Annotated in this window: 54 protein-coding genes, 1 tRNA gene and 1 pseudogene (1 of these 56 only partly in view); 30 read left to right on the top strand and 26 right to left on the bottom strand. The window is 65.8% G+C overall.

The features are described 5' to 3' along the window. Both hslO and AC1DN0_RS26455 read right to left on the bottom strand, forming a co-directional pair. Positions 1-106: the start of an Hsp33 family molecular chaperone HslO gene (gene hslO / locus AC1DN0_RS26460; protein ID WP_441630045.1), read on the bottom strand. Its footprint begins 923 nt before the window's first position; 106 of the gene's 1029 nt are visible here — the first part of the coding sequence; the start codon lies at positions 104-106; its stop codon lies off the left edge, out of view. 39 nt (positions 107-145) lie between these two features. Beyond that, positions 146-670 carry a gamma carbonic anhydrase family protein gene (locus AC1DN0_RS26455; protein WP_006160208.1) on the bottom strand — a complete coding sequence of 175 codons (525 nt, stop codon included), beginning with the start codon at positions 668-670 and terminating at the stop codon, positions 146-148. A 127-nt stretch (positions 671-797) separates the two neighbouring features. On the opposite strand from AC1DN0_RS26455, the gene AC1DN0_RS26450 reads away from it, so the two are divergent. Further along, on the top strand, positions 798-1730 hold the full coding sequence (locus AC1DN0_RS26450) for a ferritin-like domain-containing protein (RefSeq protein WP_477146128.1): 933 nt from the start codon (positions 798-800) through the stop codon (positions 1728-1730). Here AC1DN0_RS26450 and AC1DN0_RS26445 read toward each other — a convergent pair. Then, on the bottom strand, positions 1703-2059 hold the full coding sequence (locus tag AC1DN0_RS26445) for a hypothetical protein (protein ID WP_477111065.1): 357 nt from the start codon (positions 2057-2059) through the stop codon (positions 1703-1705). The two genes, AC1DN0_RS26450 and AC1DN0_RS26445, sit on opposite strands and share 28 nt — an antisense overlap. Before the next feature lie 551 nt (positions 2060-2610). Then, positions 2611-4344: an acetate--CoA ligase gene (locus AC1DN0_RS26440; protein WP_477146127.1), complete on the bottom strand. Its 1734-nt coding sequence runs from the start codon at positions 4342-4344 to the stop codon at positions 2611-2613. 154 nt (positions 4345-4498) lie between these two features. Between AC1DN0_RS26440 and AC1DN0_RS26435 the strand changes: the two genes are divergently transcribed. Next, on the top strand, positions 4499-5401 hold the full coding sequence (locus AC1DN0_RS26435) for an alpha/beta fold hydrolase (RefSeq protein ID WP_477111063.1): 903 nt from the start codon (positions 4499-4501) through the stop codon (positions 5399-5401). A 26-nt stretch (positions 5402-5427) separates the two neighbouring features. On the opposite strand, the gene AC1DN0_RS26430 is transcribed toward AC1DN0_RS26435, so the two are convergent. Beyond that, on the bottom strand, positions 5428-6564 hold the full coding sequence (locus AC1DN0_RS26430) for an NAD(P)/FAD-dependent oxidoreductase (RefSeq protein ID WP_441630056.1): 1137 nt from the start codon (positions 6562-6564) through the stop codon (positions 5428-5430). Between the two features lie 213 nt (positions 6565-6777). On the opposite strand from AC1DN0_RS26430, the gene AC1DN0_RS26425 reads away from it, so the two are divergent. The 9 genes from AC1DN0_RS26425 (at position 6778) to AC1DN0_RS26385 (ending at position 14560) form a co-directional block, all read left to right on the top strand. After that, the gene (locus tag AC1DN0_RS26425) at positions 6778-7623 is read left to right on the top strand and encodes a 3',5'-nucleoside bisphosphate phosphatase (RefSeq protein WP_441630058.1); all 846 of its coding nucleotides are present in this window, start codon (positions 6778-6780) and stop codon (positions 7621-7623) included. Between the two features lie 111 nt (positions 7624-7734). Then, positions 7735-8358: an L-threonylcarbamoyladenylate synthase gene (locus AC1DN0_RS26420; RefSeq protein ID WP_276289521.1), complete on the top strand. Its 624-nt coding sequence runs from the start codon at positions 7735-7737 to the stop codon at positions 8356-8358. Between the two features lie 77 nt (positions 8359-8435). After that, on the top strand, positions 8436-9101 hold the full coding sequence (locus AC1DN0_RS26415; protein ID WP_441630060.1) for a site-2 protease family protein: 666 nt from the start codon (positions 8436-8438) through the stop codon (positions 9099-9101). Between the two features lie 75 nt (positions 9102-9176). Next, complete coding sequence (locus AC1DN0_RS26410; protein ID WP_441630062.1) at positions 9177-10379, top strand: tryptophan--tRNA ligase; 1203 nt, start codon at positions 9177-9179, stop codon at positions 10377-10379. Between the two features lie 14 nt (positions 10380-10393). After that, positions 10394-10975, top strand: coding sequence for a class I SAM-dependent methyltransferase (locus tag AC1DN0_RS26405; protein WP_441630063.1), 582 nt, complete (start codon positions 10394-10396; stop codon positions 10973-10975). Positions 10976-11125: 150 nt separating this feature from the next. Next, on the top strand, positions 11126-12010 hold the full coding sequence (gene dapA / locus AC1DN0_RS26400; protein WP_045238036.1) for a 4-hydroxy-tetrahydrodipicolinate synthase: 885 nt from the start codon (positions 11126-11128) through the stop codon (positions 12008-12010). Between the two features lie 46 nt (positions 12011-12056). Then, positions 12057-13274 (top strand): outer membrane protein assembly factor BamC, encoded by a 1218-nt coding sequence (gene bamC / locus AC1DN0_RS26395; protein WP_441630065.1) that lies wholly within the window; start codon positions 12057-12059, stop codon positions 13272-13274. 79 nt (positions 13275-13353) lie between these two features. Beyond that, entirely contained in the window at positions 13354-14142 is a 789-nt protein-coding gene (locus AC1DN0_RS26390; RefSeq protein WP_477111062.1) for an MBL fold metallo-hydrolase, read from the top strand. A 58-nt stretch (positions 14143-14200) separates the two neighbouring features. After that, on the top strand, positions 14201-14560 hold the full coding sequence (locus AC1DN0_RS26385; protein ID WP_441630068.1) for a hypothetical protein: 360 nt from the start codon (positions 14201-14203) through the stop codon (positions 14558-14560). 144 nt (positions 14561-14704) lie between these two features. On the opposite strand, the gene AC1DN0_RS26380 is transcribed toward AC1DN0_RS26385, so the two are convergent. Then, positions 14705-15913, bottom strand: a complete 1209-nt coding sequence (locus tag AC1DN0_RS26380; RefSeq protein WP_441630069.1) for a ribosomal protein uL16 3-hydroxylase — start codon at positions 15911-15913, stop codon at positions 14705-14707. An 11-nt stretch (positions 15914-15924) separates the two neighbouring features. On the opposite strand from AC1DN0_RS26380, the gene AC1DN0_RS26375 reads away from it, so the two are divergent. Beyond that, complete coding sequence (locus AC1DN0_RS26375) at positions 15925-16458, top strand: FKBP-type peptidyl-prolyl cis-trans isomerase (protein WP_276289530.1); 534 nt, start codon at positions 15925-15927, stop codon at positions 16456-16458. 109 nt (positions 16459-16567) lie between these two features. Here AC1DN0_RS26375 and AC1DN0_RS26370 read toward each other — a convergent pair whose 3' ends face one another. After that, positions 16568-17545, bottom strand: coding sequence for a hypothetical protein (locus AC1DN0_RS26370; RefSeq protein ID WP_477146133.1), 978 nt, complete (start codon positions 17543-17545; stop codon positions 16568-16570). Between the two features lie 113 nt (positions 17546-17658). Further along, positions 17659-20194: pseudogene (mutS, locus tag AC1DN0_RS26365) on the bottom strand (DNA mismatch repair protein MutS). 347 nt (positions 20195-20541) lie between these two features. Here mutS and AC1DN0_RS26360 point away from each other — a divergent pair. Further along, complete coding sequence (locus AC1DN0_RS26360; RefSeq protein ID WP_477111061.1) at positions 20542-20967, top strand: universal stress protein; 426 nt, start codon at positions 20542-20544, stop codon at positions 20965-20967. Positions 20968-20976: 9 nt separating this feature from the next. Here the strand turns inward: AC1DN0_RS26360 and AC1DN0_RS26355 are convergent, their stop codons facing one another. Together AC1DN0_RS26355 and pdxR are read right to left on the bottom strand one after the other, a co-directional pair. Next, complete coding sequence (locus tag AC1DN0_RS26355) at positions 20977-21141, bottom strand: hypothetical protein (protein WP_441630089.1); 165 nt, start codon at positions 21139-21141, stop codon at positions 20977-20979. 324 nt (positions 21142-21465) lie between these two features. Further along, positions 21466-22941 (bottom strand): MocR-like pyridoxine biosynthesis transcription factor PdxR, encoded by a 1476-nt coding sequence (gene pdxR, locus AC1DN0_RS26350; RefSeq protein WP_477143164.1) that lies wholly within the window; start codon positions 22939-22941, stop codon positions 21466-21468. A 143-nt stretch (positions 22942-23084) separates the two neighbouring features. Between pdxR and AC1DN0_RS26345 the strand changes: the two genes are divergently transcribed. Next, positions 23085-23744 carry a pyridoxamine 5'-phosphate oxidase family protein gene (locus tag AC1DN0_RS26345; protein WP_441630075.1) on the top strand — a complete coding sequence of 220 codons (660 nt, stop codon included), beginning with the start codon at positions 23085-23087 and terminating at the stop codon, positions 23742-23744. A gap of 186 nt (positions 23745-23930) precedes the next feature. On the opposite strand, the gene AC1DN0_RS26340 is transcribed toward AC1DN0_RS26345, so the two are convergent. Beyond that, complete coding sequence (locus tag AC1DN0_RS26340) at positions 23931-24749, bottom strand: inositol monophosphatase family protein (RefSeq protein ID WP_045238028.1); 819 nt, start codon at positions 24747-24749, stop codon at positions 23931-23933. 137 nt (positions 24750-24886) lie between these two features. On the opposite strand from AC1DN0_RS26340, the gene AC1DN0_RS26335 reads away from it, so the two are divergent. The 3 genes from AC1DN0_RS26335 to cysE all read left to right on the top strand — a co-directional run bounded on the left by AC1DN0_RS26335 (position 24887) and on the right by cysE (position 27946). Then, complete coding sequence (locus tag AC1DN0_RS26335) at positions 24887-25858, top strand: RNA methyltransferase (protein ID WP_441630078.1); 972 nt, start codon at positions 24887-24889, stop codon at positions 25856-25858. Between the two features lie 4 nt (positions 25859-25862). Further along, entirely contained in the window at positions 25863-26984 is a 1122-nt protein-coding gene (locus AC1DN0_RS26330; protein WP_477111060.1) for a PrpF domain-containing protein, read from the top strand. Positions 26985-27202: 218 nt separating this feature from the next. Further along, complete coding sequence (cysE, locus tag AC1DN0_RS26325; protein WP_045238026.1) at positions 27203-27946, top strand: serine O-acetyltransferase; 744 nt, start codon at positions 27203-27205, stop codon at positions 27944-27946. A 37-nt stretch (positions 27947-27983) separates the two neighbouring features. On the opposite strand, the gene AC1DN0_RS26320 is transcribed toward cysE, so the two are convergent. The 4 genes from AC1DN0_RS26320 to AC1DN0_RS26305 all read right to left on the bottom strand — a co-directional run bounded on the left by AC1DN0_RS26320 (position 27984) and on the right by AC1DN0_RS26305 (position 30747). Next, a complete protein-coding gene (locus AC1DN0_RS26320; RefSeq protein WP_477111059.1) occupies positions 27984-28775 on the bottom strand; it encodes a UDP-2,3-diacylglucosamine diphosphatase in 792 nt (263 codons plus the stop codon). A gap of 89 nt (positions 28776-28864) precedes the next feature. Then, positions 28865-29365 (bottom strand): peptidylprolyl isomerase, encoded by a 501-nt coding sequence (locus AC1DN0_RS26315; protein WP_428177898.1) that lies wholly within the window; start codon positions 29363-29365, stop codon positions 28865-28867. A gap of 28 nt (positions 29366-29393) precedes the next feature. Next, positions 29394-29978 (bottom strand): peptidylprolyl isomerase, encoded by a 585-nt coding sequence (locus AC1DN0_RS26310; protein WP_045238023.1) that lies wholly within the window; start codon positions 29976-29978, stop codon positions 29394-29396. Positions 29979-30048: 70 nt separating this feature from the next. Next, the gene (locus AC1DN0_RS26305; RefSeq protein WP_441636820.1) at positions 30049-30747 is read right to left on the bottom strand and encodes a tetratricopeptide repeat protein; all 699 of its coding nucleotides are present in this window, start codon (positions 30745-30747) and stop codon (positions 30049-30051) included. 460 nt (positions 30748-31207) lie between these two features. Here AC1DN0_RS26305 and cysS point away from each other — a divergent pair, with 460 nt between their 5' ends. The 6 genes from cysS (at position 31208) to AC1DN0_RS26275 (ending at position 37701) form a co-directional block, all read left to right on the top strand. After that, the gene (gene cysS / locus AC1DN0_RS26300; RefSeq protein ID WP_477102780.1) at positions 31208-32596 is read left to right on the top strand and encodes a cysteine--tRNA ligase; all 1389 of its coding nucleotides are present in this window, start codon (positions 31208-31210) and stop codon (positions 32594-32596) included. Further along, the gene (locus tag AC1DN0_RS26295; protein WP_441636824.1) at positions 32593-33519 is read left to right on the top strand and encodes a DNA-3-methyladenine glycosylase family protein; all 927 of its coding nucleotides are present in this window, start codon (positions 32593-32595) and stop codon (positions 33517-33519) included. Before cysS ends, AC1DN0_RS26295 begins: the two co-directional genes overlap by 4 nt. A 125-nt stretch (positions 33520-33644) precedes the next feature. Next, positions 33645-34616, top strand: coding sequence for an acetyl-CoA carboxylase carboxyltransferase subunit alpha (locus tag AC1DN0_RS26290; protein ID WP_183030977.1), 972 nt, complete (start codon positions 33645-33647; stop codon positions 34614-34616). Next, positions 34582-36015: a tRNA lysidine(34) synthetase TilS gene (tilS, locus tag AC1DN0_RS26285; protein WP_477111058.1), complete on the top strand. Its 1434-nt coding sequence runs from the start codon at positions 34582-34584 to the stop codon at positions 36013-36015. The genes AC1DN0_RS26290 and tilS overlap by 35 nt, the downstream gene beginning before the upstream one ends. 180 nt (positions 36016-36195) lie before the next feature. After that, complete coding sequence (locus tag AC1DN0_RS26280) at positions 36196-37446, top strand: aspartate kinase (RefSeq protein WP_477146126.1); 1251 nt, start codon at positions 36196-36198, stop codon at positions 37444-37446. Between the two features lie 161 nt (positions 37447-37607). Continuing rightward, positions 37608-37701, top strand: a tRNA-Ser gene (locus AC1DN0_RS26275). Positions 37702-38154: 453 nt separating this feature from the next. Here AC1DN0_RS26275 and AC1DN0_RS26270 read toward each other — a convergent pair. After that, entirely contained in the window at positions 38155-38988 is an 834-nt protein-coding gene (locus AC1DN0_RS26270; RefSeq protein ID WP_477111057.1) for a thioesterase family protein, read from the bottom strand. Between the two features lie 182 nt (positions 38989-39170). Next, a complete protein-coding gene (locus tag AC1DN0_RS26265; RefSeq protein ID WP_441636834.1) occupies positions 39171-39647 on the bottom strand; it encodes a PaaI family thioesterase in 477 nt (158 codons plus the stop codon). Positions 39648-39709: 62 nt separating this feature from the next. On the opposite strand from AC1DN0_RS26265, the gene AC1DN0_RS26260 reads away from it, so the two are divergent. Continuing rightward, entirely contained in the window at positions 39710-40168 is a 459-nt protein-coding gene (locus AC1DN0_RS26260; RefSeq protein ID WP_477111056.1) for a MarR family winged helix-turn-helix transcriptional regulator, read from the top strand. Between the two features lie 95 nt (positions 40169-40263). Here AC1DN0_RS26260 and AC1DN0_RS26255 read toward each other — a convergent pair whose 3' ends face one another. The 8 genes from AC1DN0_RS26255 to AC1DN0_RS26220 all read right to left on the bottom strand — a co-directional run bounded on the left by AC1DN0_RS26255 (position 40264) and on the right by AC1DN0_RS26220 (position 49461). Further along, the gene (locus AC1DN0_RS26255; RefSeq protein WP_477111055.1) at positions 40264-40518 is read right to left on the bottom strand and encodes an RNA-binding protein; all 255 of its coding nucleotides are present in this window, start codon (positions 40516-40518) and stop codon (positions 40264-40266) included. 36 nt (positions 40519-40554) lie between these two features. Then, positions 40555-42261, bottom strand: coding sequence for a SulP family inorganic anion transporter (locus AC1DN0_RS26250; protein ID WP_477146125.1), 1707 nt, complete (start codon positions 42259-42261; stop codon positions 40555-40557). Positions 42262-42299: 38 nt separating this feature from the next. Then, positions 42300-43130, bottom strand: coding sequence for a polyphosphate kinase 2 (gene ppk2 / locus AC1DN0_RS26245; protein ID WP_441627405.1), 831 nt, complete (start codon positions 43128-43130; stop codon positions 42300-42302). A 261-nt stretch (positions 43131-43391) separates the two neighbouring features. Continuing rightward, positions 43392-44231 carry a class II glutamine amidotransferase gene (locus AC1DN0_RS26240; protein ID WP_441627403.1) on the bottom strand — a complete coding sequence of 280 codons (840 nt, stop codon included), beginning with the start codon at positions 44229-44231 and terminating at the stop codon, positions 43392-43394. Positions 44232-44536: 305 nt separating this feature from the next. Then, positions 44537-46030 (bottom strand): MdtP family multidrug efflux transporter outer membrane subunit, encoded by a 1494-nt coding sequence (locus tag AC1DN0_RS26235; protein WP_477111054.1) that lies wholly within the window; start codon positions 46028-46030, stop codon positions 44537-44539. Further along, on the bottom strand, positions 46017-48125 hold the full coding sequence (locus AC1DN0_RS26230; RefSeq protein WP_477146124.1) for an FUSC family protein: 2109 nt from the start codon (positions 48123-48125) through the stop codon (positions 46017-46019). The genes AC1DN0_RS26235 and AC1DN0_RS26230 overlap by 14 nt, the downstream gene beginning before the upstream one ends. A gap of 9 nt (positions 48126-48134) precedes the next feature. Then, the gene (gene mdtN / locus AC1DN0_RS26225) at positions 48135-49184 is read right to left on the bottom strand and encodes a multidrug transporter subunit MdtN (protein ID WP_441627397.1); all 1050 of its coding nucleotides are present in this window, start codon (positions 49182-49184) and stop codon (positions 48135-48137) included. Positions 49185-49203: 19 nt separating this feature from the next. Then, positions 49204-49461 (bottom strand): YtcA family lipoprotein, encoded by a 258-nt coding sequence (locus AC1DN0_RS26220; protein WP_045239049.1) that lies wholly within the window; start codon positions 49459-49461, stop codon positions 49204-49206. Between the two features lie 410 nt (positions 49462-49871). Between AC1DN0_RS26220 and AC1DN0_RS26215 the strand changes: the two genes are divergently transcribed. From AC1DN0_RS26215 to AC1DN0_RS26190, 6 genes are all read left to right on the top strand, one after another. Then, positions 49872-51524, top strand: coding sequence for a cbb3-type cytochrome c oxidase subunit I (locus tag AC1DN0_RS26215; RefSeq protein WP_477111052.1), 1653 nt, complete (start codon positions 49872-49874; stop codon positions 51522-51524). Next, positions 51521-52129 carry a cbb3-type cytochrome c oxidase subunit II gene (locus AC1DN0_RS26210; protein WP_477111051.1) on the top strand — a complete coding sequence of 203 codons (609 nt, stop codon included), beginning with the start codon at positions 51521-51523 and terminating at the stop codon, positions 52127-52129. The genes AC1DN0_RS26215 and AC1DN0_RS26210 overlap by 4 nt, the downstream gene beginning before the upstream one ends. A gap of 34 nt (positions 52130-52163) precedes the next feature. Further along, complete coding sequence (locus AC1DN0_RS26205) at positions 52164-52769, top strand: c-type cytochrome (protein ID WP_441627391.1); 606 nt, start codon at positions 52164-52166, stop codon at positions 52767-52769. A gap of 26 nt (positions 52770-52795) precedes the next feature. Beyond that, positions 52796-53452: an SCO family protein gene (locus AC1DN0_RS26200; RefSeq protein ID WP_441627389.1), complete on the top strand. Its 657-nt coding sequence runs from the start codon at positions 52796-52798 to the stop codon at positions 53450-53452. Next, positions 53449-54096 (top strand): hypothetical protein, encoded by a 648-nt coding sequence (locus AC1DN0_RS26195; protein ID WP_477146123.1) that lies wholly within the window; start codon positions 53449-53451, stop codon positions 54094-54096. Before AC1DN0_RS26200 ends, AC1DN0_RS26195 begins: the two co-directional genes overlap by 4 nt. Before the next feature lie 231 nt (positions 54097-54327). After that, positions 54328-54897, top strand: coding sequence for a BPSL1445 family SYLF domain-containing lipoprotein (locus tag AC1DN0_RS26190; RefSeq protein WP_441627385.1), 570 nt, complete (start codon positions 54328-54330; stop codon positions 54895-54897). Between the two features lie 88 nt (positions 54898-54985). Here the strand turns inward: AC1DN0_RS26190 and AC1DN0_RS26185 are convergent. Next, the coding region (locus AC1DN0_RS26185) for a BamA/TamA family outer membrane protein (RefSeq protein WP_477146122.1) at positions 54986-56010 on the bottom strand (1025 nt) is incomplete at its 5' end.

Genomic DNA, 56010 nt, shown 5'->3' with positions numbered 1-56010 from the left:
GCAGTACTTCCTGCCAGGTGGTCTGCATGCGCACCAGTTCGCCGCGAACGGGGGCCGCGTCGAACAGGAATTTCTGCAGGGTGTCGGGGGTGGTGGTGTCAGTCACGATGATCCGTCGGTAAATCGGTGCGGGCGTCGCGGCGCCTTAGTCGATGCGTTTGAGTTGCGTCTTGTACATGGCCTGGCGCGTGGCGTAGGTCTCGGCATTGCGGTACAGGTTGGCCACATCCTGCTCGGTGAGTTCGCGCACCACCTTGGCCGGCGCGCCCAGGATCAGCGAACGATCCGGGAATACCTTGCCTTCGGTGACCACGGCCCCGGCGCCGACCAGGCACTCCTTGCCGATCACTGCACGGTTCAGGATCACCGCCTGGATGCCGATCAGCGAGCCTTCGCCCACCGTGCAGCCATGCAGCATGGCCTGGTGGCCGATCGATACCTTGTCGCCGATGGTCAGCGGGCAGCCGGGGTCGGTGTGGAGCACGGTGCCTTCCTGCACATTGCTGGACTCGCCCACCACGATCGGTTCGTTGTCGCCCCGGATCACCACGCCTGGCCAGACGCTGGCGCGCGCCTTGAGCGTCACGTTGCCGATGATGGTGGCCTCCGGCGCCACATAGGCATCCGGATCGATGGTGGGGGCAACGTCGCCGAGCTGGTAAAGCGCCATGAGGTCTCCTGCACAAGTTCGTATGGGTATATGGGGTTTGCCGCCAGGCTTTAAAGGGTCGCGGGCGGCCTGGCATGGAGCGCCACCCGCCGGGCCCTACAATGGCGGCAAACCGGATTTTACGCTTATGCCAGCAAACCTTCCCGATGCCGCCTCTCCTGGCGCCCCTGACCCCGATCGCGGCGGCATGCCGCTTGCCGCACCTGGCTCTTTGTCCGGCGTGGCGGTGCCGTCCTTGCGCCGCCAGGCGCTTGCCATCCTCTGTTTGAGCGATGCGCACGAGAAGGCCGCGGCCACACGCCGGATGCGGCTTGCGGGCGAAGCCATGGCGCCGGAGGCCCTGGGCATCGGCGAGGCGATCTCGGCCGAACTGCCGCTGCCCGGCCGGCCGCCGCTGCCCGAACTGGTGGCGCCGCAGCGGGTCGAGCGGCGGCGGTCCATCCATACGCCCGCCGGGCGCGCGGCGCTGATCCACGCGCTTGCACATATCGAGTTCAACGCCATCAACCTGGCGCTGGATGCCATCTGGCGATTCGATCTGATGCCGGTAGCCTTTTACCTGGACTGGCTACGAGTGGCCGACGAAGAGGCGCTGCATTTCAGCCTGCTGGCGCAGCACCTGGCCACGCTGGGTGCGCATTACGGCGATTTTCCGGCGCACAACAGTCTTTGGGAGATGGCGGACAAGACCGCCGGCGATGTGCTGGCGCGCATGGCGCTGGTGCCGCGCACGCTGGAGGCGCGCGGCCTGGATGCCTCGCCGCCGGTGCGGRCCAAGCTCGCAGCCGCGGGCGATCACGAGGCCGCCGCAATCATCGACATCATCCTGCGCGACGAGGTGGGCCACGTAGCCATCGGCAACCGCTGGTACCGATGGCTATGTGCCTCCCGTGGCATGGACCCCGTCACCACCTACGCCGAACTGGCCGCACGGTACCAGGCACCGCGCCTGCGGCCGCCCTTCAACCTGGCAGCGCGCCGCGCGGCGGGTTTCGACGAAGATGAGCTGGCGTGGCTGGAAGGACAGGCCAGTCAGTTGTATTCCGTCACCACGACATAGCCCTGCTTGATGCCGCTATCGGGGCCTGTCGTGAATTGCACGGGCACGGTAAAGGCGCGCGCGGTCGTCAGCTGGACTACCCGGCCAGGCAGCAGCGGCAGGGAGGCAGACTCCGCGGAATGGGCGCCGTTTGCCGGGCAATTTACCGATGCGGTCCCGCTCGTGCCGAGTTGCGTATTGCAGGGGGGCGCAACGATGGCCCCCCGGAAGTGGATCACACCATCCGCGCCCCACGCGGATGCCGAAAGCAAAGCACTCGCCAGGGCCAACGGCAGCCGATGCGCGAAGCGGTGGGAGGCGGCGCGGCCGGTGCTTGCAAGCGTGCTCATTGTGATCTCCAGTTCGTCATTAAGTTGAAGCACATTGGGAAATTTCTGTGTGCTCATTGGGAACTTTATTTCCCGGGATTGGGAAAAACAATCAAGATAATCCGAATTTTCCTAATTCCTTTTTTGCATTACTCTGTTAGGTCAGGTTGCAAAATGGGCTGCTATCCGCCATGTAGTTGCCCCCGGGATATAGGAACAACCCTAATTAAAGGGACGAAAAGAAATGGGTCCGATGGGCTTTTATAGGAGTGATCCTATAAATTTCTCGGAAAAAATAAGCTGTCATGGATGACCCCTCCTGCGACTGGAACGTGTGGCCCGATCTGCCGATCGGGATGCGCCATTGCAATGCGCTCCGCATGTCCTTGCTAACGTCAGATTCGGCAAAAACTTGACTGYCGGGAGGGCGGCGAAAAGCATGCCGGCGATCGGTGGTCCGCGGCGCCGCAGGTTAAGCAGGCCGGGCGCTGAGGGGCAGGGCCTGGGGGGGGGATTTGACGGGTAGGGACGGGGACGGGTGCGAGCCTTGCGGCGGCACCCGCCTGCCAGTGCTACGGGCGCGTTGGCGCGCCGCGCCGGGCTTCGATCTCGCGCAGTACGCGCCGCTGGATCTTGCCGGTGGTGGTCATCGGCAACTGGTCGAGGAACTCGATCGCCTTGGGATATTCATACGGCGCAAGCTGGCCGCGCACATGCTGCTGCAATTCGGCGACCAGTTCAGCGTCGGCCTGCGCTGAGCGGGCGACTGACGGCACCAGTACGATGAACGCCTTGACCACCGCGCCGCGCTCCGGGTCGGGGGAAGGCACCACGGCGCAATTCGACACGGCGGGGTGCTTGAGCAGGCAGTTTTCGATCTCGCTCGGCCCGATGCGATAGCCGGAGGACTTGAAGACATCGTCGGCGCGGCCCTGGTACCAGAAGTAGCCGTCCTCGTCGACGCGCGCAAGGTCGCCTGTGCGGCACCAGCGCAAGCCGTCTCGCTCCAGGTACTTGTCCGCGGTGGCCTCCGCGTTGCGCCAGTAGCCGAGGAAGAACACGGGGTCGGGATGGCCGTGGCGGTCGGTGCTGCACACGGCAATCTCGCCGTCTTCGCCCGGCGGACAAGGCTTGCCCTCGTCGTCGACCACGGCGAGGCGGTGGCCGGGGTAGGGCCGCCCCATCGAGCCCGGGCGCGCGGGCCAGCCGGGCTGGCCGTCGTCGTTCTGGGCGGTGCAGTTGCCCACGATGTAGTTGATCTCGGTCTGGCCGAACATTTCATTGACGACCACACCGAGCGCGTCGCGGCACCAGGCGAACACGGTTTCCCCTACGGCTTCGCCTGCGCTCATCAGCGCGCGCAGGTGCAACTGGTAACGCTCGCGCGGCGCGGGGCAGGTTTTCATCATCTGCTTGAGCGCGGTGGGAAAGAGGAAGGTATTGGTGACCCGATAGCGCTCCATCAGTGCGAAGGCAACCTGCGCCGAGAACCGCCCCTGATAGCCGACGATGGGCTTGCCGAAATACAGCGCGGGCATCAGTRCATCCCACAGGCCGCCGGTCCAGGCCCAGTCGGCCGGGCTCCAGAATACGTCGTCCGCCTGCGGGAACCAGTTTTGCGAACAGACGAAGCCAGTGAGATTGCCGATCAGTGCGCGGTGCGGGATCAGCGCGCCTTTCGGCGGCCCGGTGGTTCCGCTGGTGTAGATCAGCACGGCGGCCTCGTCGGCCTTGGTCTGAACGGCGGTAAATTCCGGTAGCTCGGCGGCCAGCAGCGCGTCCCAGTCATGCTCCGCGCGGCCCACCGCGCCGCCAACACCGATCACCGAGGCCAGCGCCGGGCACTCCGCGCGCGCCGCCAGCACATTGTCGATCGCTGTTTCATCGGCAATGGCCACGCAGGCATCGCTGTGCCGGAGCCGGTAGGCCAGCGCTTCCGGTCCGAACAGCATCGACAAGGGCGTGGCGATGGCGCCGAGCTGATAGATTGCCATCTGTGCAACCACCGTCTCGATGCGCTGGGGCATCACGATGCCGACGCGGTCTCCCCGCGCCACGCCCAGCGTGCGCAGCGCCCGCGAGAGGCGGTCCGCCTCGGCCTGGATGTAGGCGTAGCTGTAGCTGGCGCGGCGCCCGTCCTCGTGTTCGGTGTGGACCGCCACCCGGTCCGCGGTGGCGGGAGCGCGCGCCCAGCGGCTACAGCACACGTCGGCGAGGTTGAAGTGCTCGGGCACCTGCCAACGGAATTCATCGTAGAGCGCGCGATAGTCGTCGCGGCGGCTGGCGGGCAGGGCGGGTGCGGCCATGCTGGGTCTCCTGGTTTGCGCTCGATATTGCGCGGATGCGTGCCGGGCCGGCTTGCCGCTATAATCCACACAAACGAACGATCGTTCTATTTTTTGGCTTCCCCGTTGTCGCGGGTGAAAGCGTCCGCCACGAAAAGGCACCCGGGGAGACACCATGACAATAAGAGAAACCTCGCGCTCGGAATTTATCACGTTGCGCGGCCTCAACATGCACGTACGGCACTGGGGCCAGCCCGGTGCGCCCACCTTGTTCCTGCTGCATGGCTGGATGGATGTGGCCGCCTCGTTCCAGTTCATGGTGGATGCGCTGGAGCGCGACTGGCGTGTCATTGCGCCCGACTGGCGCGGCTTCGGCCAGACCGATTGGCCCACACGCTATCCCGGCACCGAGTCCTACTGGTTTCCCGACTACATTGCCGATCTCGAGGCCGTGCTCGATCATTACCAGCCGGACCAGCCGGACCAGCCGGTGAACCTGGTGGGGCATAGCATGGGTGCCAACGTCGCCTGCTTCTATGCCGGCATCCGTCCCGAGCGGGTGCGCCGCGTGGTCGACCTGGAGGGGTTTGGCATGACGGGCACCCGCGCCGAGCAGGCGCCCGGTCGCTATGCGCGCTGGCTGGACGAACTGCGGCAGCGCCAGCCGCTGAAGACCTATGACAGCGTGGAGGCAGTGGCGGCGCGGTTGCAGAAGACGAATCCGCGCCTGCCGGACGATCGCGCGGCGTTCCTGGCCAAGCACTGGTCGGCCAGGAACGCCGAAGGCCGCTGGGAAATCCTTGGCGACGCCGCCCACAAGATGGTCAATCCCGTGCTGTACCGGCTGGACGAAGTGATGGCGATCTGGGCAAAGGCCACCGCGCCGGTACTGCATGTGGAAGCGCGCGACTCCCAAACGCTCAGCCATATTGCAAAGGGGCAGCCGCTGGAGGAGTTCAAGCTGCGCTTCAAGGCGTTCCGGGATTTCCGCGAGGCCATTGTCGATGACGCCGGCCATATGCTGCATCACGACCAGCCGCGGGTGGTCGCCGGGCTGGTCGAATCGTTCTGCGCGTAATGTCCGCTGGCGCCATGCCGCTACGCTCAGGCGTGCGTCAGCTTTTCCTTGAGCGTGGCGTTGTTGCTGGTGTGCACGTGCACCAGCGCCTTTTCGGGGAAGGCATAGTGATAGGCGCGGCGCAAGGCCAGCGCGGCCTCGTGGAAGCCCGACAGGATGAGTTTCTGCTTGTTGGGATAAAACGCGATATCGCCGGCGGCGAAGATGCCGCGCCGGGAAGTCTCGTAGGTGGTGGTATCCACCACGATACGGCCGGCGCGCATGTCGAGGTCCCATTGGGCGATCGGGCCGGGTTCGGAGACCAGGCCATAGAGCGCCACCAGTTCGTCGGCCGGCAGGCTGACGGTGTCGTCGCGGGCGCGGATATCGACGCCGGCCAGGGTGTCGCCCTCGGTTTTGAGCGCGCCCAGCATGCCTACCACGAAGTCCATTTCGCCAGCGGCCACCGCGGCCCGCATTTCGGCCACCGTGCCGTCGGCCGCGCGAAAGCCCTCCCGGCGGTGCACCAGCGTGACGCGCGCTGCGATCTTGCGCAGCGCCAGCGCCCAGTCCAGCGCGGAATCGCCGCCGCCGGCCACCACGACGCGCTTGCCGGCAAAGCGCGCGGTATCGCGCACGGCGTAGTGCAGGTAGCGGTCCTCCAGCGCGGCGGCTTCGGGCAGCGCCACGCGCTGCGGGGCAAAGGCGCCAGCGCCGGCGCAGATCAGCACGGCCGCCACGTCGAAGCGCTTGCCGTTGTCGGTGGTGACCAGCAGGCGGTGCGGGTGTTCGTGGCCGGGCGGGCGAGCGGTGGCCGTGGCGTGCGGTGCGGGCGGAATTTCGGCAAGGCCGTTGGCGCGTTCGTTGAAATGCATGGGAAACGCGAACGGCGCGCATTGTTCGAGCAGGCGATCGACCAGGTCTTGTGCCAGGCAGCCGGGCACGGCAGGGATGTCGTAGATCGGCTTTTCCGGATACAGCTCGGTGCACTGGCCGCCGGCGCGGTCCAGCACGTCGATGAGCTCGCACTTCAATCCCAGCACGCCCGCCTGGAACGCGGCGAACAGGCCGACCGGGCCCGCGCCGACAATCAGGACGTCGGTACGGATCACTTCGGATGGGGCGGCGCCATCGGCAGCATTGCGGGTTTCGGGCGTGGCGGAGTCAGTGGCGTGGATCGGCATGGCTTGGCAGGCAGCGCGCGCGGCGCCGCCAGGGGGGAGGATCGTCAGGCCACAACTATACCGCGCGGGGCGGCGCTCCATGCCTACGCCAGTGTTGGCGGCAGGGCTATCGGCCTGCCCGCGGGCGTGGGTTGTGTGGGCTAGCCCACGTGGCCGCTGGCGCGGGAGTAACACACGATTAACGCGGAATATGCGCGGGAGTAGAATAGACACATGCAAAATCCACACGCAATCAACGCAGACCTGCATTGCCATTCCACCGTATCCGACGGCATGTTGTCGCCCAGGGACGTGGCCGCGCGCGCGCGCGCCGGCGGCGTGGCGTTCTGGGCGCTGACGGACCATGACGAGGTCGGCGGACAGGCCGAGGCGCGCGCCGCTGCCGAGGCGCTTGGCATGCATTATGTGCCGGGGGTGGAGATTTCCGTGACATGGGCCGGCCAGACCGTCCATATCGTCGGCTTGCAGATCGATCCGGCTTGTCCGGCGCTGGTTGAAGGCCTGGCGGCGACGCGCTCCGGTCGCGCGGCGCGGGCGCAGGATATCGGCGAGGCGCTGGCCGCGATCGGCATCGAGGGCGCCTACGCGGGCGCGCTGCAGCATGTCGGCAATCCCGACCTGATCTCCCGCACGCATTTTGCGCGCTGGCTGGTGGAGCAGGGGCGGTGCAAGACCATCGGCGACGTGTTCAGCGATTACCTCGGCGAAGGCTGTCCGGGTTTTGTGGGGCACCGCTGGGCCAGGCTGGCCGATGCCGTGGGATGGATCCAGGCGGCAGGCGGCATTCCGGTGATGGCCCACCCGGGGCGCTACAACTACACGCAACTGCAGCATGATGCGCTGTTCGACGAGTTCAAGCAGCTCGGCGGGGCCGCGGTCGAGGTGGTCACTGGCAGCCATACGCCGGACCAGTACCGCCGCTACGTCGATGTCGCGCATCACTACGGCCTGCTGGCTTCCCGCGGCTCGGATTTCCATGGGCCGGGCGAAGGCCGGATCGAGCTGGGCTCGCTGCCGCCGCTGCCGTCCTCGGTCACGCCGGTCTGGCATGACTGGTAAGCCGCGCCGGCCCGTACCATGCGCCCCATTCGCTTCTCCCCATCGCAGAGCTGGCCCGGAGTGCGCGCGGTATTCGCCCCAGGCCCGCGACCGTTTTCCCCTGGCCCGCCTATGTCCCAATATTTTGAAATCCATCCGCTCAACCCGCAAGCCCGCCTGATCAAGCAGGCCGCGCAGATCATCGGGCAGGGCGGGCTGATTGCCTTGCCAACCGACTCCAGCTACGCGCTGGCCTGCCGGCTGGACGACAAGGCTGCGGTGGAGCGGCTGCGCCGCCTGCGCGGGATCGACGACAAACACCACCTGACGCTGATGTGCAGCGACTTGTCCGAACTGGGCAACTTCGCGCGCGTGGACAACCGGCAGTACCGCTGGCTCAAGGGCGCCACGCCCGGCCCCTATGTGTTTATCCTGGAAGCCACCAAGGAAGTGCCGCGCCGGCTCTCGCATCCCGCCCGCAAGACCATCGGCGTGCGCGTGCCCGAGCATGCCATCCCGCTGGCGCTGCTGGCCGAAGTGGGCGAACCACTGATCTCGGCCACCCTGCAACTGCCAGGCGACGAGGCCCCGCTCAATGAGCCGGAGGTGATTCGTGCCCGGCTGGAAAAGCTCCTGGAGCTGGTGATCTGCGGCGGCGCCGCACCGGCGCAGCCGACCACCGTGATCGACCTTACGGGCGGGGAGCCTGAACTGGTACGGCAGGGACGAGGCGACATCGAGCGTTTCGGCCTTTGATCCCGACTTGCCCTCGCCGCGCGGCGCCGCTTTGGCGGCGGGCGCACTTTCCCGCGTCCCCGGTACAATAGCGCCCCATGGATTCCTCCCTGATTCAGACCATTGCGGTCTATGCCCTGCCGGTCCTGTTCGCCATCACGTTGCACGAGGCCGCGCACGGCTATGTGGCCAAACTGTTCGGCGATAACACTGCCTATGCGATGGGCCGCGTCAGCATTAACCCGGCGCGCCATATCGATCCCATCGGTACCATCGCGGTGCCGCTGCTGCTCTATTTCATGACGAGCGGCCAATTTGTGTTCGGCTACGCCAAGCCGGTGCCGGTCGCCTTTGACCGCCTGCGCAACCCGCGCTGGCACGGCATGTGGGTGGCCCTGGCGGGTCCGGGCAGCAACGTGCTGCAGGCCTTCCTGTGGGCGCTGGTGGCGATCGGGCTGGTGCTGGGGCAGGTGCAGGAGCCGTTCTTCAGCCAGATGGCGCGGGCCGGCGTGCTGGTCAATCTGGTGATGGCGGCCTTCAACCTGTTCCCCGTGCCTCCGCTGGACGGCGGCCGCGTGCTGACCGCGCTGTTGCCGCGGCGGATTGCCCATGCCGTGTCGCGCATCGAGCCCTACGGCATCTTCGTGGTGCTGGCGCTGGTAGCCGCGGGCGTGATCACCAAGGTGTGGATGCAGCCGGTGATGGGGGCCCTGAGCGGGCTGGTGCAGCTGATGCTGCAGCCTGTCCTGGCACTGGTGCAGTAAGCCGGGCGGGCATCCGCGCCGGCGGCAAAACCGGATACGAGTACCAGTACCGATTCCCCATAAAAACAGACAGACATGTTCCCCGATCGCGTTCTTTCCGGCATGCGGCCCACCGGCGCGCTGCACCTGGGCCACTATCATGGCGTACTGAAAAACTGGGTCCAGCTGCAAGCCGAGTACCCCTGCTTTTTCTTTGTGGCAGACTGGCATGCGCTTACCACGCACTACGAGTCGCCCGAAGTGATTGGCGAATCGGCGTGGGAGATGCTGGTCGACTGGCTCGCCGCCGGGGTCGATCCCGAACGCGCCACGCTGTTTATCCAGAGCCGCGTGCCCGAGCATGCCGAGCTGTTCCTGCTGCTGTCGATGGGCACGCCGCTGGGCTGGCTGGAGCGGGTGCCAACCTACAAGGACCAGATCGAGAAGCTCAAGGAGAAGGATCTCTCCACCTACGGTTTCCTTGGCTATCCGCTGCTGCAGGCCGCCGATATCCTGATCTATCGCGCCGGCCGCGTGCCGGTGGGCGAAGACCAGGTGCCGCATGTGGAGATCACGCGCGAGATCGCGCGCCGCTTCAACTATCTCTATGGCCGCCAGCCGGGCTTCGAGGAGCGGGCGCAGGAAGCCGCCAGGAAGCTGGGCGGCAAGCGCGCCAAGGCCTTTCTCGAGCTGCGCCGTGCCTATCATGAACAAGGCAAGGAAGAGGCTCTGGCAGAAGGCGGCGCGCTGGTGGCCCAGTCCCAGAGCCTGTCCGCCGAGGATCGCGAATTGCTGCTGGGCTATCTGGGCGGTTCGCGCAAGACCATCCTGGTCGAGCCGCAGGCGCTGCTGACCGCGGCTTCGCGGATGCCGGGGCTGGACGGCCAGAAGATGTCGAAGTCCTACGGCAACACCATCCGCATGCGCGAGGACAAGGCTTCGGTGGAAAAAAAGGTGCGTACCATGCCGACCGATCCGGCCCGTGTGCGTCGCACCGATGCCGGCGAGCCGGCGCGTTGCCCGGTGTGGCAACTGCACCAGGTCTACTCGGATGTGCCCACGCGCGAGTGGGTGGAGCAGGGTTGCCGCAGCGCCGGCATCGGCTGTATCGAATGCAAGCAACCGGTGATCGAGGGCATCCTGCGCGAGCAGCAGCCCATGCTGGAACGGGCGCAAAAGTACATGGACGACCCCGCGCTGCTGCGTGATATCGTCGCGCACGGCTGCGACAAGGCCAGCCAGCTGGCGCGCGAGACCATGCGGGACGTGCGCTCGGCCATGGGCCTGGGGTACCGGTGAGCACGGCGGCGGGAGTGGCTTCACACGCGCCACTGGGCGTGCCGTCGCCGTGGGTGACGCGCTGGGCGCACCTGGTGCGCCCGGGCGGCCGGGTGCTCGACCTGGCCTGCGGCAGTGGTCGCCATGCCGTGTGGTTCGCCAACCGGGGTCATGCCGTGCTCGGCGTCGACCGCGATCCGGCCGTGCTGGCGGCGCTGGCCGCTTCCACGGGTGGAGTCGCCACCCGCATGGCCGACCTGGAGCAGGGCACCTGGCCGCTGGCCGATGCGGCGCCCTTTGACGCGATCGTGGTGACCAACTATCTGCACCGGCCGCTATGGCCCCATCTGCTCGATGCCCTGGCGCCGGGCGGCGTGCTGCTCTACGAAACCTTTGCCGCCGGCAACGAAACCGTGGGCAAGCCTTCCAACCCGGATTTCCTGCTGCGGCCGGGTGAATTGCTGGAGGCCGTGCGCGGCACGTTGCGCGTGGTCGGCTTCGAAGATGGTATCCTGCAAGTGCCTAAAACTGCCTTCGTGCAGCGGCTTTGCGCAGTCAGGGAGGATGGTGGAAATACGGGGGGCAATGCGCCGCCCCGTTATCCTTTGCCAGGCTGAAGTGCGGCCCGGGCTATTTGCCTGCCAGGTCGGCGAGACCTGGACTTCACGCGTTGAACTGCCTTGGGATTTGCCCGGTCGAAGGTGCGGTCGGAAGGCCTGAGGTATCCGGTACAATCGCGGTATTCGTTTCTCGAATTCTCAAACGTTATGACACAGATTAACGGCAGCATCGTCGCAATCGTGACGCCGATGCAGGAAGATGGCAGCCTGGATTTCCCGGCGCTGCGCGCCCTGGTCGACTGGCACGTCGCCGAGGGCACCGATGGCATTGTGATCGTCGGCACCACCGGCGAATCGCCCACGGTGAACGTGGATGAGCATTGCGAACTGATCCGCGTCGCCGTGGAGCAGGCCGACAAGCGCATCCCGATCATTGCAGGCACCGGCGGCAACTCGACCAAGGAAGCGATCGAGCTGACCGCGTTCGCCAAGCAGGTCGGCGCCGACGCGTCGCTGCAGGTCGTGCCCTACTACAACAAGCCGACGCAGGAAGGCATGTACCGCCATTTCCGCACCATCGCGGAAGCCGTGGACTTGCCTGTGGTGCTGTACAACGTGCCCGGCCGCACCGTGGCCGACATGCAGCATGACACCATCCTGCGCCTGGCGCAGGTGCCGGGCATCATCGGCGTGAAGGAAGCGACGGGCAATATCGACCGCGCCGCGCAACTGATCAAGGATGCGCCGGAAGGCTTCGCCATCTACAGTGGCGACGACCCCACCGCGATTGCCCTGATGCTGCTGGGTGGCCATGGCAATATTTCCGTCACGGCCAACGTGGCGCCGCGCAAGATGCATGAATTGTGCGTGGCAGCCCTGAAGGGCGATGCGATTACCGCGCGTCGCATCCATATGGAACTGGTTGAGCTGAACAAGGCGATGTTCGTCGAAGCCAACCCGATTCCCGTCAAGTGGGCGCTCCAGCAAATGGGCAGAATGCAGGGCGGTATCCGCCTCCCGCTCACGCCGCTGTCACCGGATTACCACGACGTGGTGCGCAAGGCGCTGTCGAATGCCGGCTTGCTCGGCTGATCGCACCGTGTTTTGCCGTCATCCCATCAACTAGGATTGCGTGTCAATGAAACTCAAGCTTAACCGCCACGGCGCAACGCAAGTTAGYCGTGCCGCCTTGGTCTTGCCCGTGCTGGTGGCGAGCGCGATGACCGGTTGCAGCAGCATCAACGATGCCATGGCGCCCGACAAGATCGACTACAAGTCCGCCGCCAAGCGCACTTCCACGCTGGACGTGCCCCCGGATCTGACCAAGATCGAAGGCGATCGCCGCTATTCGGTGCCGGACCAGAACGGCACCTCGACGCTCTCGACGTATAACCAGTCGAACAAGGTGGCGCAGCAGCAGTCAGGTACCGAAAACGTGCTGCCGTCGACGCAAGGCATCCGCATGGAGCGCGACGGCAACCAGCGCTGGCTGGTGATCAGCAATGGCATGCCGGCCGACAAGCTGTGGCAGTCCCTGCGTGAATTCTGGCAGGAGAGCGGTTTCCTGCTGGTGCAGGACTCGCCGGAGACCGGCATCATGGAAACCGACTGGGCCGAGAACCGCGCGAAGATCCCGCAGGATTTCATCCGCAATACCATCGGCAAGGTTTTCGATGGGCTGTACTCGACTTCCGAGCGCGACAAGTTCCGCACCCGCCTGGAGCGCGCGCAGAACGGCAATATGGAGGTCTTCATCAGCCACCGCGGCGCGCAGGAACAGCTGACCGGCATCGACAAGTCGAACACGATCTGGACGGCGCGTCCGTCCGATCCTGAGCTTGAAGCTGAATTCCTCTCGCGCTTCGCGCAGCGTCTGGGCGTGCAAAAAGAGCAGGCTGATCGCATGGCCAAGAGCGGTGCCGCCCCGGCGCCTGCCGCTGCTGCGGCCCCAGCCGCCGCCGCCGGTACCGCCAAGGCATCCAGCGCCAACGCCAACCTGACCCAGGTGAACGGCACCCAGGCGCTGCAGCTGGCCGAACCGTTCGACCGCGCCTGGCGCTCGGTCGGGCTGGCGCTGGACCGCGTCAATTTCACGGTGGAAGACCGTGACCGCGCCCAGGGCCTCTACTATGTGCGCTATGTCGACACGCGCGATACCGTGGACAACCGCGGCTTCTTCTCCAAGCTGTTCACCAAGACCGGCACCGAGGACAGCAAGAAGGCCAAGAAGTACCGCGTGGCGCTGAAGGGCGACGGCACCGGCACGACCGTGACGGTACAGAACGATGCGGGCCAGCCGGAAGGTACCGAAGTCGGCAAGCGCATTCTTACGCTGCTCGACGAGCAACTGCGCTGACCGGAGTGCAGGTCGCGCAAGACTACCCGCGGCGCCCGGCCGCGGGGTGGCCCCGCAAGTTGTCCGGGGAGGCTGGCGCATGATGCGCTTCGCCTTCCTCGGCAGCGGCAGCGAGGGCAATTCCCTGTTGATCGAATCGCAAGAGGGCACCACCACGACCCGGGTGTTGCTCGATTGCGGCTTTGGCATCCGCGAAACCGCGCGGCGGCTGGAGCGGCTCGGCGTCGCGCCGGACCAGCTCGATGCCGTGCTGGTCACCCACGAGCATGGCGATCATGTCGGCTCGGCGTATTCCTTCGCTGCGCGCCACGACGTGCCGGTGCACACGAGTCACGGCACCTGGCTGGCCACCTCGCATATGCGCGGGGCGGACAAGGCCGATGTACGCGTCTGCTGCGCCGACCATCCGCTGGTCGTCGGCGGCATCCACATCCTTCCGTACACGGTACCGCACGATGCGCGCGAGCCGCTGCAGTTCGTGCTGAGCGATGGCGATGCCCGGCTTGGCGTGCTGACCGATGCGGGCATGGAGACGCCCTATGTCACCGCCCGGCTGGCGGGCGTGCATGCGCTGGTGCTGGAGTGCAACCACGATCGCGAAATGTTGCGGAATTCGGCCTACCCGTATTCGCTCAAGCGCCGCATCGGTGGCGATTTCGGGCATCTGGCAAACGAAGTCGCTGCCAACATCCTGGCAAGCGTGGCACACCCGGGGCTGCAGCGCGTGGTCGCGGCGCACCTGAGCCAGCAAAACAATACAAGGGAGCTGGCCACCCAGGCGCTGGCAGCGGTGCTGGGCACATCCGCCGGCGAAATCCTGGTGGCGGACCAGCATGAAGGCCTTGATTGGCAACCGGTCAGGGCCTGAGGCGGGGTGGCGCGGATGGCCGGTCCGTCGTTGTGATGGCGACGCCCCTGGACGAAATATGGACGAAAAAAAGCCGACCCGAAGGTCGGCTTTTTTATCGGTGGAGACCGATTACTGCTTGGCAGCTGCGGCCGAAGCGTCAGCGGCTGCGCCGGAGGCTTCAGCGGCTGCGCCGGAGGCTTCAGCGGCTGCGCCGGTGGCTGCAGCAGCCGAGGTTGCTGCGCTGGAAGCAGCAGCCGTTGCGTCAGCAGCGGCAGCCGATGCTTCGGCAGCCGGTGCCGGAGCAGCGGCTTCTTCCTTCTTGCCGCAGGCGGCGAGAGCAACGGCGGCGAGCAGCGATGCGATCAGGAGAGACTTCTTCATTGTTCGTCCTTTAACTTTAATAACAGAAAAACAGGCGATGAATAATTACCGGTAATTATCGCTCTTGAACTGCAAAATAGAGGCTCTCCCGGGTGCCGACAAATGCAGTGGTACACAGTACTAGCCAGCCGACGATTATATCCGCGTTTTCCCGGCTTGTGTAGCGCTCTCTTTTGCTGTTTTTGCTTGTTACGGATTATYACAGGGCAGATGGTGCAAATTGCAGCCATCCTTCCAGCGTCCAGTGATGAAAAGTCTCCATCAGGTCCGGCAAATCCGCGCAGGCGGCCACTTCCGCGGCGCTCAGGCAGCGGTGGTCCGCCAGCTGCCGCAGCCAGCGCGCCAGCGCGCCGGGCGGTTCGTAGGCTTCCCCATTGATAAAGAAATGGGTGCGGTCATACAGGGCAATTGATCCCGGCGCAAGCACGATGCCGTGCGCCAGGGCGAGTTTGTTGTATTTCTTCAATGTGATTTCGGGTATTTCCGCAAACTCGACGCTCGGCTTGGGTTCGGAGAGATGCGCGCCCAGAAACTCCGAGACCATGCCACCCGACCAACGCAGGGCACTCAGCCGTTCGGTCACGGCACGCACCATCTGGGCCGGCAGTTGGGCTGGATGTGCCGTGGCCGCCTCACCCGGATCGGCATAGCGGCCGCCCAGATCCTCGTTGTCCTCGACCGTTTCCGACAGCCATGCCAGGAAGTGCCCTGCCAGCTCGCGGTAGGCGGGGGCCCGGAAGCCGATCGAGTAGGTCATGCACTCGCCCTCGGCGACGCCGTCGTGGGCATACTGGGGTGGCAGGTAAAGCATATCGCCCGGCTCCAGCACCCATTCCTCTTCCGGGGTGAAGTCCGACAGGATCTTCAGGGGCAGGTCCGGGACGAGGTCGAGCTTGGCCTGGGACGAGATGCGCCAGCGGCGCCGGCCCGATACTTGCAGCAGGAATACGTCGTAGGAGTCGAAGTGCGGGCCCACGCCGCCGCCATCGGTGGCGTAGCTGATCATCAGATCGTCCAGGCGCGCATCGGGGGCGAAACGGAATTGTCCCAACAAAGCCGCGGCTGCACTATCGTGGAGGTTAACGCCCTGCACGAGCAAGGTCCATTGGCGGGCTTTGCGCGAGGGCAGGTTATCGGCGGCGAAGGGGCCTTGCTCAAGCTTCCAGCGGTTCCGGAAGTGCGATATCAGGCGCGACTCGACGTCGTCGCGGTCGGCTAGTTCGAAAAGCGACTCGCGCGATACCGGCGGCTCGATTCCCGGTACCGCTTGTCGGATCAGCAGGGGTTTGCGTTGCCAGATATCGCGCATGAAAGCGGCCGGCGTCATGCCTCCCAGCAAGGCGAGTGGCGCGTCGGGATCGACGGGGCCGGGGGGCAAGGCCTGCGCGTATAATGCGGAATCGTTCATGGAGTCAAGAATTGAAAATCGCTAAGAACACGGTGGTATCCGTGGTGTACAAGCTGTCGGATGCGCAGGGCAATCTGATCGAGGAGTCGGATGAGCCGATGGTTTACTTGCACGGCGGATATGATGGCACGTTCCCCAAGATCGAGGAAGCGCTGGAAGGCCATGAATCCGGCTTCGAAACCCAGTTGCAGCTCGAGCCCGAGGAAGCCTTCGGCGACTACGACGCCGACATGGTGAAGGTCGAGCCGCGCGACCGTTTCCCCGAGCCGCTGGAAATCGGCATGCAGTTCGAAGGCGTGCCGGAAGACGGCGATGACGAGGACTCGATCATCTACACGGTGACCGACGTCGCGGAAGACAAGGTGGTGCTGGACGGCAACCATCCGCTGGCGGGCATGGCACTGCGTTTCTGGCTGCAGGTGGCCGAAGTGCGCGAAGCTACGGCCGACGAAGTGCAGCACGGCCACGCGCATGGTGCCTCGGGCATCGAAGTCGTGGACGAGGATGAGGACGACGAAGGCGATAGCAGCCGCACCCTGCACTGAGTGCGAGGCGCGCGCGAGACCTCGCGGCAGTACCCACGAATAAGCCGGCCTTGCCGGCTTTTTTGTTGGGCTCGCGGCATTGGATTTACCCGATGCGCCCGATGCGTCTTTACTCCGCTTCGGGGCCATCCTTGAGCGTGACTTCGAACAGAGACGGCGAACCAGGGGTGATCGCCAGTTCGGCGTACTGGCCGGGAGCGCCGCTGGGCAGGACCACGCGAGAGACGTTACGCAGTGTCTTGCCGCCGGCATCCTTGAGCGGCCTGTCGATGCCGAAGCCGCCGGCGCCGGTGTGCACCAGCAGGACCTGGCCCCGATAGCGGCCGGCCAGCTCCCGCAACTGCCGCTTGAACTCCAGGAAGCCGTCGCGCGCGCGGCGGCGCAGGAAGCCATCGAACAAGGAAGGGTTGCCGCGCTGTTCCCAGCCGTTGCCGAACTGCGGGTCGGCATGCGCCAGCACCACGATGCCGGGCAGGTTGCGCTGCTGCGCCAGCGAAAAAGCGCGCGCCAGCCACTGGCGGTTGGCCTCGCGGCGATCCTCGAACTCGCCGTTGCGACCGCCTTCCGAGCGGTAGTGATTATTGTCGCCAGGCAGGTTCAGGCCCACCAGCATCACATTGCCGGCGCTCCAGCGCACGTTTTCCCGATAGCTGCGGAAGGTGGCCTGGTCGGATTGCCGCGTCAGCGGCAGGACGCGCTGGCCAAGCGTGGTATCCGCCGGGTAGAACAGCTCACGCAGCCGGTTCAGCCGCTCCACGGCATCGAAGCGGCCGTTCGCGGCGCGTTGGCATTCCGCCCAGTCGGTTTCGCCGGGCAGGTAGACGAGCGGCAGGGGCGACTGGTCGAGCAAGCGCTGGCGAACGGTGAGCAAGGCATCGCCGCAGGATTCGGTGTCGCCCTTGATCCCGCCCAGATGGACGACGAAATCGAGACGGCGCGCGGCCACGAAATCAAGCAGGCGGGTGGTGCCCGTCTCGGCAGCCGGCCACTGCGGCTGATCGGCAATCAAGGCGACGCGCACCATCTCGGCAGCCGGGCCGCGGGCGCGGTCAGCCAGCGCCTGGCTAGGCAGTGCCTGCAGCGCCATCAATATGCCCAGCGTGGCAATCCGCGCCGGGCCGCCAGGCGGCCGCGCATACGCAGCGGTTGGCCCGGATGTCCCCGATCGTTGCATGCGCTCGCGCACGAGCCGGATTGGCATCATGCGGTGGCTACTGCGCCCCTGGCGAGCGCCTGCAAGCGATAGAGCGCGTCGAGCGCGTCACGCGGGGTCAGGCTGTCCGGGTCCAGCTCGGCGACCGCGTCGAGCAGCGCAGCCTGCTGCGGCGAGATGGCGCTGGCCGGCGGCCCGCTGTCCCGCTCCGTGTAGTCGTCGTCATCGTCGTCCAGCGGCGACGGTGGTGCGGCAAACAGGTCGAGCTGGGGCGTGGGCGTGGCATCCGCCGATTGCTGCTCCAGCCACGCCAGATGCTTGCGCGCCGCGCGGATCACCGGCTGCGGCACACCTGCCAGCTGTGCGACCTGCAGGCCGTAGCTCTGGCTGGCAGGGCCATCCTGCACGGCGTGCAGGAACACGATGCCATCGCCATGCTCGACCGCCGACAAATGGACGTTGGCCGCCTGCGTGAATTCCTGCGGCAGTTGCGTCAGCTCGAAGTAATGCGTGGCGAACAGCGTATGGCTGCGGTTGTGCGCCAGCAGGTGGCGCGCGATCGCCCACGCCAGCGCGAGGCCGTCGAAGGTCGAAGTGCCGCGCCCGATCTCGTCCATCAGCACCAGGCTGGCCGGTGTGGCGTTGTGCAGGATGCCGGCGGCTTCGGTCATTTCCACCATGAAGGTGGAGCGCCCGCCCGCCAGGTCGTCGGCGGCGCCGATGCGCGTGAAGATGCGGTCGATCGGACCGATCACCGCGCGCCGTGCCGGCACGTAGGCGCCCACGCAGGCCAGCAGCACGATCAGCGCGGTCTGGCGCATGAAGGTCGACTTGCCGCCCATGTTCGGGCCGGTGATCAGCAGTAGTTTGCGCGCTTCGGTCAACTGGCAGTCGTTGGCGATGAACGGCACGGATTCCGCGGCGAGCTGGCCCTCCACCACCGGATGCCGGCCTTGCACGATGTCGATCACGTTTTCCTCGACGCGCTCGGGCTGGGTCCAGTCCAGCGTCTGCGCGCGCTCCGCCAGGGCGGCCAGCACGTCGAGCCGGGCCAGCGCGCCCGCCACGCGTTGCAACTCGCCGATATGAGGCAGCAACTGTTGCAGCAGCGCATCGTAGAGCAGCTTCTCCCGTGCCAGCGCGCGGTCCTGCGCCGACAGCGCCTTGTCTTCGAAGGCCTTGAGCTCGGGCGTGATGTAGCGCTCGGCGTTCTTCAGCGTCTGGCGGCGGCGATAGTCGTCGGGGACCTTGTCGGCCTGGCCGTTGGTCACTTCGATGTAGAAGCCATGCACGCGGTTGTACTCCACGCGCAGGTTGGCGATGCCGGTGCGGGTGCGCTCGCGCGCTTCCAGTTCCACCAGGAACTGGCCGCAGTTCTCGGAGATATCGCGCAGCTCGTCCAGCGTCGCATCGTAGCCGCGGGCGATCACGCCGCCATCGCGGATGACGGTGGCCGGTTCCGGCGCCACCGCGCTGACCAGCAGCGCATGGCATTCCCAGGGCACAGCCAGTTCGCTCACCGTCTGGTTCAGCAACGGCGCGGCATCGTCAGCGCGCAGGCAGGCCTGTACGTCGGGCAGCGCGGTCAGCGTATCGCGCAGCGAGGACAAATCGCGCGGACGCGCATTCATCAGGGCAAGGCGTGCGGTGATCCGTTCCACGTCGGACAGCCGGCGCAGCGCCGCGCGCAGCGCATCGGTGCCCTGGCCGAGCATGGCGCCGATAGCCTGCTGGCGTGCTTGCGGAATCGTGCTGTCGCGCAGCGGATGGTGCAGCCAGTGGCGCAGCAGGCGGCTGCCCATGGCGGTGGCGCAGGTGTCCAGCAGCGAGAACAGCGTCGGCGACTCGCCGCCGCGCAGCGTTTCGGTCAACTCCAGGTTACGCCGGGTGGCGGTGTCCAGTCCGACGCAGGCGGCGGGTGCCGGCTTCCTGGTCGAAATGCCATTCGGGCAGCCGGGTCCGCGCGCAGGCCAGGGCCGGCAATTCCATGCCGTCGGCAAACAGCAGTTCGGCCGGGCGAATCCGCTCCAGCTCGCGGCCCAGTTGCGACACCTCGCACTCCATCAGGCGCAGCTCGCCGCTGGCGAGGTTGAGCCAGGCCAGGCCGGTCTTGCTGACGCCGCGGCGCGTGGTTTGCTGATGCACCGCCATCAGGTAGGTATCGGCCTTGTCCGGCAGGAGCGCCGCGTCGGTCAGCGTGCCCGGCGTGACGATGCGCACCACCTTGCGCTCCACCGGCCCCTTGCTGGTGGCCGGGTCGCCGATCTGTTCGCAGATCGCCACCGATTCGCCCAGCTTGACCAGCCGCGCGAGGTACTGGTCCACCGAATGGAAGGGGATGCCCGCCATGCGGATCGGCACGCCGTTGGATGAGCCGCGTGATGTCAGCGTGATATCGAGCAGGCGCGAGGCCTTCTCGGCATCGTCGTGGAAGAGCTCGTAGAAGTCGCCCATCCGGTAGAACAGCAAGGTGTCCGGATGGTCGGCTTTCAGGCCAAGGTACTGCGCCATCATGGGCGTGTGCTTTTCCGCGGCACCGGCCTTCGGCTCGGTCTTGGCGGACTGTCGGGGTTCTACGGACATGCAATCCTCTCGGGCGGCTTTGGCGAAACCGCCTGTTTTCGGGTACTCCGGCGGCCTGCGGCCCTGGCGCGGCGTGCGCGGCAGGCGCCGTGGATGGGGCAGGCGCGGATAAAACGGGCATTTTACTGCGAGCCGGGCGCGGAAGGGGCAGGAAGAGGCGAGAAGGGACCGGGATGGGGGCGGGGAGGCATCGCCGGGCAGTCGGAGGCAGTCCAAGGGTCTTTACAAAAAAAATACACCATCGCCAGTCTCTTTACAGAATATTTGCGCCGTCCGGCCTTATATGGATTCCAGATAGCAGGCCTGGACGACAGGCGAAACAATTGAGACAAGGGAAGGTGTTCGACATGCTGAGAGTTCTGGTGCCCGTCAACGGCTCTGCGCACGCGCTGGATGCGGTGCGCCATGCTGCCTTCATGTTCCGGGACCGCTGCGTGTCCGAGGTGGTCCTGCTCAATGTCCAGCCGCCGCTGGAATCCGGCCGGGCGTCGGCCTTTCACTCGCTGGCCGCCTTGCGTAAGCTCGAAGAAGCAAGTGGTGAGGCGGCGCTACGCGATGCACGGAGCATTCTGGACGATGCCGGGGCCAGGTATGTCGCGCAGATCAAGGTGGGCGATGTGGCGCAGACCATCGCGCAGGTTGCGGCGGCGAACGACTGCGATGCCATCGTGATGGGCACCGCCGGGCGCACGGCGGTGGGCGCGCTGCTGGCGGGGAGGCTGACCAACAAGCTGTTGCGCATGTCGTGCGTGCCGGTGACGCTGGTCAGGTAGAGCGCGCCGTCACGCCACATTCATCGGCAGCAGCACCATTTGCTTTCCTTGTTGGTGTAGCCGCGCCTGCAGTTCGCCGGGTAGCGGGATGATCTCGCCCGCCGTGAAGGCCAGCCAAGTCACCATGTAGAACCTTGTCCACTTGCCGTTCGGCACTCGCGGCTCGGCCAGCAAGCCAGGAAGGCCTCCTCGGGCCCATGGCACGAGGACGAAAGCTCGTCGGCGCCCAGAGCCCAATCCATGCCAGCAGCGGCACCACGGCAATGGCATGGCGGGTTCCCGGTGCGAGTGGATCGAGCGGCTTGTCAGCCAGGCGCCTCCACCATTTCGACCATGCCGCCATGTTCGCCACCCGGGTCGCTATTGCGGCGCAGCGCACGGAGCGCGGCGTCGGTGCTTGCATACTCGCCTGCCAGCACGCGGAACTTGGAAGTCCCGTGGGAGTGATGCAGGCGGCAAGCAGGCCGACTCCCAAGAGTGGTCTTCGACGCCGCGCTTTTACGATCCCTGCCGCGGCCGCAGTGCGTCGATTACCTGCGCCAGCCGCGCGATCAGCCCGTCGATGGCGCCGGGAGGCACGCCGGCGTAGCCGAACACGAAGCCGTTGTACTGCGCCAGCGGCGTGCCGGGCAAGCGGTAGGTGCTAAGCGGCCGCACGATCAGTCCTTGCTCGCGCGCCGCGCGGCTGACCACGGTGTCGGCAAGAGGCAGTTCCAGGCGTGCCGACAGGTGCATGCCGCCGGCGCTGGCCGAGACCGTCACGCTGCCGCGCAGGTGCCGATCCAGTGCCGCTTCCAGGGCATCGCGGCGTTGCCCGTAGCGCTGGCGCATGCGGCGCAGGTGACGGGCGAACTGGCCACTGTCGATGAAATCAGCCAGTGCAATCTGCTCGGCCACATGGCCGCGCCGGGCGATTTCCCCCAGCGTGCCGGCGATGGATGCGGCCAGGTAGCGCGGCACCACCATGAAGCCCAGGCGCAGGGCCGGGAACATTGTCTTGCTGAACGTGCCCAGGTAGATAACGGGCGCGTCTTCGCTGAGCCCCTGCACCGCCGAGAGCGGCACGCCGCCGCGGCGGAACTCGCTGTCGTAGTCGTCCTCCACGATCCAGGCGCCGGCGGCGCGGGCGTCTTCGATCAGCCTGAGGCGGCGTTCCAGGCTGAGGATGGAGCCCAGCGGGTACTGGTGCGACGGCGTGATGTAGATCAGCCGCGGCGGCGCGTCGTGCCACTGTTCGGGCCGGGGCGCCAGCCCGTCCGCGTCGACGGCCACGGGTTCCAGCCGGAGGCCGGCGGACTGGAAGGCGGCCCGCGCGCCGCCGTAGCCGGGGTTCTCGATCCAGGCGGTGTCGCCGGGGTCGGCCAGCATGCGCGCGCACAGGTCAAGGCTGGTCTGGGTGACGTCGGTGATGAAGACCTGGTCCATCTCGCAGCGCACCCCGCGTGATACCTTCAGGTATTCGGCGATGGCATGGCGCAGTGCGGGCTGCCCTTCGATCCTGCCATAGCCAAGGTGTTGGGGCGCGAGCTGGCGCCACGCGCGCTCGACGCAGCGCCGCCACGCCGCCAGCGGAAACGCTTCGAGGTCCGGCACGCCGGGCACGAACGGCAGCAGGTCGTGCATGCGATCGCCATCGCGCCGCAGGCCTCGCACGCGGCGCGATAGTTCGGCGACGCGTTTGACCGCCCCCGCGCCATGGCCGGCTCTTACCAGACCTACGCGCGCGACCGTAGTGCCATGCCGTGTCGATACCACGAAGCCCTCCGCGGCGAGGCTCTCGTAGGCGTAGATCACAGAGTTGCGCGCCATCCCGAGTTCCGCCGCCAGCGTGCGCGTGGCGATCAGCTGGCTGCCCTGCGCAATCCTGCCGTCGAGGATGGCGCCGCGCAGGCATTCGTACAGCAGCCGTTGCTGGGTGAGCTTGCGCCCGTCGAGCTGGCGCGTGAAGGTAGAGACCAGCAAGCCGTAGTCCATGGTGTCGTTGCAAAAAGCCGTGGTTCTAAAAATGAGACTGCTCATGGGTCTACCCATGGTGCCACGAAAACCCTATCTTGGCTGCAACGCCGGACGCGGCATGTCGCCGCCAGGCAAAACCCACCATAGCCCAGGGAGCCACCATGAACCAGAAACCGATGCCGCCGAGCGAACGTACCCGCGTGCGGCGCGTTGCCGATCGCGGCCGCTACGATCGCGCCATCCTTCATGCGATCCTCGATGACGCCTATCTTTGTCACGTGGCTTTCGCGGACGATCGGGGCACCCATTGCATTCCCACCGCGTGCTGGCGCGAAGCGGAGCACCTCTACATCCATGGCTCGAATGGCAGCCGCATGCTGAAGCTGGCGGCCACGGGCAGCCAGGTCTGCGTGTGCGTGACCCATCTGGATGGGCTGGTGATGGCGCGCTCGGCATTTCATCACTCGATGAACTATCGCTCGGCGGTGATCTACGGCAGCTTCGAAGTGGTTGACGGCGCCGCCAAGGCAGCGGCCATGGACGCCTTCCTGGAGCGCATCGCGCCGGGCCGCTCGGCGCAGGCCAGGCCGGGTGACGTCAATGAGCTGGCGGCGACCACGGTGTTGCGGATCGGTCTGGACGAGGCGGCAGCCAAGATTCGCAGCGGAGGTCCCAAGGATGACGAGTCAGATCTTGCGCTGCCAGTGTGGGCCGGCGTGTTGCCGATGGCTTTGCAGGGGTTGCAGCCGGTGCCGGACGGCGTGCAGGGGAGTCTGCCGGAGTATGTGGCGCGTTGGGGAGATCTCACTGCAACTGCCTGACGTCGAAGGCAGTTTCATCCTCTGCGGGGGGGGGGAGGGGCGACCTGCCTTCTTGTCTTGCCAGGAAGGGAAGCGAAGAAGGCGCCCCGCGCGGCCAAGCACACCCTCACCGCTCGCTTCGCATCGCGTGAAGGGGCCCGCCGGCGGGCAGCCCATGGATGTGGGGCGCTTTGTTGCGTTGTGCTTTTACCGGGCCGGCTTGGCGTTGTCCACGGAGAACGGGGACAGCAGGCGCACCATCTGTGCGAAGGCCTTGGGGTTGCCGGCCAGGACTTCGCCTTGTTCGAGCTGGCGCGCTTCGCCCGAATAGTTGCCTACCAGGCCGCCCGCTTCGGTCACCAGCAGCATGCCGGCGGCCATGTCCCAGGGATGCAGGCCTTGTTCGAAGAAGCCATCGGTGCGGCCGCAGGCCACGTAGGCGAGATCGAGCGCGGCCGAGCCCGGGCGGCGCAAGCCGGCGCAGCTCTGCGTCATCAGCGCGAACAGTTCCATGTACTGGTCCAGGCCTTCCATGTCGCGGTAGGGGAAGCCGGTGCCGATCAGGCAGTCGGCCAGCTTGTCGCGGCGCGATACGCGGATGCGGCGGTTGTTCAGGAACGCGCCCGCGCCTTTGCTGGCGGTGAAGAGTTCGTCACGCGAAGGGTCGTAGATCACCGCTTGCGCCGGCACGCCCTTGTGCAGCTGGGCGATGGAAACCGCGTACTGGGGGAAGCCGTGGATAAAGTTGGTGGTGCCGTCGAGCGGGTCGATCATCCAGACGTATTCGCTGGTGGGTTCGCCCTCGCCCCAGGACGGGCCGGACTCTTCCGCTAGAATGGCGTGATCCGGGTAGGCCGTGCGGATGATCTCGATGATCGCGGCCTCGGCGGCGCGGTCGACTTCGGTGACGAAATCGTTGTGCTGCTTGCGGGAGACCTGAACCCGGTCGACGTCCATCGACGCGCGGTTGATGACGGAACCTGCCTTGCGGGCCGCCTTGACGGCGATATTTAGCATCGGATGCATGAATCTCTCCAGGCCGGCCAAGGGTGCGCGCCTGGCGCAAAAGGCCGGCGCGCCGCCCCCCGGGGCGGCTGACAACACAACGGATTGTAGAAGAACGGGCGCGTCGCCATCGCATAAAAACGGGCGGCGCACCGAAGATGAAGCCTGAATTGTATATGAACCCGCAGAACCAGACGAGCGCGGCCGCCAACGGCGCCCCCGCCGCAGCCGCCGATCCCCAGACCGGCCCGGCCCCTATTCCGCCCCCGGGTGCTTCTCCCGGCACCGGCCCGGATGCGGCCGGCGGCGTCCCCGCCGCGTTTGCCGCGGTGCGCTTCGTGCTGGTGGAAACCAGTCATCCGGGCAATGTCGGTGCGGTTGCGCGGGCCATGAAGACCATGGGCTTTGGCGCCGCGCCGGGCAGCCTGGTGCTGGTTTCGCCACGCGAGCCGGCGGTGCGCGAGCACCCGGATGCCATTGCCATGGCCAGTGGCGCCGACGATGTGCTGGCCGGCGCGGTGATCGTAGAGAGCATCGAGGTCGCGCTGGCCGGCACCGCTTACGCGGTGGCGCTCACCGCCCGCCAGCGCGAGTTCGGGCCGCCGCGGCTGCTCCCGCGCGACGCGGTGGCGCAGGCCGGTGCCCGTATCGCCGCCCAGCATGCCGCCGCCCCGGCCGCCGCCGGCGCCCACATTGCCTTCGTGTTCGGCAATGAGCGCTTCGGCCTGCCCAACGAAGTGGTGGATCGCTGCTCGGCGGTGACCCATATTCCCGCCAATCCGGCCTATACCTCGCTCAATCTGGCCCAGGCCGTGCAACTGGTGGCCTACGAGATGCGGCTGGCGCTGCTGGAGGTGAGGGCTACGCCGCTCGCCGAGATCGGCTATGCTGGCGAACCGGCCACGGCCGAGCAGATCGAGGCCATGTTCGGCCATCTGCAGGCCGGCCTGGAAGCGATTGGTTTTCTCGATCCGGCCAGCCCCAAGAAGCTGATGCCGCGCTTGCGCCGGCTGCTCGCGCGCACCGGGCTGGAGCGAGAGGAAGTCAATATCCTGCGGGGCATTGCCAAGCACATGCTGATGGCCACGCAAGGCGCCGGCGCACGGGCGCCAGTGAAACAGGAGAAGTAAGCAAGTGGCGGAGATTCCGGCCTACTACATGCGCGGCGGCACCAGCAAAGGCGTGTTCTTGCTGGCAGACGACCTGCCGACCGACCCGGCCGAGCGCGATGCCGTGCTGCTGCGCGTGATCGGCTCGCCCGACCCGTATGGCACGCATGCCGACGGCATGGGCGGCGCCACTTGCAGCACCAGCAAGGTTGCGCTGCTGCGTCCCTCGCAGCGCCCGGACTGCGACGTCGATTGCCTGTTCGGCGCGGTGGCCATCGGCGAGCGGCGGATCGACTGGTCCGGCCATGGCGGAGACCTGTCGGCGGCGGTGGGCCCGTTCGCGATCTGGCGGGGCTTTGTCCCGGCGCGCGACAGCATCACCACGGTCCGCATCTGGCAGCAGGGCATTGGCCAGGTGTTCCACGCCCACGTGCCTTGCCGCAATGGCCATCCGTTCGAGGACGGTGATTTCCGCGAAGACGGGGTGCCGTTTCCCGCAGCCGAAATCGTGCTCGATTACCTTGAGCCGGCCACCGCGCAGTTGCCGTTGTGTCCCACCGGCAACGTGGTGGACACGCTCGATGTGCCAGGCATGGGCCGCATCGAGGCGACGCTGGTGACGGCCGGCACTCCCACCGTGTTCGTGCGCGCTGCCGACCTGGGACTGGATGGCACAGAACGGCCCGAACGGATCGACTCGGACACCGGGCTGCTGACCGGGCTCGAGGCTATCCGCGCGAAGGGCGCGGTGGCCATGGGACTGGCGCCGGATGCGCAAACCGCCACGCGCGAGCGTCCCGCCACGCCCAGGATCGCATGGGTGGCACCGCCCGCAGGCTATCGCGCCAGCACCGGGGCTTCGCTGGCCGCGGCCCATATCGATGTGTTGCGCCGCAGCGCCGACCCTGCCTTTACCGGGGCCGACGCGATCGCGCTGGCGGCGGCTGCCAACCTGCCGGACTCGGTGGTGCATCGGGCCGCCGTGCGCAGCGGCAGCCAGACCCGCATCGGCCATGCGTCGGGCGTCCTTGCCGTGGGCGCCGTCACGGCAAGGCGCGATGGGGCCTGGGTGATGGAGCGCGCCGTGATGAGCCACAGCGCTCGCCGCCTGATGACTGGCCTGGTCCACGTGCCCGAGCGATGTTGATGGCGGCCGCCGTCCACCTCCACGCACCGCGGCCGATACCGCGGTACGGCAAAGGCGGACCGCGTCATCGCAATCCATGTCCATGGCGGCAGCAGGGTAGCAAATCTCTTACACTCCCTGATCCCGTTCCCACCGGCCAATGACCATGCCGGCGACGCGCGTCAGTCCTGCTGACCCAGGACGCGCGGCGCACGGCGTGGCAACACGACACGACCAAGATGTTCTCTCGTCTGAAGGAAGATATCGACGCCATCATGCGGCGCGATCCCGCCGCGCGCAGCCGTCTGGAGGTGCTGACCTGCTACCCCGGCTTTCATGCCGTGATGTTTCACCGCTTCGCCCATGCTTGCTGGAACGCGGGGTTTCACTGGCTCGGCCGGTGGATTTCCCACTGGGCCCGTTTTTTCACCGGGATCGAGATACACCCCGGCGCCAAGGTAGGGCGCCGCGTGTTCATCGATCACGGCATGGGCGTGGTGGTAGGCGAGACCGCCGAGATCGGCGACGACTGCACCATTTACCAGGGCGTGACCCTGGGCGGCACATCGCTCTACAAGGGCGTGAAGCGCCATCCCACGCTGGGCGCCAATGTGGTGGTGAGTGCCGGCGCCAAGGTGCTTGGCGGTTACACCATCGGCGACGGCGCGCGCATCGGCTCCAATGCCGTGGTGCTCAAGCCGGTGCCGCCGGGCGCCACCGCGGTTGGTATCCCGGCGCGCATCATCCTGCCGGATGCACCCACCGGGCAGCAGGGTGCCAAGCAGGAGTTCTCCGCTTACGGCATCACGCCGAACGCGGACGATCCGGTGTCGCTGGCGCTCAAGAGCCTGATCGACAATGCGGCCCAGCAGCACGAGCGCCTCGAGACGGTGATGGCTGCGCTGGACCGGCTCGGCGAGCACCTTGAGAACACGCCGAACGACCGCTTCGACGCGAGTGAGTTGCGCAAGCTGATGAAGTAGGGAGGCCGGGGCCGCCTGGGGGACGCCGGCCCCGGCGTCAGTCCACTTGCGGCAGTACGTGGAAGCCGTCCGCGTCGAGTTGCAGCACGGCGGCGCGTGGCCGCTTGCCGTCGAGGTCCCAGTCGGTCAACACCCAGCGCACGCCCTCCGGACTTTCATGGCGGGCGGGGCGGTGCGTGTGGCCATGCACCAGAACCGGTGCATGGCTGTCGCGCAACAGCGCCGCCACGGCTTGCGGCGTGGTGTCGCCGTAGTCGGGCGGGGCATCGCGGCGCGCCTGGTCGGCGCGGCCCGCCTCGCTATCGGCGCGCAGCCGCCGCGCCACGCGCAGGCGCAGCGTCAGCGGCAGCGACAGGAATGCGCGCTGGACCCACCGTTTGCGGGTCCAGCGGCGGAATTTCATGTAGCGTTCATCGTCGGTGCACAGCATGTCGCCGTGGCTGAGCACCACGCGCTGGCCGGCGCATTCGATCACGGTCGGATCGGGCAGCAAGGCGGCGCCGGCGGCGCGCGCAAAGCGCTGTCCCAGCAGGAAGTCGCGGTTGCCATGCATCAGGTACACCTGGACGCCTCGGCTGGCGAGCTGGCGAAGCATGGCGGCCACTTGCGCCGCAAAGGGGCTGTCGGCTTCCTCGTCGCCTACCCAGAATTCGAAGAAATCACCCAGGATAAACAGCGCGCGCGAGCCTTGCGCCGCGCGTTCGAGCACGCGCTCGAAGGACGCCAGCGTGCGCGGCATCTCCGCCGTGAGATGCAGGTCGGAAATGAACCACGCCGGCGCTGGCACCGCAAGGGCGCCGGCAGCCGGCGTGGATTGGGTCACAGTCATGCGCTTGGAGAGAGAGTCTGGCCTGACTTCGTGCCGCGACCCCGCCAAGGCGCGCGGTAGAGCGTGTCCTGGCGGGGGGGGGCAGTGACTTATTCGACCACCACGGCCTTTTCGATGATCACGTCTTCGAGCGGCACGTCCTGGTGGAAGCCGGCGCTGCCGGTGCGCACGCCCTTGATCGTCTCGACCACGTCGGTACCGTCGATCACCTTGCCGAACACGGCGTAGCCGAAGCCCTGCGGGGTCGGCGAGGTGAAGTTGAGGAAGTCATTGTCGACCGCGTTGATGAAGAACTGCGCGGTGGCCGAATGCGGTGCGTTGGTACGCGCCATGGCAACCGTGTAGCGATCGTTCTTGAGGCCGTTGCCGGCTTCGTTCTCGATCGGGGCATCGGTGGCCTTTTGCTTCATGCCGGGTTCGAAACCGCCGCCCTGGATCATGAAGTTCTTGATCACACGGTGGAAGATGGTGTTGTCGTAGTGGCCCTTGCGCACATAGGACAGGAAGTTTTCAACCGACTTGGGCGCCTTTTCGGCGTCGAGTTCGATGGTGATGACACCTTGGCTGGTGTGGAGTTCTACCTTGGACATTTGCTTTCCTTTGTACGGTGGTACGGTGTTATTTGACGACAGAGGCCGACTCGATCACGATCGGCGTGGCCGGGACATTACGCATCGGGCCATACGAGGTGGTGGGCGTGTTCTTCATCTTTTCGACGGTATCCATGCCTTCCACCACCTTGCCGAACACAGCGTAGCCGTTACCGTCCGGCTGCGGATAGTCGAGACTGGAATTATCCACCACATTGATGAAGAACTGGGCGGTGGCCGAGTTGGGATCGCTGGTGCGTGCCATGGCGACCGTGCCAGCCTTGTTCTTCAACCCGTTCTGGGCCTCCAGCGGAATCGGCGCGCGCGTGGGCTTCTGCTTCATGTCGCGGTCGAAGCCACCGCCTTGCACCATGAAACCGTTGATGACGCGATGGAAGATGGTGCCGCTATAGAAGCCGCTCTTGACGTATTCCATGAAGTTCGCGACCGTCTTGGGCGCGGCGTCCGGATAGACCTCCAGCGTGAACTTGCCGGCGCTGGTGACGAATTGCACCCGCTCGGCTTTCTGCTGCTGTGCCTGCGAGGCCAGGGGCGAGAGCGCCAGGGCACCGGCGACCATGCCGGCAAGGACGAGGCGACGCGAAAAGATCATGCTTGACTCCGTGGATCTGGAAAACGATAAGACCGGGGCCTGGCTGCGGCCCCGCCTGCCGGGCAAGGCATTACCGGGCGGGTGCGGCCGCCGGCTCGCTGGCCGCGGCGCTTGCCTTGCGCGTGGTGCCCGCGGGAGGCTGGATGGCCGCCGCGGGTTGCGATAGCTTGAGGCCCGAGGCCGCAGCCGCGTCCTTGGGATTGCGGCGGAGTGCTTCCCGGTAGGCATTCTCGGCCAGGCGGCGGTAGACATCGCCCAGATTGGTGTAGCCCACCGCGAAATCGGGTTTGGCATCGAGAGCGAGCAGCAGTTCCGCCTCGGCGCGCTTGAGATCCCCGCGCTTGGCGTACAGCAGGGCCAGGTTGTTGTGCGGCTCGGGCAGTTCCGGGAAATCCTGTGCCATGGAAGACAACGCCGCGATGGCCTCGTCCTCGCGTCCGGCCTGGGCCAGGGCCCAGGCACGCTCGAAGCGCGCCTGCGCATTGCGCGGGTTGGTGGCCAGCACGCGGTCGAAGCGATCGATGGCCTCGCCATATTTCTTCTGCGCCGCCGCCTTCTCCGCCTCGGCCATGCCCGGATCGGCAGAGCGCACGCCGCCGGGCGGGACGGCCGGCACGGCAAGCGATACGGGCCCGGCCTGCGCGCGCACGGGGCCCGCCATGACAAGCATGCCTGCCAGGCTGGCCGCCAGGGTTAACGAGGCGGCCGCAATGCGCCGGCGCAGGGGCGGGGATGAAGCGGTTGCTATGGTGGGCAGGAACAGGCTCATGTATGGCGGTCCGTTATACTCCGCGGCATTCTAGCAAAAGCCCGGCCATGCCGGCCCGGGTATCGGGGCGTTCCCTTTGCCACGCGGGCTTGCCGTGGTGCGCCGCAAGGCGGGCGCGGGGCCACCCTGGTCGGTCGCTTCCGGTAAGATATGGGTCGCGCCTGGTTTTGCGCAGGCGCAAGTTGCCGGTCTCGCGAAGGCGCGACAATGGCGCATCTGGTGTCTTGCAAGTGCTGTCCCGCCGTATCGTTGCAGTGTTGTCCCGCTGTGCCGTTGTCCCTCTCGTCCCGCATCGTTGCGCGAGGATTGCCCGCAGTCGGTTATGGGCAACTTCGGGGCAACGCGGGGGCAGCCCCGGGGGCAGGGCAGCAGAATGCGGGCGGCCGGTTCAGTTCCAGCCAGTGCCAGTTTGTGCCCGGTCATGCCRCCGGCAGGATTCCTCATCCTTTCACCTCGTTTCATGCATCCTCTGAATATCTACAACACGCTCGCGCGTGAAAAACAGCCTTTCGTGCCAATCGAACCCGGCCGTGTACGCATGTATGTCTGCGGCATGACGGTGTACGACTATTGTCACGTTGGCCATGCGCGCGTGATGGTGGTATTCGACATGGTGCAGCGCTGGCTGCGCACGGCCGGCTACCAGGTGACCTACGTGCAGAACATCACCGACATCGATGACAAGATCATTCGCCGCGCCGCGGAGAATGGCGAGACCATTGGCGCGCTGACCGACCGCTTCATCCGCTACATGCACGAGGATGCCGACGCGCTCGGCATCCAGCGCCCGGACCATGAGCCGCGCGCGACCGACTACGTGCCGCAGATGCTCGATATCATCGGCAAGCTGGAGGCCCGCGGCCTGGCTTATCAGGCCAGCGATGGCGATGTGAACTATGCGGTGCGCAAATTCCCCAATTACGGGCGCCTGTCGGGCAAATCGCTGGAAGACCTGCGCGCCGGCGAGCGCGTGGCCACCAACGAAGCCAAGCACGATCCGCTCGACTTTGTGCTGTGGAAGCCCGCGAAGGAAAGCGAGCCCGCCGAAAGCAAGTGGGACTCGAAATGGGGCGCCGGCCGTCCGGGCTGGCACATCGAATGCTCGGCGATGAGTTGCGCGCTGCTGGGCGAGCATTTCGATATCCACGGCGGCGGCGCCGACCTGCAGTTCCCGCACCACGAGAACGAGATCGCGCAGTCCGAAGGGGCCAGCGGCAAGACCTTCGTCAACTTGTGGATGCACAACGGCTTCGTGCGAATCAATGACGAGAAGATGTCGAAATCGCTCGGCAACTTCTTCACCATCCGCGACGTACTCAAGGAGTACGACGCCGAGGTGGTGCGCTTCTTCATCTTGCGCGCGCATTACCGCAGCCCGCTGCACTACAGCAATGACCACCTGGAGGACGCTCGTCATTCCCTGACGCGCCTTTACACGGCACTCAAGGACGTGCAGCCCGATGACCAGCCCCTGGACTGGGAAGAGGCGCATGCGCGGCGTTTTATCGACGCGATGGGCGACGACTTCAACACGCCGATCGCCATGGCCGTGCTGTTCGACCTCGCCGGTGAAGTCAACCGCACCGGCTCGCGGGCGATGGCGCGCCAGCTCAAGGGCCTGGGTGCCACGCTGGGCTTGCTGGAGCGCGGCGCGCACGCGTTCCTGCAAGGCGGCAAGACAGCCGATGGCCTGCAGCCGGAGCAGATCGAAACCCTGATCGGTGCGCGCAAGCAAGCCAAGGCGGAGCGCAACTTCGCCGAAGCCGACCGCATCCGTGCCGAACTGCTGGCCGGCGGCGTGATCCTTGAAGACAAGCCGGGCGGTGCCACCGAGTGGAGGCGCGCTTGAACGCTGCCGTGCGCAAGACGGCGACGCCTGCGGCGCCGTCCAAGACTGCTGCGGCCAGCAAGGCCAGGCCTGCGGCGAAGCCGCCGGTGCCGCTCAAGTCGCCCAAGGCAAGCACGGTGGCGAAGGCCGCCAAGCCGCTGAAGAGCGGTGTCAAGGTGGCCAGCAAGGCCCCGGTCAAATCGTCCGGGCCGGTGGTCCGGGCGGACGGCAAGGCGGTGCTGAAGACCGCGGCACGCACGCCCAGGGCGCCCGTGCTGCCGGAAGCCGCGGCAATCCCACTGCCGGTCGAGACGGTGGTGGGCGCGGTGCGTCCCGCCTACTGGGACGAGGCCTGCGCCGACCTGATGAAGCGCGACCGCATCCTGCGCAAGATGATCCCCACCTACGGTCCGGCGCACCTGATCTCGCGCGGCGATCCCTTTATCACGCTGGCCCGCTCCGTCGTTGGGCAGCAGATCTCGGTGAAGGCCGCGCAAACGGTGTGGGAGCGTCTGGCGGCACTCTGTCCCAAGCTCACGCCGGCACAGATGCTAAAGGCCGGGCACGACAACCTGGCCGCTTGCGGCCTGTCGCGCCGCAAGGCTGAGTACATCGTCGACCTTGCCGAGCATTTCAAGGCGGGACGCGTGCATGTCGACAGCTGGACGGAGATGGACGACGAAGCCGTCATCGCCGAATTGACGCAGATCCGCGGCATCGGCCGCTGGACCGCCGAAATGTTCCTGATGTTCAACCTGATGCGGCCCAATGTACTGCCGCTTGACGACGTCGGCCTGATCAACGCCATTTCGGCGAACTATTTCAGCGGTGAACCCGTTACCCGCAGCGAAGCGCGCGAGGTGGCGGCCAATTGGGAGCCGTGGCGAACCGTCGCCACCTGGTACATGTGGCGCAGTCTTGACCCTCTGCCGGTGACGTATTAGCCTGACAGGCAGCAGAAAGACAGCAGAATTTGCATGGAAGTGCGCGAGGCTGCATCCGCAGACTTGCGGTTTAGTGGGTGAATTCCGGTAGAATGCGCCCCTTCACAGACAGGTACGCGAGTCTCATGAAAACCACCTTCCTGGATTTTGAGCAGCCAATTGCCGAACTCGAGGCAAAGATCGAAGAACTGCGGTTTGTGCAGGACGATTCGGCTGTCGATATCTCCGAAGAGATTTCGCGGCTGGCCGGCAAGAGCCAGCAGCTTACCAAGGACATCTACGCCAACCTGACCCCATGGCAGGTGGCACAGATCGCCCGGCATCCGCAACGTCCGTACACGCTGGACTATGTGCGGGAGATCTTCACCGACTTCCACGAACTGCAYGGCGACCGCAGCTTTGCCGACGATCTCTCCATCGTGGGCGGCCTGGCCCGCTTCAACGGGCAGGCGTGCATGGTGATCGGTCACCAGAAGGGGCGCGACACCAAAGAGCGCGCGATGCGCAACTTTGGCATGCCCAAGCCCGAGGGCTACCGCAAGGCCAAGCGCCTGATGGAGTTGGCCGACAAGTTCGGCCTGCCGATCTTCACCTTCGTTGACACGCCGGGTGCATTCCCCGGCATCGACGCGGAAGAGCGTGGCCAGTCCGAAGCCATCGGTCACAATCTCTACGTGATGGCCGGCCTCAAGGTGCCCCTGATCGCCACCATCATCGGCGAAGGCGGCTCCGGCGGCGCGCTGGCGATTGCCGTGGGTGACGTGGTGCAGATGCTGCAGTTTGCCACCTACGCCGTGATCTCGCCGGAAGGCTGCGCTTCCATCCTGTGGAAGACCGCCGAGAAGGCACCCGAAGCTGCCGAAGCCCTCGGCCTGACCGCGCACCGCCTCAAGGCGCTTAGCCTGATCGACAAGATCGTCAGCGAGCCGCTGGGCGGCGCGCACCGCGACGTCAAGGGCATGGCCGCCATGCTCAAGCGTTCGCTGGCGGATTCGCTGCGCCAGTTCCAGGGCATGAGCGTGAAGGAGTTGCAGGCGCGTCGCAACGAGCGTCTGCTGTCCTATGGCAAGTTCAAGGAAACCGGCGCACCGGGCTGACCCGTCCGCCGGCTTGACCGACAAGGTCGCACAGGCACTTCAGGCCGGTGCGGCCTTTGTTGTTTCTGGCCATGGCGCACGGGCAGGCACGGTGGCGGTGGCGCTCTCCGGCGGACGCGATTCGGTAGCGCTGCTGCACGCGTTGCGTGCGGCGGTGGCGTCGTCGTCGCTGCCGCTGCGCGTGGTGGGGCTGCATGTGCACCACGGGCTGCAGGCGCAGGCCGACGAGTGGGACGTTTTCTGCGCGTCGCTGTGCCGCGACTGGCAACTGCCGTTCTACAGCCGCCGCGTCGCGGTGAGCCAGCAGCACGGCGAAGGGCTCGAGGCGGCCGCGCGCCGCGCGCGCTACGCAGCGCTGGAGGCCATGTGCGATGAGGCCGGGGCGGAACTGCTGCTGTTCGCGCATCACCTGGATGACCAGGTCGAGACCGTGTTGTTGCGCCTGTTTCGCGGCAGCGGGCTGGCCGGGCTGGGCGGCATGCCGCGCCTGCGCCGGCTCGGGCCGCGGCAGCAGATTGTGCTGCTGCGGCCCTGGCTTGACGTGGCGCGTGACGACATCGATGCCTACTGTGCCGCCCATGCGCTCGCATGGATCGACGATCCCTCCAACGACGACCCCCGTTTCGCCCGCAACGCGCTGAGAGGGCAGATGCCCGCGCTGGTCGCGGCGTTTCCCGCCTTGCGCGCCAACGTGGCACAGGCCGCCGCCCACCTGGCGCAGGCCGGCGAATTGCTGGATGGGCTCGCCATGCAGCTGATGGCCGGGCTGGTGCGCCCGCCGCGCGATGCCGGCACCATCGCGGAACTCGATCTCGCGGGCCTGCGCGCGCTTTCGTCCGCGCAGGCCGACACTGTGCTGCGCCTGTGGTTGCGCGACCTCGGCACGCAGGCCCCTTCCACCGCGCGCTTGTCCGCCATGCGCGCGCAATTGATCGAGCACGAAGGCGGGGAGCCAGCCATCCATCACGAGGCGCTGGTGCTGCATCGTTTCCAGGGGCGCGTGCTGGCCCGGAACGCCGGGCCAGCGATCGCTTCGGGCGATCTCGCGCTAGCCTGGCAGGGCGAGGCAAGCCTGGCGGTGCCGGCCTGGCATGGCGAACTGCGCTTTACGCGCGACGACACCTATGGCTTGCCCGAAGCCGCGTTGCGGCAGCCCCTGCGGCTCGCGGCACGGCAGGGCGGCGAACGCATCGTGCTGCGCCCGGGCGGCCCGGCGCGCGCACTCAAGCAGGCCTATCAGGAGGCCGGCGTGCCGATGGCGCGGCGCGCGCGGCTCCCCCTGCTGTGGGCGGGTGGTCAACTCGTGTTCGCGGCCGGGCTGGGCATGCACCGGCGCTGGCCGGCTGCACCCGCATCGCCACGCTGGCGCATCGAATGGGTGGAGTGGACGAGGGCGTAACCGCGCCCTGAACAGGCGGTGCAAGCGGACGCCAGATCGCATCGATACCGCGCGCAAAATAGGCGCGCGAGCCGTGCGCGCCACTTCCGCCGGGCGCGTGTCATCATGCGATGCCTTGCTTCACGCCGCCTCTTCGTGTATTTTCAGAGGTTTTGCACAATCGCTGGCGTCGACAAATAGATGGCTCTCATCGTTCACAAATACGGCGGCACTTCGATGGGTTCTCCGGAACGCATCAAGAATGTCGCCAAGCGCGTTGCCAAATGGCATCGTGCTGGTCACCGCGTAGTCGTGGTGCCTTCGGCCATGTCCGGCGAAACCAATCGCCTGCTTGGTCTTGCCAAGGAAATTTCGGCGCAGCCGAGCCCGCGTGAGCTGGATATGCTGGCCGCGACCGGCGAGCAGGCCAGTTCGGCCTTGCTGGCCATCGCGCTGCAAGGCGAGGGCGTCGGCGCGATCAGCTACACCGGCTGGCAAGTGCCGGTGAAGACCGACTCGTCCCACACCAAGGCCCGCATCGAATCGATCGACGACGAGCGCATCCTGGCCGATCTCGACGCCGGGCGCGTGGTCGTCATCACGGGTTTCCAGGGCATCGATGGGTACGGCAATATCACCACGCTCGGCCGTGGTGGTTCGGATACCTCGGCAGTGGCCATCGCCGCCGCCATCGAGGCTGACGAATGCCTGATCTACACCGACGTGGACGGCGTCTACACCACCGATCCGCGCGTGGTCGAGGACGCCCGCCGCCTGGACCAGATCACCTTCGAGGAAATGCTGGAAATGGCCAGCCTGGGTTCCAAGGTGCTGCAGATCCGTTCGGTGGAGTTCGCCGGCAAGTACCGCGTGAAGACCCGCGTGCTGTCGTCGCTGACCGACCCCCTGATGCCCCTCGAGCAAGAAATGCACTCGGGCACGCTGATCACTTTTGAGGAAGAGTCTGAAATGGAAGCAGCCGTCATCTCCGGCATTGCCTTTGCCCGTGACGAGGCGAAGATCACCGTCCTGGGCGTGCCCGACAAGCCCGGCATCGCGTACCAGATCCTGGGCCCCGTGGCCGACGCCAACATCGACGTCGACATGATCATCCAGAACCAGTCCGTCGACGGCAAGACCGACTTCACCTTCACCGTGCCGCGCGRCGAATACCAGCGCGCGCTGGCTATCCTGAACGATGGCGTGAAGGCGCATATCGGCGCTGCCAGCGTCTCCGGCGACCCCAAGGTGTCGAAGGTCTCGGTGGTCGGCGTGGGCATGCGCTCGCACGTTGGCATCGCCAGCAAGATGTTCCGCACGCTGTCGGAAGAAGGCATCAACATCCAGATGATCTCCACTTCGGAAATCAAGATCTCGGTGCTGATCGACGAGAAGTACATGGAGCTCGCGGTGCGCGCGCTGCATAAGGTGTTCGAGCTGGATCAGGCGTGATTCATGTTGGACAGGCCGCGTGCGGCTTGTCCAACCGCAGGTCCAACTATCGGTTCTGAGATTTTTTTGAATTAGTTATCGAGTCATCGTTGACCAATTGAAATCTGACCGATAGAATACGCGCTTCGTTGTGTGGCCTCCCTCACACAACGGCAGGTTTGGGAGACGTGGCCGAGAGGTCGAAGGCACTCCCCTGCTAAGGGAGCATCCGGGCCAAAACCTGGATCGAGGGTTCGAATCCCTCCGTCTCCGCCAGCAATGGCGGCAGAACCCCGGAAGATCGCGGTCTTCCGGGGTTTTGTTTTTTGTGGCCCCGATTTCACTGCTGTCCCCGCGTGTGTACCTGACACAGACAGAGCGGGAACCAGCATGTACCTCACCCCGCCGAGACGGCATCTGCTACCTGCGCAAGCGCGTGCCGATGGACCTCGTTGCCGTCCATGGCAAGCGAGAGATTCTGCGCAGCCTCAGCGTCAGATCCTCGCCGCGATCGCGCAGTGCCGGGGCACCGAGCCGGTCAAGTATCGGGTTCCCCGGCTGGGACGGTTCACGGGCGCACGTTGAATAGGTTGTGCCAGCCTCGCGCGTTCGACATCGTCGTTCCTGACAGCATCTGCGGTCTCCTGCTGGCCGATCGGATCTCGCCGTTCGTTGCAACGAACGCGCTGAGCGTGTGCGGCACGCCGACATGCCCAGGTCCGTCCGGACCTACTTCGTCGCCCGTTCGCGTAGCAGCAGCGTCTGGATCGCGATGCCGATCGTCCCCATCTCGTCATAGAGGCGTGACATCGTGACACCAGTTCCGCTGCCATGCACCTCTGTACCGGACAAAAGCCCGATCCATTCCCCGACGGGCTCACGATGCAGATGCAGGCTAAGGTCAGCATTGGCGAACAGATAGCGACTCGCCGGAAGCACCCAGCTCAGCCCATTGCCGAAATCGGACGCGGCGGCAGCACGCATGGCGGGAGATGTCGGCGCTCCCTGCACGATCGGCACCGTGAGCCTGAACCAGGCAGCGCTGGGGCCGGCTTGCGAAGGGTCGCCTTGTGCGACGCGTGTCTCCATGGCCGATTGATAGAAGGACGTTCCGTCGGGCAAGCCTGGGATGCGCACGCTGTCATTGCAGTTTGCCGGCAACGGTTCAAGCCGCGTGGGCGACCAGCCGGCAGGCAGGTCACCAGGCAGCGTCAATTGCGCGCCACGCAGCATCAGGGCATGTCCGCGGGCAACCAGAAGGTCTCCGGCAAGCAGGTCGATAGTGATACGCGATGTGGCTCGCGACGACTGGAGGTTACATCTCGTTGTCAGCGGGGTAATCGGAACTGGCTTGATCAGTTCGACACTCAAGCGCGCGAGGCGCCAGCCAGGCTCCGTAACTGCGCTTTCGGCCGCATGCGCCAACAACGCGCATGGCGCCCCGCCGTGCTGGGAACGCGCGTCCCATGGACCGCGTGAGAGCTCTGTCGGCAACCATGTATCGCCTTGTCGTTCGTAGACAGCCGATGAACTGTCACTGAATGCCGGGATCGCTTGCGTCATGGTGTGCTCCAAATCGAATCGTGGGCGGCCGTGGCTGCCCAGCTGTAAATTGGATGGCCCGGCGCACGCCGAGGCCGGTCTTTTCGTAGAGAATCCTGGCGCCGTTTCCCGTCTTGAAGGCTATCAAGGGCGGGGAGATCATTCAGCGTGCAAAGTCGTTCCGCGTGAGTTGGTAGTCGCCATTAGCGAGCCGGAGGCACGATCAGGAGCGTTGAAGTTCCGTGTGCCAGGACGCGGCCATCGGTGGCCAGGACCCGCGCCTCGGAGGTGACGATTTGGCGCCCCTGGCTGACAACCTTCGCTTCGGCGCGAACACGGCCGGTATCTGGCCTGATCGGCCGCGAGAAGTTGCCCTTGGTTTCGACGGTGGTGTAGCTGGTCCCCGCAGGCAGCAAGGAATGGGCAGCGCAGGCGGCCACACTGTCGATCAGGGTCAGCGCCCAGCCGCCATGCACCGTGCCCATCGGATTCAGCAAGTGCGGCGCGGGTTCGCCCTCGAAAGCAGCAAAGCCGTCGCCGACTTCAACGAGCCAGAAGTCCAGCGCCTGCGAGATCGGCGCCTGCGGCAGTTGGCCGTCAATGATTGCCTGAAGCAACACTCTGCCACTCATTCCGGCGATGTCTTCCAGGTCGGCCACGCCAAAGCGATAGTTTTTCATGTCTCTGTTTGTTATTGAAATTATATGTAGATGCAATAAATGCAGATGCATATAATAGAAACATGAACAGGAAAACACAAGCACCAAGAACATTGCGCGCGGACGCCGCCGATGCGCTGGAGTCGGATCTTGGCTGGCTCTCGCGCTTGGTGGCGCGGCGCATTACTAGCAAGCTGGATGCAGCATTGCTGCCATCTGGCTTGTCCAATACCCAATTTGGGCTGATGTGCCTGATCGCATCCGCGCCGGATGACACRCTGGGGGCGCTTGCGCTGCACGCCGGACTGAATCAATCCACCATGTCCCGAAACGTGGATCAACTCGCCGGGGCCGGCTTGGTGGAAGTCGTGAGCGCAGAGAGTGACCGCCGGCGACGCGCAGTCTGGCTGACCGAGGAGGGGGCTTTTCGCCTCCAGCGGGCCCTTGCGTTTTGGTCGCTGGCGAACCGCGAACTGTCTGCGAGTCTGGGGCCGGACCTGCTTGGCCTGCTCGGCAAGGCGGCAGACAAGCTAGGCGAGTAGGTCGCGCTGGCAAGATGGGGGCGCACAGGCGATCGCCGAAGCCGGCGATCGCCTGATCGAGCAGATATTCCTCCGGGCGGCCACAAGATAGCGGCTCAAGTAAAGCGGTCGCTCAGCACCTGTGCCGTCAGTTCCCGGCCTTTCCAGAACATGTGATGGATGCGCTCGGCGTACTTGTGCAGCGTATCCGGGTCAACGTCATCGAAGGTCATTACCACGGATGGCCGCGTCCCATCGCCAGGCACCTGCTCTATGACATCGCAGGGTGGTAGACCGTACTTTTCGAGAAGCGCGCGGACTTCGTCGTCAGCGGTGCCGGGTTCGATATTCGTCAGCAGTAGACGTGACATGATTACCTCTTGCTTCGATACAACGGGCAATGTCCACTATGTGCCGTTGGCTGGGTTAGCCTGATATCTGGCAACTGCCAAATCCAGGGTGATGAACATCCGGTCACGGCCGAGCGTCTCTCCCAGCGGGGAGCGTCGAACCATCGCCAGCACGTCGGGATTCATGCCGACCAGCCAGAGCAGGACACCGTCTTCCTCACGCAGTTCTTTCTCCGCATCGATCAGCATATGGAGCGCGGTGTACTCGAGGTCCGAAACGCCTGCCAGGTCCAGGGCCAAAATCTTCGGCCTGACCTTGGCAACCAGAGGCCTCAACTTATGCCCGATGCGCCGCGCATTCGCAAAGTAGACTCTTCCTTCCGGCCTCAGCATCAGCAAGCCGGGGATGGCCTCGTCTTGCGGATGTTCATCCGACCGCGGGCGGATCACATTGGTGTCGGGCTTGCGGACGAGCACGTAGACGGGTGGGTCTGATGTCTGGTACGCCAGGGCTAGCAGCGACACGATGATGGCGATGACGATCCCCTGCAGCGTGCCAAGAGCAACAACGCCGGCCATCGCAATCAGCGCCCAACTGAACTCGGTGCGCCGTATGCTCAGAATCGCGCGAAATTCGGCGGGCTTGATCAGGGTCACGGAGTACACGATGACCACTGCGGCCAGTGTGGCCTCCGGCATCAGTCCCACTACTGGTGCGAGCACCAGCATGGTCCCGAGCGACGCCAGGGCGGTCACCAGTCCGGCCAGTTGCGAGCGTGCGCCAGAAATGCGGTTGACGGCGGTTTGCGTGGTGCCCCCGCCGGCTGCCATGGCACCGAGGAAGGCGCCGCCCAGGTTTGCGAGTCCCGTGGCCAGCAGTTCGCGATTTGCCGCTGGCGGCGGCTCCCCGCTTTGCGCGAATGCGCGCCCGGCGGCAATGCTCTCGGTAAAACTCATCAGCGCGACGCCAAGCGCCCCAGGCCATAGCCGCTGCATCATATCCACATCGGGCAGGGTCACGGGCGGAAGGCCGGTCGGGACTTTGCCGACGATGGCCACGCCGTAGTCCGGGAGGTTCAGCAGCGTCACGCCGGCGATGCCTGCGGCCACGGCAATCAAAGGCGCGGRCAAGCGCGGCAGCCAATGCTCCATGGACAACAGGATGCCGACCATGGCGATACCCACAGCCGCAGTCGCCAACGACGCGTGCGGAATGCCTTGCGCGATGGCCAGGAGATTATGGAAGATCGATCCCTTCTGAATATGCATGCCGAGCAGCTTCGGAATCTGGTCCACCATGATGACGAGGCCGATCCCCGCCTTGAAGCCAACGAGCACGGGTTCGGAGATGAAGTCGGCGACAAAGCCCAGGCGGAGCAGCCAGGCGGCGAGGAGCATGGCGCCGACCAGGAACGTTAGCGTTGCCGAAGCCGTGATCAGGGTTGCCGGGTCGGGGTGCGGGCCCAGGCTGCCGAATGCCGCCGCAACCAGGATCGCGAGCGTTGTCGTCGTGCTGACGCTGAGCGTGCGCGAACTGCCGAGCAGGGCGTAGATCAGCATGGGCGCGAAGGCGGTATAKAGCCCCACCTGAACGGGCAGGCCGGCAATGGTGGCATAGGCGAGCGCCTTGGGGATGACTACCGCCGCAACCGTGAGTCCGGCAATCATGTCCGGTGCAACCCACTCCTTCCGATAGCCTTGCAGCGACCAGCGCATATGGCTGACGTGGATGTCGCGGCGCCCGTCTGGCGCTTCCTGCTGCATGGCTGCCTCCCTCCCGGTTTCGGTTCTGATGAGGGAACCTAGAATTTCTCGGGAACGCGCTTGTACGGGTAGTCCGGCTCCACGTAGCCTTCCGGCTTTTGCCGCGCGGGCAGCGACACCTCCTTGCGCGGCATGGCTTCATAGGGAATCTTGTGGAGTATGTCGCTGATGATGTTGAGGCGGGCGCGCTCCTTGACATCGGAATTGGCCAGGTACCATGGGGCGATTGCGGTGTCGGTAGCCCGGAACATGGCGTCACGGGCGCGAGAGTAGTCATACCAGCGGCTGTAGGACTTCAGGTCCATGTCGGACAGCTTCCACAGCTTGCGTCCGTCGTGGATGCGCGCTTCCAGCCTGCGAGTCTGTTCCTCCTGGCTGACTTCCAGCCAGTACTTGAACAACATCACTCCAGAGTGGACGATGGCCTGCTCGACCAACGGAACGGCCCTGAAAAAGCTCTCCACCTGTTCCTCGGTACAGAACCCCATGACGCGCTCCACGCCCGCCCGGTTGTACCAGCTACGATCGAAGATCACCACTTCTCCCGCGGCCGGCAGGTGGGGCAGGTAGCGTTGCACGTACATCTGACTCTTCTCGCGTTCCGTGGGTGCCGGTAATGCCACCACGCGGAACACGCGCGGGCTCACACGCTCGGTCAGGGCCTTGATGGTTCCCCCTTTGCCAGCGCCGTCGCGGCCTTCAAAAATGATGCAGATCTTGGCGCCCGACTGAACCACCCATTCCTGGAGCCTGACCAGCTCTACATGCAAGGGGAGCAGGGCCTTTCTGTATTTCTTATATGACAAAGGCTCTCTCTGATCACCGTGCTCAGGCTTTTCGCGCCTGGTTTTTTCCTTCTCCTTTGGCATGGTCGTCTCCTTCCGGTGTGTGCGGATCCTTGCATGAGGAGCCATTTACAGTTTCGTCGTCCATGCGGAGAGAGTCAAATCACCGGCCATTACATGGACGACGCAGTGCACCCATGGAGCAAACCATGGCAAGGCAAACCGGCGGACGGCTTGAAGCGTGAGCAGGCTCCCAAAATGCACCGCGAATAGCCCCGGGCTGCCTTGCCGCTACCGCGCATCCACGGCCGTCGTCCTTGAAATCACACGCTGCGCTGCCGTGCGTCAGCACTCGGGCATGCGGGGGATGAAACGTTCACGTTCGACGACGCCGCCTCTGGCAAGAATGGCCGTACCCTCCGGGATCTCCTCCCATGCGCCAGCGAGGTCGACCACGGGTTCCGAAAGCACCAGGATGGCATCGTCGCCCGCTTCGGCAATGTGCGAATTCTCAGGATAGAGTTCGCGTAAATGACGAACGCATGTACTGTGGAAGAGCGAGCGCGAATCCGCTTCGCTGGAGTAGCGCGCTGCGACGATCTGTTCTCCGTCGCTCGCACAGACCGTCATGTTCAGCGGGTACTCGACGCCATGGCGGTGGCCAACGTTCTCGATCAGGCCCACCATCTGTTCCAGCGCCGCGCGCGGATCGCGTTCAAGCCCGAACGTGAGGGCGAGAAAGAACATGACTTCCGAGTCGGTGGAACCTTCGATCCAGCGGAACAACTCAGGCGCAATGGCCATCATCAGCTCCCGCCTGACCGTCGGATAGTCCCGTATCAGTCCATTGTGGGCAAACAGCCAGCGACCATAGCGAAAGGGGTGGCAGTTGGTTTCCTGCGCCGGCGTGTCGGTCGCCGCACGGATATGCGCAACAAACAACGAGGCCCGGATAGCGCGGGCCGCCTCGCGCAGGTTTGTGTCATTCCACGCGGGATGCACGCAGCGATAGCGGAACGGAACTTCCGAGTGGTGGCCATACCAGCCCATCCCGAACCCGTCCCCGTTAGTCGTGGTGTGCCCGAGCCGTGAGCGCAGGCTCTGGTCGATCAAGGAATGCTCGGCCCGGAACAGCACGGTCTCGAGTTGGATCGGATTGCCCGAGTACGCCAGCCACCGACACATGATGCCTCTCCTCAACGCGTTTCCATGCGGAAGCACTTCTGCCAGGCGGCCGATCGCTCGTCCTGCGCCCGCCAGATCGCTATTTGAAGTTTTAGGACAGTGCGGCGTCTCAGGCAATGAGGCAAGCGGCAATTCCCGAAACCGCGGCGTCGCGAGAGGATATATGGCGTGCAACGCGCATCGGCGCTCTGCATTGAAGTGGCGCATGTGCCATTTGCGCCAATCTTTCCAGGTGGCCGGGATCAAAGCCATGCTGGCGGGACGCCAACGCGTTCACATCGCAATGCGCAGGCGCCGGCCATCGCTCAGCGCGGCCTGAGTTCAACCGGCGCATCGGCGAGGTAGCCGCCGCCAAGTGCCTTGGCCAGGGCAATCTCCTGGCTGATCTTCTGGCCGTTGACGTTGAGCAGCGCAATCTGCTCGGCAATCAGCGGCTGGCGCGCCTCCATGGCCAGGAACCGGCTGCCGAGTCCGCGCTGGTAGCGGGCCTCGGCGCTGTCCCGGACGAAGGAAACCGACTGGACCTTCCGCCGCTGCAGCTCCGCTTCGGTGTCGAGGTCCTGCAGGCGGGTGCCGGTGATGGCGATATCCCGCACCGCATTGAGCACCGCCTGGTTGTATTGTGCGATGAGCGTGTTGCTCGCCGTGCGCGTGCCGCCCAGGTTTGCGTTGAGCCGCCCGCCGTCGAAGATCGGCAGGTACAGGCCGGGAATCAGGTTGATCTGCTGGCTGGCGTGGGTGAACAGATCCGCCAGGTGCAGGGCATTGAAGCCGAAGAAGGCGCGGATGTCGAAGCTCGGATAGAACGCCGCCCTGGCCGCGTCGATCCGGTCGAACGACGCTTGCACGTACCAGCGCAGGGCCTGCAGGTCGGGGCGCCGCGCCAGCAGTTCATACGACAGCGTGGCCGGTACGCCGGACGTGGACTGGGGCAGGGGAACCGGGCGGATCTCCGGCAAGTCATCCGGTCCCGCGCCGATCAGGGCCCGCAACGATTCGCGCAATTGCCTGACCGTGCCCCGCGCCGCGACAAGCTGCCGTTCCAGGGCCAGTTGCTGCGCTTGCGCTTGCTCGACGAATGTGCGCGATTCCAGGCCGCGCGCGGCACGTGCCTGGTGTGTCTGCACCGAGAAGGCGGCGACCTGCCGCGATTGTTCCAGCAGTTCGATCAACTGGTGGCTGGTCTGGATGCCGTAGTACAACTGCGCCACATCGGCCGACAGTTCAAGCTCCACCGCATACGCTTCGGCCAGGCGGGCATTGTTGACGCCCATCGAAGCCGCCACCTGCGCCCGGTGCAAGCCCCAGAGATCGATGTTCAGGCTGGCACCCACGCCGACGATGCCCTCGGTGTACCAGGGACCGTCGAGCCCCAGGGCCGGCACGTTCATCGCGAACGGCCCTAGGAAGCCGTTCGCCGAAACGTGCTCGCGATCGATCGCCCCGAACGCCACGGCCTGCAGGCGCGAACCGGACTTGACCAGTTCGACGTCGGTTCTGGCCTGGGCCACGCGCCTGCGTGCCACCACCATGGTGGGGGCGTCCGCCAGGGCCCGTTCGATCAGCGCGTCGAGCTGCGTGTCGCCGTAGCGCGTCCACCAGCGCGTTTCGGGCCAGCCATCGCGGGCCAGGTGCGTGTCGTCCGCCAGACGGATCTGCTCAAGGGGAATTTCCGGTGAGGGAACCCCGTTTTCGTGGATCAGGGCGCAGCCGCCCAGCGCATACAGGAGCGCGGCGGCCAGCCAAGCTGCGGGGCGGCGCGGCCAGGCGCGGGGTGGCTTGCGTTCAGCCGGCATCATGGGACTCGCGACGCATCGCCGGGGACTGCGCCGCCGCAGCCTGCCAGTCCGGAAGGACGCAGAGCTGGCGCACCAGGTGCCGCATGGCCGCGACGACAGGCGCCGCAAGGGTTGCGTCGCCAAGCGCCGGGATCTCGACGGGCGGCGGTGTACTGGCGGAGGGTGGGTTGGCAACCAGCGCGTCCGCATAGTGGCCGAGCCGCGCGGCGGTTTGCGCCTGAAAGGCGCGCGCCGCGTCGTAGGCCGTACTGCCCAGGTGGCCATCGGTGGCCTCCAGTGCATTATGAAGTGCATTGCCGGCCAGCATGATCTCACGCCCCTGCGCCAGGACTTCCTGGGCGCGCAGCGTGAGCGGCGCCTGCTCTCCTTCCTGCCAGCCCGGCTCGAGCGCAACGCGCGCCAGCGTATCCTCGCAATCGGACAGCACGGCCCAGGTCTGCAGCTGTAGCTGCGCGTAGGCCAGGTGCCCGGGAGGCGTTGCGGTGCCGGTTGCTGCCTGCGCCAGCAGCTTGCCAACCGAATGCAGCATGGTGGCGAGCTTTTGCCGCAGGGCTTCCCCTTCCGCCTCCGGCCACAGCGACATCTGGATAAAGGTGGAAATGCCAACCCCGAGCAGGATGCCGACCACGCGGTCCCGGATTTCCGTGAGATTCGTGGTGGGGCCGAACTGCTCAAGCAGTGCAAGCGAAAAGGTGAAGAGGATCTGGGTCCCGGCGTAGCCGATGCGCTCCGATCCGGCCGCGATCCATGCGGCGAGCGCGACCACCGGCAGCGTCATCAGCAGCAGGCCGGCGATGCTGTCGAGATGGGGGATGACGAACACCACCATGAACAAGGCCAGCGCGCTGCCGCCCAGTGCGCCACCGACGCGCAGCAGCGCGCGCTGCATCGACGCGCCAAGGCTGGGCAGGGCAATGATTACGCAGGTCAGCATGATGGTGTGGATGCCTTGCCAGTCGGCCGCGGTGTAGAAGACGTAGCAGATCAGCACGGCGAGCAGGGTCTTGAGCGCGAACCGTACGTACGCCGGATTGGTCAGGGCGTCCGGCACCACCATCGGCGGCTCTTCCGGCGCCTTGCCGGGCGCGCCGGCGGCCGTGTCCGCATCGGCGAACGCCACCAGCGCCCGCTGCATTTCTTGCGCGGCGGCGGGCAGCGGCGCGGCCCCGCCTTGGCCGGGCGTGGCAAGTGGGGCGGGCCGGTATGGCTGGTCCGCGATGACCGATGCGTCCAGCGCCTGGCAGTCGGCGCGTAGCTGCCGCAGCGCTCCGAGCTGCGCCGCCGAAGCGTTCGGCAGATCGTCCGGCAGTTCGCCCGCTGCACGATACAGCCGCGACACGGTAGCGATGCAGGCTAACTGATGCGCCTTGTCTTGCCGATAGTGCGCATCGCGCATGGTGGCGAACTTGAGCAGTTTCTGCAGCGTCAATGCACCTTGCTGAATCGCCATTGGCGTGATTGGTTCCGCCATTGGCGTGCCGTCGGTCAGCCGCACCAGATGCGCGTCGACAGCACCCAGTTGCCGGTGGACTTCCGCCTTCAATTGCCGCTGCGGCTCCGCGGGCAGCAACAGCGTATTGATCAGCAGCGTCAGCGCGATCGGATAGTTCACGGCGACCCACACMCACAGCACGGCGCGGATCAGCAATTCTGCCTCGCCGGTGCGGTCGACGAAGGTCTGCACGTAGATCACCACGATCGCGACGATGAAGAAAACGATGCCGATCTTCAGCACGCGCATGAGGTACACGCTGGCGAAGAACAGCAGGCTGGCGACCACGATGCGCAGCAAGGGAAAGTCGAAGGTCAGCTTGAGCAGCAGTATCGAAACGCCGATGGCGAGTGTGGATCCTGCGATGAACATCACACCCACCAGCCGGGTGACCACCACGTTCGCTTGCGTGACGTAGAACACGACGAGCAGCGAGAGCGCGAGCGAGGGCACCTGGAGCGCCATCGAGACGACGATGACAATGGCGCTGGTCAGCATGCAGCGCAGCAAGATGTTGACGCGTCCCGGATACGGCGCGAGCTGGGCGCGCAGGAACGCCGCCGCCTGCAGCAGGCTGTCCGGTACGAGCGTGCCCGGGCTCATGGCGGTGCCTCAGCGACGCCCGTCGGGGTTGCCTGCCTCGGGGTGCAGGATGGCCACCGCTGAAGTGCCGACCCGGAACAGATCCGGATTGGGATTTTCGACGCGGATCTTGACCGGGAAGCGCTGGGCCACGTGCACCCAGTTAAGGCTGCGCTGGATGCGCGGCAGCCCGCCGGGCAGGGCCAGGCCGCCTTCGTCCGGCGCCACGCCATAGCTGATCGAATCGACTGTGCCGCGAAAATGCTGGCCGGTGTCGCTCATCAGGTAGACGGTGGCCGGCGTGCCGGCCCGCATGCCTTTCAGCTCCGTTTCCCGGAAGTTCGCCACCACGTACCAGTGGCGCGTATCGATCAGCGTGAACACCGGCTTGAGCGCGGAAGCGAACTGGCCGGTCGATGTCTTCAGCGCCGCCACCCGGCCGTCGAATGGTGCCCGCACGGTGGCAAATTCCAGATGCAATTCGGCCAGCGAGATTTCCGCCAGGACCACCGCGCGTTGCGCAACCAGCGCGTCCACGCCGCTGACCGCCGCCGCCGCCTGCTGCGCCTGCAGTTGCACCGCATTGAGCTCGGCCTGGGTGGCGCGCTGCGCGGTGCGGGCGCGGTCGACGTCTTCCGCCGACACATAGCCTTGCGGCAAAAGCGGCTCGGTGCGGCGCAGGGTATCGGTTGCCTGGGTGGCCGCTGCCCGGGCGCGTTCGACCGCCGCCCGTACGGATTGCGCATTGTACTGCTGTGCATTGACCGTGCGCTGCGTCAGCATGATCTGCTGGTCAAGCGCGGCCAGCGAAGCCTTGGCCCGGGTCAGCGCATCCTGGTAGGGGCGTGGATCGATCTGTAGCAGCAGGTCGCCTTGTTTCACCGCCTGGTTGTCGCGCACGGCGAGCTGGACGATGCGCCCGTTGACTTCCGGCACCACGTCGATCGCGTCGGCGTAGACATAGGCATCGTCGGTGCGCGGCGAGCGGTCCAGCATCCAGATCACCAGAATCAGCAGCGCCAGCGTGATCAGGACCAGTACGAGGGCCGGCCACGCCTTCTTGTTGTTCGTTGTCGTCATGTTCATGCGCCCGGGCGGGTCAAGGTTGGAACAGGATCAGCCAGGCAACGAGGGAAAACAGGGTGACGAGTGTTGGATAGGCCAGGGCCGGAGGGCCGAGCCAGTATCCGGACCGGCTGCGCTCCAGCAGCAGGTAACAGGCGATGGCAAGCGCAACGCCAGCGATGATGCAGAACATCCAGTCGGGAAAATACGCGCCGAGCACGCTGAGGGAGGGCGATCTTGCACATCCCCCAAGCGCGGGGGCGACAACGGCAGCAACACCGATCACTCTCATGGAGTCTCCCATTATTCAGCGCTGCGTGTGTCTGCCGGCAGGCGTCGACACGTTGTGCAGATCGCCTTTATGCGCCGACTCCGGCTGCCCATTTTGCACGATCCGCATAGCCAATGGAAGAATTTGCTCCGGGACTGGCCCTGTCTGCGCGGCCGGCCGGCAAATTTGGCAAGCGGTCTTCGATGGTCTACATTGCATGCATTTCCATGCGCTGGTTCCCGTTCCTGGCGCGGTCGCGTTCATGCCAAAGGCCCGGTCCGTGCGCTGAAGCTGCGCACCATGGGCGCATATCATGAAGTTGCGAATAAGTGACTTGATGAGCCTGTATCGGGCGGGGCGCGACGCCAGCGGAAGATCGAGCCGGGCGGCGCGCCGGCCACCACATGATGCCAAAGCCCCGGGAGGGTTTCATGAGCACGGTCTCCATACTCCTCTCGGCTTTTATCCTTTCCGTGGTCGGCCTGCTCGTGTTTATCCTGAGCGTACGGTACGGCTTGCTTGACGGTTCCCCGAGCGCGGCAGCGGTGATTTTCGCGCCCGGGGAAATCGGCAGGGCGGAGGAGCCCTCGGTCACCGGGCAGCAGCGCACGGCATTGCAGGAGGTCGCAACCCGCACCGGGTTGCCGGCGCCGTCTCCGACGCTGGCCGCGGAACTGACGGCCAGGGCGGAAGCGGATCGCTCGTCTTCCATGGTGGTCTTCGTTTTCCTGTGTTGCGCCATGGCCTGGCTGCTGGTGGCGTCGCTGGCCGGGCTGACGGCTTCGCTCAAGCTGCACCTGCCGGATGCGCTCGCCTCGCAGGCCTGGCTGTCCTTCGGGCGCATCCGCACCGTCCACCTGAATGCCGTGGCGTATGGCTGGGCGCCGATGGCCGGGCTGGGCATTGCGCTCTTTGTCTTGCCGCGCGTGCTGAGGACCCGCCTGGTTGGCGCCAACTACGCGCTGCTGGGCGCCATGATGTGGAACGCCGGCGTGGTTGCCGGCCTGGGCAGCATTGCCGTCGGTCTGTCCGACGGCCTCGAATGGCTGGAGATCCCCTGGCAGATCGGCATCGTGTTCGCCGTGGGCGGCGCCTTGATCGGCATGCCGCTGGTACTCACGTTGTTGGCCAGCCGCGTCAGCCATTTGTATGTCTCGGTCTGGTACATGGGATGCGCGCTGTTCTGGTTCCCGGTCCTGTACCTGGTGGCCAAGGTGCCCTACATGCATTTCGGCGTCGAGCAGGCAACCATGAACTGGTGGTTCGGGCACAGCGTGCTGGGCTTGTTCTATACGCCGCTTGCCCTGGCATCGATCTATTATTTCCTCCCCAAGATCATTGGCCGGCCGATCCAGTCGTACGGCCTGTCGCTGCTCGGTTTCTGGACGCTGGCGTTCTTCTATGGGCAGGTCGGCGGCCACCATCTGGTGGGCGGCCCGGTTCCCGGCTGGATGGTCACGCTGTCCATCGTGCAGAGCATGATGATGCTGATCCCGGTCGTGGCGTTCTCTGTGAACCTGCACCAGACCATGCGCGGCCACTTCAAGGCGCTGCTGTATTCGCCCACGCTGCGCTTCGTGACCCTCGGCGGCATGATGTACACGCTGAGTTCGTTCCAGGGCTCCTTCGAAGCCCTGCGCAGCATCAACGTCATCACGCATTTCACGCACTACACGGTTGCCCATGCCCACCTGGGGCTCTACGCGTTCGTGAGCTTCGTATTCTTTGGCTCGATCTATTTCATCGTGCCGCGTGTCACGCAGCGAGAGTGGCCGTACCCGAGCCTGATCGCGGCGCATTTCTGGTGCGCCGCAGTTGGTATCGCGATTTACTTCATCGCCCTGACCATCGCAGGCACCCTGCAGGGGCTGGCCATGCTGGATGCCTCGCGGCCGTTCATGGATTCGGTCACGCTGACGGTGCCTTACCTGCAGGCCCGCTCGCTGGGGGGCGGCCTGATGGTGCTGGGGCACCTCTGTTTTATCGCCAACTTCGTCTGTGTCATCCTGGGGTTGGGGCCGAACCGAGACAAGCCCGCCATGTTCCCGCTTGCCGACCTGAACAAGACAGGAGCCAGTTCATGAGGAACGTCACCCTGATGATCGGTGCCGGCATGGTCATGCTGGCGGTGGCCACCAGCGCGCTGGTGGTGGTGCCGTACCTGCAACTGCAGTACGTCAAGCCTGCTCCCGGCCTGAAACCTTATACGTCGGCGGAACTTCGGGGCCGGCAGGTCTATATCGGCAATGGCTGCGTCTACTGCCATTCGCAGCAGCCGCGGGATCCGTCGTTCGCGCCCGACGTGAAGCGCGGGTGGGGCAGGGCATCGGTGGCGGCGGACTATTACTACGATCACCCGCACTTGCTTGGCACGATGCGCACCGGGCCCGACCTGTTCAATATCGGCGCGCGCCAGCCCAGCGCGGACTGGCATCTCGGGCACCTCTACCAGCCGCGCGCCTACGTTGCGCAGAGCATCATGCCGAGCTATCCCTACCTGTTCGATGTCAAGGCAGCTGCCGATCCGGGCGAACACGTGGTGACGCTGCCGGCGGGGGCCGCACCGGTTGGCAAGGTGGTGGTGGCAACGCCCGAGGCGCTCGACCTGGTTGCCTACCTGAAGGCGCTCGACCACACGTATGCTGCCTTGCCCGCGCCGGACGATGCGGCCTCCAAGGCAGGCAAATAGCCGTTTCACGCGCCGCTTGACGGAACCCGATGCCATGCCAGACAACCAGCCACCCTCCCAGCCCTCGCCGCAGGAGCAGCGGGAGTACGCCGACCCCGGCGAAGGGCAGACGCCGATTCCGCGCAGCATCGTGGTGCTGGTGGCGGCGCTGATCCTGTGGGGCATCTACTACATCTCCAGGGCACCGATCAATATCCCCTCCGAGCTCGGCGACGGCCGCACCGTCGGCGCGCTGCAAGGCCAGAAGGCGGCCAGCGGCGGCGCGGCGGACGGCGCTGCAGTGTTTGCTTCGCGCTGCGCCGCCTGCCATCAGGCTACCGGCCAGGGCCTGCCCGGGGTGTTCCCGCCGCTGGCCGCTTCCGAGTGGGTGCAGGGCAAGGCCGAGACCGCGGTGGCGATCGTGCTGCATGGCATCACCGGGCAATTGACGGTCAAGGGCAGCGCGTTCAACGGCGCCATGCCGCCCTTCGGCACGCAGCTCAGCGACGCGGAAATCGCCGCCGTGCTGAGCTACGCAAGAAGCCAATGGGGCAACGCCGCGCCCTCTGTGACGGCGGACCTGGTCGCCCAGGTTCGCATCGCCACCAAGGACAGGGCGGCCCCCTTCGATGGCGACAAGGAACTCGCTCCGCTGAAGTAGTGACAGGGAAGGTAGTCAAGGCAGTGATGGCCACGGACTCTCGAACTTCGCGCCGCCCGCCCAGCCTGTGGGCCGCGGGCCTGGGTTGCCTGGCGTTGTGCCTTGGCTTCGCGGCGGCGCTCGCCTGGCTCACGTGGGGCATGCGGGTGTGGACGCTGGATGACCGGCGCAGCGCCATGGCCATGGCGGGAAAACTGGTGGCGCCGCCGCTGGCGATGCGCGACGCGCGTGGCGACCGGTTCACGCCCTGGACGCCGGCATCCCGCTCCGGCCAGGTGTACCTGGTGGATTTCATCTATACCCGCTGTGCCACCGTGTGCGCCGCGCTCGGGCCGGCATTCTTCCGGCTTCAGCAGGATATTCAGGCACAGGGGCTGGCAGACCGGGTCGGGCTTTTGTCCATCTCCATCGACCCCGCCCATGATGAGACGCGGCGCCTGGCTGCCTATGGCGCGCAGCAACGCGCCGACCCCGGCATCTGGCGGATCGGCGCGCCCGTGGCGCCTGCCGCGCAAGCGGCCCTGTTGCGCTCGCTCGATGTGGTGGTGATACCGGACGGACTGGGCGGATATATCCACAACGCCGAAATCCATCTGATTGACGGGCGCGGCGTGGTGCTCGGCCTGTACGACTACCAGTCGTTCGACCAGGCGCTGGTCGCGGCGCGGCAGGCGGCGCGATGAAGCCGGCTGCCGGTGTCGCGGCCCTGCCCGCGCCGCGCCCGCGACGCGAGTGGGCGTTGTGGTGCCTGCTCTGCCTGCCCGGTGTTCTGTTGCTGGCGCCGGTCCGCCAGGCCATCGAAGCCAGCATGGCACTGCAGATGCTGGCGGAGTTTCCCGTTCTCCTGGCATTGGGCTTCGTCGYTTCCGTCCTCGCCGCTCGCCGGCATGACGGTATTCGCGCAGTCGAAGCCCTGATGCGCATGGGCCTGGCGCCGTTGCTGTGCTTCTCGCTCTGCCTGATGTTCTGGATGGTGCCGCTGGCGCTGGACCTGGCGCGGCTCGATGCAGGCGTCAACGCAGCCAAGTACATATCGCTGCTTTTCGCCGGAGCCGCGCTACAGCACGGGCTGAGGCGGGCGCCAGCGGCAGTGCTGTTGTTTTTCGCCGGCAATCTTGTATGGATGCTGGCCACGGTGGGCATGCTGTTCCATGACACCCGGAGCCGACTCTGTGCCAACTACCTGCTGGCGGATCAATGGCTCGCGGGGAATGGGCTCATTGCCTATGCCGTCGCGGTTGCCGTCGGGCTGGTTTTGCACCTGCGGCGACTGCCCGGCTTTGGCTTTTCTCCGCGCGGCGGCTCACACGAGGGGGAGGAGCAATAGGCCGCCGGTGCGCGGAGGTGGTTTTTTTAAGGCCCTGACGACGCCTTGTCGGGGAGGGCGGCTATGCCGCCGGGAACGTGGCGACCGCCTTGGTAGCCAGCACGTCCTTCAGGATGCTGATCTAGCGCAAAGCGAAGCACACCGGCTGCCCTAACCTTTAACTGCAGGGTTGTATCAGTGCGTTGCGACTTACCGAGTGCCTGTGGCCACAGTCCCCCAAGGAGGAAAAAAATGAAACGTCGTACTTTTTGTTCCCTGACCGCCGTTGCGCTAGCCGCCTCCGTTACGGCGTGTTCCACCACGTCAGGCTCTGCCACGGACACTGCGAGCAAGCGGCGGGAGATCGACGCCAGCGTCGATGGGGCGCTGAACAAGCTCTTTGCCACGGCGGACGGATCCAGGGAACTTTCCGCCAAGGCGGAGGGCATCCTGGTATTTCCGAGCGTGATTGCCGCGGGCTTTATCGTCGGCGCCGAGTATGGCGAGGGCGCGTTACGCGTGGCAGGGGGGTCGGTGGGCTACTACAGGACCACGACCGCGTCATTCGGCTGGCTGGCGGGGGCACAGTCCAAGGCGCTCATCCTGATGTTCATGACCCCGGACTCGCTGGCGTCGTTCCGTGCCAGCAACGGCTGGACCGCGGGTGTCGATGGGTCCGTGGCGCTGGCGACGATTGGCGCCAACGGCAAAATCGATACCAATACCGCCCGCGCGCCGATCATCGGCTTCGTAGTGACCAACGCTGGCCTGATGGCGAACCTGTCGCTCTCAGGGACGAAGATCGGGAAGCTGGACATTTAGCCCGCGATTCGCAAGGCGGCCGGCCCTGGTTCCCGCTCAGGAGCCAGGGCGGGCGGCCTTGCCCGAGCTGTCGCGCGGGATTGCAGGGCTAAGGCTTGCCAAGGAACAGGTAGTAGGCATAGTGGCCGCCAGCGGCGCGGCCATAGGCAAGGTAGAGTGGCCCGATCGGCGAATCGATGGCGACGAACAGCGAGCCGGACTTGAGCACGCCGGTAGGACTTCCCTGCACCAGCGGCGCGCCCATGCGGCCGGCCTCCAGCGAAAAGCCGCCATACACGCCTTCCAGCAGCGATTGCCTGGCCAGCTTGTTGTAATAGACCGCCCGGAGATACTGGAGGTTGCCACCCAGCAACTCCCCGGTGCTGTATCCCGATTGCTTCAGGAAACCGCCCCACTGGAACAAGTCGTAGCGTGGCAGCGGGTTGCCACCGATATTGCTGCCGGCCTTGAATCCGAAATTCAAGGTGTGCCGGCCTGAGGACCAGGCGTAGGTGCCGTCGGCATCCGCCTTGACATAGGATTGGTCGGCGCCGAGTCCCGGCTCGGAGGCGTAGACGTGCATGCTGCCGGCATAGCCGGTACGCGGGAAGCTCGCGCTGTCGAGTTGGTCCACCAGCAGCCGGCCGGTGATGGCGCCGCGCTTGTTGTTCTCCTGGCCGGGCGACAGCGCGGCCGGACCGGTGCTTAGCGTGACGTGTTCGCTGCCGGTAAGCACGCCGATCCTGGCTTCGCCATATTTCGTGAACTGGCTGCCTACATCCAGTGCCAGGTCGAAACGGCGCAGGTCGTAGGTGGCGATGCGGTCCGTGTCCCGGAACACGTTAACCGAGCGGCGTTCCAGTTCCACCCGAGGCGCGATGAAGAAGGTATGGCGCGTGTCCAGGGGCTGGTAGAACTCGCTGGTCAGGTTGGTTGTCTGTCCGAGCTGGGCATCGGTGCGCCATTCGGCGCCGAGTGAATTGATCCAGGTGCGCCGATGGCTGGCCAGCAGGTTGAAGAACGCATCGCCACGAAAGTCGGTGCTCAGCCCGAGACCGAAGCGCAGGTAGTTGGGGCCATAGGACTTCTCGACGGCATCGACCGACAGGATCCGTTGGCCTGGTTCATCGAGCA

This window comes from Cupriavidus sp. 05N39, assembly GCF_056397325.1.
This window is presented reverse-complemented; position numbering and strand designations above follow the sequence as displayed.

What these genes read in the sequence shown, in the direction of transcription:
- AC1DN0_RS26455 (WP_006160208.1), bottom strand. Translation starts at nt 670, where the DNA reads ATGGCGCTTTACCAGCTCGGCGACGTTGCCCCCACCATCGATCCGGAT.
- AC1DN0_RS26445 (WP_477111065.1), bottom strand. Translation starts at nt 2,059, where the DNA reads ATGAGCACGCTTGCAAGCACCGGCCGCGCCGCCTCCCACCGCTTCGCG.
- AC1DN0_RS26435 (WP_477111063.1), top strand. Translation starts at nt 4,499, where the DNA reads ATGACAATAAGAGAAACCTCGCGCTCGGAATTTATCACGTTGCGCGGC.
- AC1DN0_RS26430 (WP_441630056.1), bottom strand. Translation starts at nt 6,564, where the DNA reads ATGCCGATCCACGCCACTGACTCCGCCACGCCCGAAACCCGCAATGCT.
- AC1DN0_RS26425 (WP_441630058.1), top strand. Translation starts at nt 6,778, where the DNA reads ATGCAAAATCCACACGCAATCAACGCAGACCTGCATTGCCATTCCACC.
- AC1DN0_RS26420 (WP_276289521.1), top strand. Translation starts at nt 7,735, where the DNA reads ATGTCCCAATATTTTGAAATCCATCCGCTCAACCCGCAAGCCCGCCTG.
- AC1DN0_RS26415 (WP_441630060.1), top strand. Translation starts at nt 8,436, where the DNA reads ATGGATTCCTCCCTGATTCAGACCATTGCGGTCTATGCCCTGCCGGTC.
- AC1DN0_RS26410 (WP_441630062.1), top strand. Translation starts at nt 9,177, where the DNA reads ATGTTCCCCGATCGCGTTCTTTCCGGCATGCGGCCCACCGGCGCGCTG.
- dapA (WP_045238036.1), top strand. Translation starts at nt 11,126, where the DNA reads ATGACACAGATTAACGGCAGCATCGTCGCAATCGTGACGCCGATGCAG.
- AC1DN0_RS26390 (WP_477111062.1), top strand. Translation starts at nt 13,354, where the DNA reads ATGATGCGCTTCGCCTTCCTCGGCAGCGGCAGCGAGGGCAATTCCCTG.
- AC1DN0_RS26385 (WP_441630068.1), top strand. Translation starts at nt 14,201, where the DNA reads ATGGACGAAAAAAAGCCGACCCGAAGGTCGGCTTTTTTATCGGTGGAG.
- AC1DN0_RS26370 (WP_477146133.1), bottom strand. Translation starts at nt 17,545, where the DNA reads ATGGCGCTGCAGGCACTGCCTAGCCAGGCGCTGGCTGACCGCGCCCGC.
- AC1DN0_RS26360 (WP_477111061.1), top strand. Translation starts at nt 20,542, where the DNA reads ATGCTGAGAGTTCTGGTGCCCGTCAACGGCTCTGCGCACGCGCTGGAT.
- pdxR (WP_477143164.1), bottom strand. Translation starts at nt 22,941, where the DNA reads ATGGACTACGGCTTGCTGGTCTCTACCTTCACGCGCCAGCTCGACGGG.
- AC1DN0_RS26345 (WP_441630075.1), top strand. Translation starts at nt 23,085, where the DNA reads ATGAACCAGAAACCGATGCCGCCGAGCGAACGTACCCGCGTGCGGCGC.
- AC1DN0_RS26340 (WP_045238028.1), bottom strand. Translation starts at nt 24,749, where the DNA reads ATGCATCCGATGCTAAATATCGCCGTCAAGGCGGCCCGCAAGGCAGGT.
- AC1DN0_RS26335 (WP_441630078.1), top strand. Translation starts at nt 24,887, where the DNA reads ATGAAGCCTGAATTGTATATGAACCCGCAGAACCAGACGAGCGCGGCC.
- cysE (WP_045238026.1), top strand. Translation starts at nt 27,203, where the DNA reads ATGTTCTCTCGTCTGAAGGAAGATATCGACGCCATCATGCGGCGCGAT.
- AC1DN0_RS26320 (WP_477111059.1), bottom strand. Translation starts at nt 28,775, where the DNA reads ATGACTGTGACCCAATCCACGCCGGCTGCCGGCGCCCTTGCGGTGCCA.
- AC1DN0_RS26315 (WP_428177898.1), bottom strand. Translation starts at nt 29,365, where the DNA reads ATGTCCAAGGTAGAACTCCACACCAGCCAAGGTGTCATCACCATCGAA.
- AC1DN0_RS26310 (WP_045238023.1), bottom strand. Translation starts at nt 29,978, where the DNA reads ATGATCTTTTCGCGTCGCCTCGTCCTTGCCGGCATGGTCGCCGGTGCC.
- AC1DN0_RS26305 (WP_441636820.1), bottom strand. Translation starts at nt 30,747, where the DNA reads ATGAGCCTGTTCCTGCCCACCATAGCAACCGCTTCATCCCCGCCCCTG.
- cysS (WP_477102780.1), top strand. Translation starts at nt 31,208, where the DNA reads ATGCATCCTCTGAATATCTACAACACGCTCGCGCGTGAAAAACAGCCT.
- tilS (WP_477111058.1), top strand. Translation starts at nt 34,582, where the DNA reads ATGGCAAGTTCAAGGAAACCGGCGCACCGGGCTGACCCGTCCGCCGGC.
- AC1DN0_RS26270 (WP_477111057.1), bottom strand. Translation starts at nt 38,988, where the DNA reads ATGACGCAAGCGATCCCGGCATTCAGTGACAGTTCATCGGCTGTCTAC.
- AC1DN0_RS26265 (WP_441636834.1), bottom strand. Translation starts at nt 39,647, where the DNA reads ATGAAAAACTATCGCTTTGGCGTGGCCGACCTGGAAGACATCGCCGGA.
- AC1DN0_RS26255 (WP_477111055.1), bottom strand. Translation starts at nt 40,518, where the DNA reads ATGTCACGTCTACTGCTGACGAATATCGAACCCGGCACCGCTGACGAC.
- ppk2 (WP_441627405.1), bottom strand. Translation starts at nt 43,130, where the DNA reads ATGCCAAAGGAGAAGGAAAAAACCAGGCGCGAAAAGCCTGAGCACGGT.
- AC1DN0_RS26240 (WP_441627403.1), bottom strand. Translation starts at nt 44,231, where the DNA reads ATGTGTCGGTGGCTGGCGTACTCGGGCAATCCGATCCAACTCGAGACC.
- AC1DN0_RS26235 (WP_477111054.1), bottom strand. Translation starts at nt 46,030, where the DNA reads ATGATGCCGGCTGAACGCAAGCCACCCCGCGCCTGGCCGCGCCGCCCC.
- mdtN (WP_441627397.1), bottom strand. Translation starts at nt 49,184, where the DNA reads ATGACGACAACGAACAACAAGAAGGCGTGGCCGGCCCTCGTACTGGTC.
- AC1DN0_RS26220 (WP_045239049.1), bottom strand. Translation starts at nt 49,461, where the DNA reads ATGAGAGTGATCGGTGTTGCTGCCGTTGTCGCCCCCGCGCTTGGGGGA.
- AC1DN0_RS26215 (WP_477111052.1), top strand. Translation starts at nt 49,872, where the DNA reads ATGAGCACGGTCTCCATACTCCTCTCGGCTTTTATCCTTTCCGTGGTC.
- AC1DN0_RS26210 (WP_477111051.1), top strand. Translation starts at nt 51,521, where the DNA reads ATGAGGAACGTCACCCTGATGATCGGTGCCGGCATGGTCATGCTGGCG.
- AC1DN0_RS26205 (WP_441627391.1), top strand. Translation starts at nt 52,164, where the DNA reads ATGCCAGACAACCAGCCACCCTCCCAGCCCTCGCCGCAGGAGCAGCGG.
- AC1DN0_RS26200 (WP_441627389.1), top strand. Translation starts at nt 52,796, where the DNA reads ATGGCCACGGACTCTCGAACTTCGCGCCGCCCGCCCAGCCTGTGGGCC.
- AC1DN0_RS26190 (WP_441627385.1), top strand. Translation starts at nt 54,328, where the DNA reads ATGAAACGTCGTACTTTTTGTTCCCTGACCGCCGTTGCGCTAGCCGCC.